Raw genomic sequence first — 57,671 nt, 5'->3', positions numbered from 1 at the left:
AGAATTTATCGATAGAATCTTTAACTCTATTTTCAGCTTCTGCGAATTCTGGTAAATCTGTAGAAATTTTACCAGTTCTGATTTCATCTGCCAAATAGTTAGAAACTGTATATGGAAGGACAAAATATCCATCGGCTAAACCTTGCATTAAAGCAGAAGCTCCAAGTCTGTTTGCTCCATGATCAGAGAAATTTGCCTCACCTGCAACGAAACAACCTGGAATTGTAGATTGCAAATTATAATCAACCCAAACGCCACCCATTGTGTAGTGAACTGCTGGATAAATCTTCATTGGAGTTTCATATGGATTTTCATCCGTAATTTTTTGATACATAGTAAACAAGTTACCATATTTCTCTTCCAACCAAGCTTTACCTAATTTAGTAACTTCTTCAGCGCTAGGATTATGATTTCCTTGAGCATAAGCCGCTTGTTTACCTTTATTTTGAATTTCTGTAGAGAAATCTAAGTAAACTCCTTCGTTAGTATCGTTAGCTTCAATTCCGTGTCCTGCATCACATCTTTCTTTTGCTGCTCTAGAAGCTACGTCACGTGGTACAAGATTACCAAAAGCTGGATATCTTCTTTCAAGGAAATAGTCTCTATCTTCTTCAGCTAATTGTGTAGGTTTTAATTTACCTGCTCGAATTGCTTCAGCATCTTCTTTTTTCTTAGGAACCCAAATACGACCTGAATTACGTAAAGACTCTGACATTAAAGTCAATTTCGCCTGATTAGTACCGTGAACTGGAATACATGTTGGGTGAATTTGAACAAAACATGGATTAGCAAATAAAGCACCTTGTTTGTGTATTTTCCAACCAGCTGTAACATTACTTCCCATTGCATTTGTAGAAAGGAAATAAACATTTCCATAACCTCCAGAAGCAATAACAACTGCGTGAGCCGAATGTCTTTCTAATTCACCTGTTACCAAGTTACGTGCTATAATTCCGCGAGCTTTACCATCAACTTTTACTAAATCTAACATTTCGTGACGATTATACATTTTTACACGTCCTAATCCGATTTGTCTTGATAAAGCTGAATATGCACCTAATAGTAATTGTTGTCCCGTTTGTCCTGCAGCATAAAAAGTTCTTTGAACTTGAGTACCACCAAAAGAACGGTTATCTAACAATCCACCATAGTCACGTGCAAAAGGAACACCTTGAGCAACACATTGGTCGATAATGTTTCCTGAAACTTCGGCTAAACGGTGAACGTTTGCTTCACGCGCTCTATAATCACCACCTTTGATAGTATCATAGAATAATCTAAAAATACTATCTCCGTCATTTTGATAATTTTTTGCGGCGTTTATTCCACCTTGTGCGGCAATTGAGTGCGCACGACGTGGAGAATCTTGAAAGCAAAAAGCTTTAACATTATAACCCATTTCACCAAGTGAAGCGGCTGCTGATGCACCTGCTAAACCTGTTCCAACAACTATAATGTCGATTTTTGGTCTATTGTTTGGAGCAACTAATTTTAAATGGTCTTTATAATCAGTCCATTTTTGAGAAATGTGACCTTCTGGTATTTTAGAATCTAACTTCATAATATATATCTGATGTTGATTATTTTAAGAAAAAGTGAATGTAAACTGGAATTATAGCAAAAAGTAAGGGAACAATAATTGCAAAAGCTGTCCCGAAAGTTTTGATTGCCGGAGTAAACTTATTATTGATTCCTAAAGATTGAAATGCACTTTGAAAACCATGCAACAAATGAAAAGATAAAACTGCCATTGCTAAAACATATAAAATTGTAGCTATCAAACCATATTTTGGATCTTTAAAAAATGCAACCGTAATTTTATGTAAATCTTTATAACCTTCACCAACTTTTACTTTAGCTTGAGTATTAAAGAACTCTGTTCTGTTTTCAATGTATGTAGGCAATCCCATTTTTGTTGCGTCACTTAAACTATTTGCTGTTTGAGCAACTGGTTGATATCCGCCATTTGTGGTTAAGTATAATTCTTGCTTTTGTCCCATAGCTTCAACAGTAATTTTTTGTAAAGGCATTTTTTCATCAAAATGCATTACTGCCCAAAAGTTAACCATGTGTGTCACAATAAAAACCAAAATCAAAGTACCTAAAACAGCCATGTTTCTAGAAGCTAAACTACTTGAAGAACCATCTGTTTTCGCATAACCAACTGGTCTAGCTTTTTTGTTTTGAATTGTCAACATAATTCCGTCAACAGCATGAAAAAGAATCGAAATGTAAGTTACATAAGATAATAACTTAACTGCTGGATTTGAAGTCATAAACAACGCATATTGATTAAAGTGTAATGCGTCACTGAAAATCAATTGTAGATTTCCAGCTAAATGTCCTGCCAAAAACAAGCATAAAAATAAACCCGTAAGAGCCATCCAATATTTTTTTGCGATAGATGACTTTAAGAATGCAGATTTTGCCATAAGATTGTATAATTTATTTAAAAAAATCAAACAAAAATACAGCTATTTGATATTAACTACAACCTTTTCGTCGTAATTTATAATGAATTTAAAGTGAGTTTAACACTTGTTGATTTTCAAAGTGTTAGAAAGATGAAAATTAGTTGTTTTGATTAAACAAAACTATTTTACATAGGTAGGAATCAATCCTCTTAAACCCATATCAACAACATTTTCTCCTTCAGATGGTTCATATTTACCATCTTGAATTACTTCGTGCCACTCAAAACTGTTGTTTATGGAAAGTGAAAGTGTTATTATAATATCTCTGGTTTCATTTCCAGTAATAACTAAGTTTGTTGGAAATTTTCCTGTTACAACACATGAACCGGCAGGAATTGGTGAAGTTGAAGCTATTGGATTTGGAACCGTTGTTGCTCCTGCTGGCGCTTGTCCAGATGTTGAATAAGGTTGGTCGTTTAAAGCGAAAGCCCAATATCCTTGAAGTTTATTTGCGTTAACTGGAAAAGTTGTATTCTTAATAGAATGTTCACCAATATATGTATTGTAACCTACAAAACTTGCAAGTGTTCCTGTGTAATCGACACCTTGACTTCTAACTTTTATTTCGTAATTCTGATACGCTAATGAAACTCTTAGCCATTCATAATTTCCTGATTGAATTTGACTTAAAGGTATTTTCAAGAATGTTTCGCCTTCTTCAGATATAATGGCTTTTGAAAAATCAATAGCGGTGCTTCCACCAAGTGTAGTTTCTGGAGCGTGATAAATAACTTCGCCTTGACCTAATTGAGTTGTAGCTGAAGGTGCAAATTCTAAATAATGAGCGGAAATTGAATTAAAATCAGGTGATTGTGCAGCATTTCCCACAGCAACAGTTGACGGTTGTCCAAGATTATTTAATCGAACTTGATTTTTGTCAAATTGAAATTTAACAATTAGCATTGGTTCTTCTGTTTCATCTTTTGAACATGAAAAGAACGAGACAGTTACTATTAAAACAAGTGCTATTAATACTAATTTTTTCATATGGATAGTTTATTAAATAACCCCGATTATAACGGAAATCCTTTTCTTTTTTTCTTTTAAAAAAAGAAAAGATTGCAGAGAAAAGCGGGAAAATGGATTGCAAAAATGCGCAGACCATTCGTTTCAAATAAATTAGACGATTTTAATACGTTTTTGTTACATCTTCATCTATAACGAGAATGAAGTTGGCTTTATTGTAATTTTCTTTCTCTAATTTAGATACGTCTTTTTGTTCTACACACGAAATGGTTACAATTTCAATTGTTGGATTGTATTTTTTTAAATACCAATTGATTCCTTCAAAGTTATCGGAATGATAGGTTCCGTTGTAATGAATGAAAACAGAGTTTGATGCTAAATTCTTATTGATAAAATAGGCCATTGTTGCATCTTTTATGGCTTGAGCTTTTGGCATTTTGTCGCCAGCATGTCCGCCTTGCATGTTCATCATTCCTTGATATCCAGGAAGATTGATGTCAAATTCAATTGGTAAAGGTGCTATCCATGATTTCTCTTCATCTTTTAGAGTTTGAAGTTCTTCTAATCCTTTTTTGAATACCATCGAAGCATAACGCCTTGGAATGTTTGTGGCTATGAAATCAAATTTATTTTCTTTTGCAAAATCAACTAAAGGTTTGTAATCTGTGGGATGATTTTTCCAAAGTCGTGCAGTGGAATCTAATTTTCTTTGATCGATTTCACCTTTTAAGTATTGGTTTAATTGTGTTTGATTGTCGGCTTCAATCATTTCTGCACCGAGAACAACTTTTGTTTGTGCAGCAACATCTTTAGTTAATTCAAGTTGTAACCAATGCGCCACCGAATTATTATGATATTCTCCAAAAAGAACAACTTGTGTTTTCAAAGATGCTTTTAATAATTTATCATAAGATACTTTCTTTCCATTTTTATCAAATAATTGATAGGCTTTTTTATCTTGTGCTTGAAGACAAGCTACAAAAAGAAGAAGTAGTAACAAAAATTTAGTTCTCATTATGAAATTTTTTATAAAAATATAGATTTTAATCTGAGTTGAAAACTATTTGGATATTTTTGTTGAAACTTTTATAGATGTCAGTTTCAAAATCGAACGATACTTTTCTTGATTATTTATGTCAATTTATTGATGTAAAAGATGATTACATGCAAGAATTGATTGTTAAAGCTAGAGAAACGTTTCAAATATTACATCTTAAAAAAACGAATTCTTTGCAAAAGAGGGAGAAATTTGTCAACATTTTTGTTTTGTAGAAAGCGGCATTTTACAACATTCGATTGAAGTTTTAGACGAGGAAAAAACGACGTATTTAGCTTTGAGAAATTCGGTTACTTCTTCGTTAAGCAGTTTTTTATTTGGAAAACCATCAAGAAAGAGCATCAAAGCCATTGCCGATAGTAAACTATGGATTGTAGATTTAAAAACCTTCAAAGATTTAATTGAAAACAATAAAGCATTTCATCAATTTTATTACAATGTTATTGAAAAACAAATTTGCTTAATTGATGATTACCGAATTGATTTGCTAACATTAACACCTGAAGAACGTTACAAAAAACTATTGGCAACCGAACCTAAATTACTGCAAGAAGTTCCGTTGCATTATTTATCCTCTTTTCTCGGGATTTCATCGCGTCATATGAGTCGTATTCGTAAAAACATCTTATAGTTTTTTATTTGGAACACAGATTGGAGAAATTTTAAAAATTGAAGTTGATTTTTGCTTTTGACATTGAAGTTGAAAATAACGCCATTTGGCTACACATTGAAAAGATAGTTTGCGTAATTTTGGTAAATAAAATGACATGAGCCTTCAGGCAATTGCATATGACCATTAAAAAACAATAAAAACTTACATATGAAATACCATCAAATAGACCGTGATTTGTTTATTAAAAACAGAGCAAAATTCACGGCACAAATGAAACCTAATAGTGTTGCCGTTTTTAATTCGAACGATATTTACCCTGTTTCTGCCGATTCTACTTTGCCATTTGCACAACATCGTGATATTTTTTATTTATCTGGCGTTGATCAAGAAGAAAGTATTTTGTTGCTTTTTCCAGATGCGCCATATGAAAATTTAAAAGAGATTTTATTTCTGAAAGAAACTAACGAGCACATCGCAATTTGGGAAGGCGAAAAACTTACTAAAGAAAGAGCTTTTCAAGTTGCGGGAATTAAAAGTGTGATTTGGTTGCAAGATTTTCATAAAACGTTGAAAGAAGTGATGACTTATGCCGAAACCATTTACATCAACACTAACGAACATTATCGTGCGGTGATTGAAACCGAAACTCGTGAAGCACGTTTTATTAAATGGTGGAAAGAAAATTATCCTGCGCATAAAGTGGAAAAATCGAACCCAATTTTGCAAAGAATTCGTTCTGTGAAAGAAAGCGAAGAATTGGATTTAATTCAAGAAGCTTGTAATATCACTGAAAAAGGTTTTCGTAGAATTTTGAATTTCGTAAAACCAAACGTAATGGAATATGAAATTGAAGCCGAATTTGCACATGAATTTTTAAGAAATCGTTCCAAAGGTTTTGCTTACACACCAATTATTGCTTCGGGTAATAATGCGAATGTGTTGCATTACATTGAAAACAACCAACAATGTAATCCAGGCGATTTAATTTTGCTTGATGTTGGTGCAGAATACGCAAATTATTCAAGTGATATGACGCGAATGGTTCCAGTTTCAGGACGTTTTTCTGAGAGACAAAAAGAAGTATATAATGCGGTTTTACGTGTAAAAAATGAAGCTACAAAAATGTTAGTTCCTGGAACTTTGTGGAAACAATATCATGTAGAAGTTGGTAAAATCATGACTTCTGAACTTCTAGGTTTGGGATTGATTGACAAAGCCGATGTTCAAAACGAAAATCCAGATTGGCCAGCATACAAAAAATATTTCATGCACGGAACGTCGCACCACATGGGATTAGACACACACGATTACGGATTATTACACGAACCAATGCAAGCCAATATGGTATTCACTGTTGAGCCAGGAATTTACATTCCGGCAGAAGGTTTCGGAATTCGTATTGAAGACGATATGGTGATTCAGGAAAAAGGTGAAGCGTTCAACTTGATGCGTAATATTCCTATTGAAGTGGAGGAAATTGAAAGTTTAATGAATAGTTAGTTTTAGAAAATAGATACAAGAAGAAAGAGAAAAGACGGTTTGCGAAAGTGAGCCGTTTTTTTATGTTCCTAGTTGTCATTCCGAAGGAATATCACTTTCGATTATTTTGTGTGATTTCTCTCTCGTCAAAAAAGACGAGACGAAATGACAAAACTATGCTTTCTTGGGTAATTGAATTTGCGGTAAAGGTTGACACAATGTTTTGTTTACAATTTTTTCTCTCATTAATTTCTTCTTATTGAAATGGCGAGAAATGTTTTGAATGATTTCTGTATAATTATCTAAACCGTCATTTTTTTGATGATAAAAAACTTTGATTGAGCAACAATTTTCATGCTCAAAAATTGTATTTAACAGAATTCTATCAGACAATCCACATGAATGTCCCAAAATAAATACTTGAAATATTTCACTATCAATTAAATCTAAAAGATTTTTATAGTTAGGTGTATGAAGATACTGAAAAGACTTTATATTTCTTAAATATTCATTATCGTTTTTCTCTTCTATTTTTTGATAATTCTTATCCATTTCATCACCAAAGCCAAAATTAATTGGATTGGCTTCGTCATCTATTTTCCCATGAATTTGATTCATTCGATTACTTTTTAAATTTAACTTTTGTAAATAAAGAGCTAACGTATATGTGTAATTAAAATTTAAGAAGAATTTCGGGATTTCTATTTTTGTTTTCATCAATCTAACATGTTCTTCTTTGATTCTGTTATGAATTTTTGGTGGGAATTCATCAAAAAACTTATCAAATTCTGTAAAGGAATAGTTGTCATCATCTAAAATATTTAAGAAATCTTTAATCTCTTTTTGGTTAAATGACTTTGCATAATCAATTTTATTCATTAAATACTCACTTAACAATTTTTTGATTTCTTCAAATTCACGATTAAGAATAGTTATTTCTTTTTCCTTTTTTTCTTTTGGGATAAATGCTATAACTTTAGGTAAGAGTAAATCAATTAATTGAAAATAATATTCATTCTCTATATCGACCCAGTTTTCTATGGACATTTTGCTGCAAATTGTTTCAAAAAATTTATTATGAAACTTTATGTATGAATCATTTTTATCTGAACGTTGATATGGATTAAAACCTGAAGAATAAGTATTGACAAATTTAACCAATTCAAAATAAGTATTAATTTGTTTTATACTTTCACCAATAACTTCAAAATTTTGCCAAGTCAATTCAATTTGAATAGTAATGATTTCACTTTCGTATAACCAAACTTTCTTATTATCATAATTACTAATAATGCTTTTCCAAAAATCATCAATAAAATCTCTATAACTAGTTGGTAGTCCATGCGCCAAATCAAATCCGTTTCCAATGATAACTAATCTATTCATACTTCTAAAATCTGTTTCTCAAATATATTTATTTTCAAGCATAAAAGGTACAAAAGTTATTAACGATAATTGTTTTACATTCTTTTGTGACTTTTGTGTTTCAAAAAAAATTAAAGTTATAGTTTTGCACCAATGAAAATCACCATCTTTAAAAACACCAAAATCACATACACCGACCAAGGAAAAGGTACGGTTGTAGTTTTATTGCATGGTTTTTATGAAAATAAAGAAATGTGGAATGCTTTTGTGCCAGAGTTTTCAAAGAAACACCGCGTTATTGCTATTGATTTATTAGGTCATGGACAAACAGAATGCTTAGGTTACGTTCATTCTATGGAAGATCAAGCCGATATGGTGCATCACGTTTTGCACGAATTGAAAATTAGAAAAGCGGTTTTGGTTGGTCATTCTATGGGCGGTTATATTGCGTTGGCTTTCGCCGAATTGTATCCAGATGCTATGAAAGGTTTGGTGCTTTTAAACTCCACTTCAAGAGCTGATAGCGACGAACGAAAAGCCAATCGTGACCGAGCGATTATTGCAGTTAAGAAAAATTATGTGGCTTGTATTCGAATGAGTGTTGCGAATTTATTCAGTGAGAAAAATCGTGAAATCTTTTTGGATGAAATTGAATATGTAAAGTTGGAAGCTTTAAAAACGCCACTTCAAGGAATTGTTGCTTGTCAAGAAGGAATGAAAATTAGAAAAGATAGAGAAGTTATTTTGCATTTTGCTTCTTATCCAATGCTGTTGATTTTAGGAAAAGAAGATCCCGTTTTGAATTACGATGAAAATATTGACCAAATTGAGGGAACCAACGTAAAACTGCACACTTTCCCAGACGGACACATGAGCCATATTGAAAATAAGGAAGAATTGTTGGTTGTTTTGGGTGAGTTTTTAAAAAGAGTTTAACCGCAAAGACACGAAGAATGCACGAAGGTCACTAAGCTTTCTTTCTAAAAATATAAAAAACTTGCGAACTTTGCGAAAAACTTAGCGCCTTTGCGGTTAAGTGTTAAACTTTCTCCTCAAAAGCCACATCAACACTCAAAATTTCATTTAACAAAACCACAATTTCTTCAATATAACTCTCCATTATTTCGGGTGAAATTACTTCTATTGTTTCTTTACCTTCTTTGAAACTAAATGGCAAAAATCCATTTTTTAAGTTTTTGAAAGATATAATTCCGGCTTCGATTTCTAGGCCTTTGGCTTCTTTTTCATACATAAATGCGTAGGCAAGAATTTGAATAATTTTATCGTTTTTGATGTCTTCTGTTAAGCCATTCCAGGATTTTAAAGTGACACTTGGTTTTGTAACATTTCCGGTTTTGTAATCGATTATTCTAATTCTTCCGTTTCGATTTTCGATTCTGTCTACATTTCCGCCAATTGTAACAGAAAATGGTAATTTTGGATGAATTAATTCACGTTCTAAATGTTTCTCTAAGGCAATAATCTGAATTTCATCTCCGTTTTGAATGGCTTCCAATTCTAGTTTCAAGAAATTCAATACATTTCGTTTGGCAACTTCAAAAGCTAGCAGATTTCTTCCTTTTTTGATTTCGCCTTCTTTGTAAACTAATTTGAATTGTTTCAACACTTCTTCATCGATATTTTTGATGCAAATTTTAATATCATTTTCAATTAAAATCTTACCAATAAATGGTTTGTACAATTCTTCTAAAGTTCCGTGAATGATGGTTCCAAGTGTATTTACTGCGATATTTTCTTCTACTTCATCGGTTTCGGAAATTCGTAATATTCTTTGGAAATAAAACTGAATCGGATTTCGAATATACGTCGTCAATGCTGATGGAGAAAATCCTTTGTCAGCAATTTCTTTCAATCGCAACAACACTTTTTCCGATTTTGGAATTACTAAAGGTTGATGTGCAATTTCAGGAACATTAGCATTGTACGTTTGAAATGTCAAATTGTGATTCGGTTGTTTTTCGACTTCTAATTGTGTGATAAAACGACTTCGTTCTCCAGCGTCTAAACCTTCACTATCAGAATTATACAGCAAATAAATATTTTTAGCACGTTGTAATAAATGATAGAAATGATAAGTATAAATGGCGTCTTTTTCTTTAAAAGTTGGCAAACCATATTCTTTTTTTACATCATAAGGAATGAACGAATTCATGCTTTTTCCAGCAGGAAATTTGCCTTCATTTACCGATGTGATTATTACAGTTTCGAAATCGAGCACACGACTTTCCAAAACTCCCATAATTTGCAATCCGTTTAAAGGTTCGCCTTCAAAAGAAACTTCAGCAACATCAATTACTTGTTTGTAAATAGCAAAAAGTGTTTCAACAGAATCGATATTTGAATTAGATGAAAAATACGAAATCATTTTGTTTATCACTTTGAAAATCGAATAAACAAAAGCATTGGTAATCTTTTCTTCGTCATTGTCGGAACTCAAATTGGATTTTATTTTGAGTAAAATCTGACTCAAATTTTCCAAAATAGTTACAGAAGAAGTATCCCATTTTTGAAAAATCAATTGAAATAATTCATTCTGATTTTCTTGCAATTCTAGGATTCGTTTGTGAACTATGAAAGTATAATTGTTCTGATTGATTCGGTTTACCAATTCTTTAGTATTGATGTAAGGTTCAATCAGTGGATGCGTCAAAATATCCAAAACGTCTTTGTAATAAAATACATAGCTTGAAGCGTTTCTCGAAATGGCATTAGTATGTGCTTTAAATAGTTTGGCGATAAGCAATTGCGCTGGATTATTTTTACTTGAATAACCCATCGTAATATTTAATGCATCAACATTGGATGGAAGCGAATATAAAATGGGAACCAAAAGCGATTCTTCGCCAAGAACTACGGCAACATTTTGAAGTTTACCTTCGTTTTGAATACTTTGTTTTTCAATTATTTCGCCTACAATTTTGGCTTGACCAATTGCTTTTGGTGTACCAATAACTTGAATGTTCTTTTCATGCTTAAAATCATTCGTAATCCATTCATAGGGATTGGTTTTATAATATGGCCAAGAGGATTTGAATCTTCTTTGAAAAAGTCCTGTATCGTGAAATGGATCATTCAAAAAAGTTTCATCGATATCCCAATAGATTTTGGCTCTATCAATCGCTAAAAGATGTTGTATAATTTTTTCTTCGGCATGGTTCAAAGCATTAAATCCAGCGAAAAGGAATTTTTTATCTTTTATAGTTTCTGAAAAATGGTTAAGATTATCAACTGCTTCTCTATAAATCAGACCTTGATAACCAATTCCTTTATGTAATAAATAATTATAAAGTGAATGATAATACAGTGGAAGTTTTTTCCAGAAAATTAAATATTTATCAATTAAGTCGGTTCGTTTGTCAATGTCAACTGCCCAATGTTCGACTTCCTTAATATTTTCAAGATATTTAAGAATCTTATCTGGTTCAAGAAGATACCGATCAATTTCGTTGAAATCTTGAAGTAATGTTTTTGCCCAATTAGCAAAGGTTTCGAAAGATTCTTGGTCTTTGTCAGTTACTGAAAGATACACATTATAAAACTCGAATAATAATTCGACGCTATCAATAGAACGAATTCCTGCAATGTTTTGAACAAAGTCTTCAATACTTATAATTTCAGGAGAAAATATAGTTGTAGTTGTTTCCTTTTTTAGCTCATCAATAAGAAAAACTTTAGCTCTTCTGTTAGGCAGAATAATTATTAAATCTGAAAAATTATCAGAATAATCAGTGACAATTACTTTAGCAAGTTTATTTAAAAATGAGTTGTTATTCATTTTATAAATATAAAAAAACGCCCCGATAAATCGAGGCGTTTCTTAAAAATATTTTGGAAGAAATTATTTTACTAATTTCACTTCAACTCTTCTGTTATTAGCTTTACCAGCTTTAGTTTTGTTAGAATCAATTGGCATTGACTCACCGAAACCTTTAGATGATAATCTTGAAGAAGCGATACCTTTTTCGATTAAGTAATTTTTAACTGCAGCAGCTCTGTTTTCAGACAAAGTTAAGTTAGCAGCATCTTTACCATCAGAATCAGTGTGTCCTTCAATTGAGAAGTTAGCACTTGGGTATTCTTTCAAGATAGCAGTAATAGCTTCTAATACTGGGTAAGTTCTTTGTTGGAAAGTAGCTTTGTTAGTATCGAATAAGATAGTTTTAGCATAATCATTTAATCTTTTGATAGCTTCGTCAGAAACTTCAGGACAACCTTGATTAGCTACAGTACCTTTAACATCTGGACATTTATCATCTTTGTCTAATACGTTATCACCATCTCTATCTGGCCAAGGACAACCTTTGTTTTCTTTTGGACCTTTTACAGTTGGACAAGAATCATCTTTATCAGCAATTCCGTCACCATCAGCATCTGGACAACCAGCTAAAGATTTTAAACCTGCTACATCAACACAAGCATCATCTTTATCAGCAATTCCGTCACCGTCAGTATCAGGACAACCGTTCATTTCAACTGTTCCAGCTTCTTCTGGACAAGAATCTTTAGAATCTTCGATTCCGTCACCGTCAGTATCAGGACAACCATTGAAAGCTTTTAATCCAAATACATCTGGACAAGCGTCATCTTTATCGTAGATACCATCATTATCTTTATCGCTAGCACCAAATTTGAAAGTTAAACCTCCAAAGTGTTGCAAGTGAGTTGGGATAGCATCAGCATTATCTCTTGAATCAAATGAATGTTTGTAAGTTGATTGAAAAGAAAGACCAACTTGCTCAGTAAACCAAAAAGTTATACCTAAACCTCCATTTACAGTTCCACCTTTAGCATCATCACCTAACCAAGTGTAACCTCCACCAACATGTGCAGATGGCTCTAACCATTTTGAACCTAATAGATTCATAAAGCTATATTTAACAATACCATCAACAGCGTAGTAATTTAAATCACCAGGATTTGTAACTACATAATCAGTTGAAGGATAAACTCTTTCGCTAACAAACTTTTTCATTTTGTTTACAGAACCTGTTACACCGAAAGAAAAATTATTTCCTACATTTCTTGATACGTTTAAATAAGACACAGATGGAAGAATATTCCAATATCTGTTAGCATCAAAATACTGAGAAAATTGATCCTCTAATTTAGAAGCAGCACTTACTCTACCTCCGTCTACTGCGTTTACACCAAACGAAATAGCCCATTTGTTGTTACTATCTTGTGCTTGAGAACTTAATCCTAAAAGCATCAATAAAGCAAATAATTTGTTAAGATGTTTCATACTTAATTTTGTTAGATTATAAAGATATAATGGTGCAAAAGTAACACCAATTATTGAATTATCAAAATGTTGTAGAAAAAATTCTACTTTATATGATTTTTAGCGCTTTACCAACTTCTGTAAATGCCTCAATTGCTTTATCAAGATGCTCTTTAGTATGTGCCGCCGAAAGCTGAACTCTAATCCTTGCTTTGTCCTTTGGAACCACAGGATAAAAGAAACCAATTACATAAATTCCTTTTTTAAGTAATTCATCTGCCATTATTTGAGAAAGCTTGGCATCATAAAGCATCACAGGCACAATTGCTGAATCTCCATCAATAATATCAAGTCCTGCAGCTTTCATTCCAGCTTTGAAATAATTAGTGTTCCATTCCAGTTTATCTCTTAATGAGGTGTCTTTTTCTAGGAGTTCGAATACTTTAATTGAAGCTCCAACTATTGCTGGTGCTAAAGAGTTCGAAAACAAATACGGACGAGAACGCTGACGTAAAATTTCAATAACTTCTTTCTTTGCTGTAGTATATCCGCCCATTGCGCCACCAAGCGCTTTCCCTAATGTTCCTGTAATGATATCCACTCTTCCCATCACGCCTTTTGCTTCGAGTGTTCCTTTTCCTGTTGCGCCTATGAATCCTGCTGCGTGACATTCGTCAACCATTACTAAGGCATCATATTTATCGGCTAAATCACAGATTTTATCTAATGGCGCTACTAATCCATCCATTGAGAAAACTCCGTCAGTAACAATAAGTTTGAAACGATGTCCTGCTTCAACCGCTTTCTTTAATTGATTTTCTAAATCTTCCATATTGGAATTTTCATAACGGTAACGTGCTGCTTTACACAAACGAACGCCATCAATAATAGAAGCGTGATTCAAAGAATCAGAAATAATACAATCTTCTTCTCCTAATAATGGTTCGAAAACACCTCCATTTGCATCAAATGCTGCTGCATATAAAATAGTATCTTCTGTTCCATAAAAATTAGCAATTTTTTGTTCTAATGTTTTATGAATGTCTTGAGTTCCACAAATGAAACGCACAGATGACATTCCGAAGCCGTGAGAATCTAAAGCATCTTTTGCTGCTTGAACCACTTCTGGATGAGATGATAAACCTAAATAGTTATTAGCACAAAAGTTTAAAACCGTTTCGCCATTAACTGTAATTTCTGCTCCTTGTGGAGAAGTTATAATGCGTTCTTTTTTGAAAATACCATTTTGCTCAATAGTATTTAGTTCGTTTTGCAGGTGTTGTTGAATTTTTCCGTACATATTTTAGTTTGTTTTGTTTTGACACGAATTGCACGAATTTACACGAACTCGGAATCGTTTAATTTCACGAATTATTGTAAAGTCTACACTCTATTTTCTTTTATCTATTTTCTGATGCTACAAATGTAACACTTCAATTGTTTCTCCTATATATATGAGCGACTTTTTCTCGACTTTGTAACCCATATCTTCAATGGCTTTTTGATAATTTTCTAATTGGGTTTTATGTTTTGGCAAATGTTGACCCGTTTTATAATCTAAAAGAAATACTTGTTTATCTTTTGAAATTGAGATTCTATCCGGTTTTGCTATATTTCCTTGTTTTTGAATGATGGTTTGTTCATTCATCACTTTATGTTCCTCCGAAAAATAATCGGTTAGTTCGTTATGGTTAACAATGTCTGAAATTGTTGCTAAAACTTCCTCTTTCTGACTTGAAATTATCAAACCGTTTTCGATGGCTTTGGTTATTGCCAAATCGATATCGTTTTTAGTTTTTACAAATTCCAAGATTTCATGAATGATGTTTCCGAATTCAATTGCTTTTTGTTGTTTGGTATTCCACATGATGCTTTCGCGTTGCGCAATCTTAATGTTTTTTGGGTTTAATGTTTCTGAAAGTTGCGGAATTATCAATACATTTGAAACCGCTTCTTTTGTTGTAGAGATTTTTTCATTCGAACCGAATTCATATTCTAATTGTTCTTCATTGAATTCGCTTCCTAAAAATTCGATAAAGAAAGTCGCCATATTATTAGGTAATTCTCCTTTGCTGTTTTCAGAAACCAATCCCGAAATCACATATAATTGTTCTTCTGCACGAGTTAACGCAACATACAAAACATTAATATTATCTAATAAATCTTCTTCTTTTTTCTGATTGTAAATTATTGCTGCATCTTCACCAAAACCTTCTACTTTACTACTTTTATCTACTAGAACTTTTGGCAAACCCATCATTTCTTCATCTGCATTTATCCATATTTTCTCTCTTGGACCTTTGCTATAATCCTCTTCCGCAAAAGGAAAAATCACCACTGGAAATTCCAATCCTTTCGATTTATGAATCGTCATAATACGAACCGCATCATTTCCTTCGGGCGATGGAATGCTTAATTTTTCGGAATTATTTTCCCAATAAGTAAGAAAATCAGAAATTCCAGATTGTTTTTTTAAATCGTGTTCCAAAATCAAATCCAAGAAATATTGTACGTAGGCATTTCGTTTTTCAATTGGAATCAATTTTGAGATTATTATTTCTGTAGCTTCATAGAGTGCTTTTTTACGAATATTTTGAAACGAAAAACCTCCCGAAGGATCGGAACTAATTTCGGTCAACCAATTTTGAAATTCCAATTCATTTTTTAATTCCATTCCTTTGGCAATAAAATCGTGAATTGGTAATTCTGTTTCCCGAAGCTTCGGGAGATTATTAGCTAAATAATATAAGAAATTAGCTTTCGATTCTAAATCATTTGAATTTTTTAAATATCGCAATATATAAATACATGTTTGAACTTCTGAAGATGCACCAAGCAACAAACTTTCGGAAGATACTATTGGGATTCCATTTTCAATTAAATGATTGGCAATTGCCGTTCCGGGTTGTTTTTTTCTTGTTAAAATTACAATATCCTTATAATTAAATCCGTTAGCTTTTACTTTCAAAATGGTATTTAAAGTTGCTTCCAAATACAAATCATTTTTGTCTAAACTATCTTCTCCCGAAGCTTCGGGATTAACCTCATCTTTATCGATTTTTGGAATAAAACTCACATTTACATAACCGCCTTTTTTATCATTACATTCTTGATGCGAATGATTTAAATACAAATCTTTGTAATCTTCATTTGTAAACTTAGAGGCTAAAAATTTGAAAAACTTATTATTAAAATCAATTACTTGATCGTAACTTCTCCAATTAATTCCGAGTGGAAAAAGCTCTTTACTTGGATTTATAAACGGATTTTTATCTTTACTTAATTCTATAAATTGTTCTGCTTTTCCGCCACGCCAACGGTAAATCGATTGTTTCGGGTCACCAACAATCATGAGCGAACCGCGTTCTCCATTCAAATCTTCACTTGAAAGAGCATTATCAATTAACGGAATCAAATTCTGCCATTGCATTTCGGACGTATCTTGAAATTCGTCAATGAAAAAATGTTTGTATTTTTCACCCAAACGCTCATAAATAAACGGCGCAGGTTGGTTTTGAATTTGCTCGTTTATCAACTTGTTGAATTCGGCAATTGAAAGTATATTTTGCTCTTTTTGAATCTCTTGCAATTTATTACTCAAGGTATTCATCAACGAAAGTGGCGTGATATTTTTTAAGAATGCTTCGTAGAAATTTTTCTTTTCGAATTTGGTGTAAATCGATTTTAAAATTGCCAATAATTCTGGAATAATACTTTCAATTATGGCACCATCTTTAGCGGTTTTATTGATTTTTATATCTTCAAATTCATGATAGGTTTTGTTATTTGGATTGTATTTTCCTTCTTGAATACTGACCAAATGTTTCGGAAAATAACCCCCAGAAAACGATTTTAAATCGATTCCATTATTTTCTATCAAAATCAATGTCTCTGTAGCTTGAGCAATGGTTTCAGCTTCGATTTCTTTACAAAACTCAACTAATCTATTTTTGATTTCAACAAATTCAGAAATTGATTTATTGTTAAAATGACTAATTTCTTCTCGGTTGTTTTCGTTTAAAATTAGTTTTCCTGTTTCCATAATTTCACGTGAAACGTCCCAACTTTTATCATCGTCAGTTTTTTCCATCGTGAAATTCACTAGAAGATTGGTCAAAGTTTCATCTTCACCAGCTTGAGCGATTATGGCATCAACGGCTTCTGTTAAAAGATTTTCGGTATCAAGTGAAACATCAAATGTTATAGGCAAATTCAAATCGTGTGCAAAAGCTCGAATGACTTTGTGCGTGAATTTATCAATAGTAGAAATATCAAAAGCTGCGTAATTGTGAATCAAATTCTTGATAATACTTTTGGCTTTTTCTTTAATATCAAATAACGAAATTCCGGTTTCTGAATGAATGACTTGCATTAAATTCAGTGCTTTTTCCGAAGGATTTTCTTTGGCAAATTCAGACAAACTTTCTACCACACGGCTTTTCATTTCGTGAACCGCTTTATTGGTAAAAGTAATCGCGAGAATATTGCGATAAGCATCTTGCTTTTTAGACAAAAGAATGATTTTAAGGTATTCTTTTACCAAAGTATACGTTTTGCCTGAACCTGCCGATGCGTCGTATATGGAGAAAGCTGGTTTTTGCATTTATTTTTTATTAATTCGATAAATATAATTCAATTTAGAATCTTCTCCGTAATATTCAACTTCAAATTCATCAATTTTTATTCCGCCTATTTTTTCTATCGCTTTTTGAGAACGAATATTAAAAGCTCCAATATGAAAATAAATGGTATCAACATATTGAAAAGCATAGTCCATCATAAGTTTTTTTAATGCCTTATTGTAGCCGTTTCCCCAATACTTTCTTCCAATAAAAGTATAACCTATTAATACCGAAGCTTCGGTTGAACTGGTTTTTGGATTGTAATCATAAAATCTACTACTGCCAATGGGTTCGTTTGTTTTTGCTTCTCTAACAAAAAATGCTCCTTTGGATTCCATTGCACCTTGAAAGAAATTTTGAAAAACATCTCTTTGATAACGAAATTTATTAGGATGTTGTTCCCAAACTAAAGGATCGGAAGCTACTTCATACAATTCTTCAAAATCATTTTCATGAAGCGGAACTAATTTTATCAAATCGTTTTGCAAATATTTGGGCTGAATATCAAATATCATATAGTTCTGTAATAGGTTTTTTCAATGGAATTATGTAAAAAAAGTATTTTCATTTACAAAGATAAATGTATAAATTTGAAATCAATTTTAGTATTAACTTTAAATAAAAATATCATGGCATTTGAATTACCACAATTACCTTACGCTTATGACGCGTTAGAACCACATATTGATGCAAGAACAATGGAAATTCACCATTCAAAACATCACAATGCATATACAACTAACTTAAATGCGGCCATTGCAGGAACAGATTTAGAAGGAAAATCTATTGAAGAAATTCTTAAAAATTTGGATATGACTAAAGCTGCTGTTAGAAATAATGGTGGCGGATTTTACAACCATAATTTGTTTTGGACAGTAATGTCTCCAAATGGTGGCGGATTACCAACAGGTGATTTATTAGCTGCAATTGAAAAAGATTTAGGTTCATTTGAAGAATTTAAAGCTGCTTTCGCAAAAGCTGGAGCAACACAATTTGGTTCTGGTTGGGCTTGGCTTTGCGTTAAAGACGGAAAATTGGAAGTTTGCGGAACTCCAAACCAAGATAATACATTAATGCCAGGCGTTGGTTGTGGTGGAACTCCAATTTTAGCAATGGATGTTTGGGAACACGCTTACTACTTAAATTATCAAAACCGTCGTCCAGATTATATTGAAGCTTTCTTTAATGTTATTAATTGGGATGAAGTTTCTAGAAGATACGCAGAAGCAAAATAACACTTTGTTTTAATAAATTTAAAAACCGGTTGTGTGTAGCAACCGGTTTTTTTGTGTGTGTGAATTTTAAAAAGACGTCCACAGTTGCGGACGCCTTTTTGCCCCAAATCTACCATAAATTTAACCTACTAAATATATGGAATTGCAAACATACTAATGAATGCATTTTTACTACCTGAAAATCGTTAATTATATTGGAATGATAGGCAAATGAGAGTGAAAATCGCCTTTTTAAAAGAGGAACTTATAGAAAATAAAAAAGGTGAAATTTCTTTCACCCTTTTTGCCCCAAATCTACCATAAACTTAACCTACTAATGCTATGGTTCTCCAAAGATATATGGCGGTGCAATGTGTCACAAAATATTATTGATGAATTACAATAATAATCGATGAAATGCACTATTTATGATTTTTTTAATAAGCTCTAGCGTTTTTTCCTTCGTAAAAGTTCATGAATGCTCGGTTTACAACACGATTTCCACCTGGTGTTGGATAGTCTCCAGTGAAGTACCAATCGCCTAAATTCTTCGGACAGGCAATATGCAAGTTGTCAACCGACTGAAAAATGATTTTTACCTCAGCTTTTATGTCATCAGAAGTTAATAATTGAGCAATTTTATTTGATATTTCTATATCGCTAAATGGCGAATATATTTCTGTAACGTAATTAACTACTTCTGAGTCTTTTAAGTTTTCTTGAGCTTTGCATTTTTTATAAACTTCATCTACAATTTTATATTGATTTCTCTCTTTTAAAAGTTCAATTGCTGCTTGAAAAGCTACTAATCCTTCTAGCTTTGCCATATCGATTCCATAACAATCTGGATAACGAATTTGTGGTGCTGACGAAACTACTACAATGCGTTTTGGATTCAATCGATCCATCATTTTTAGAATACTCATTTTTAAAGTAGTTCCGCGAACGATACTATCATCAATAATTACCAAATTATCTTCTGGTTTTATAACACCATAAGTGACATCATAAACATGCGCTACCAAATCATCACGACTACTATCATCGGTAATAAAAGTTCTTAATTTAGCATCTTTAATGGCGATTTTTTCCGTTCTAATTTTAACCGCTAACAATTCTTCTAAAGAATCTTTGGTCAGTTTTTTTCTATTATCAAGGATAAACTTGTTCTTTCTTTGATTTAAGAAATCATTAGCTGCTTCCACCATTCCGTAAAATGAAGTTTCTGCAGTATTTGGAATATAAGAAAAAACTGTGTTATCGGTATCATTCTCAATCGATTCAAGTACTGCTGGAAGTATTAATTTACCTAATTCTTTTCGTTCTTGATAAATTTCAGCATCGCTTCCTCTTGAAAAATAGATTCTTTCAAACGAACAAGCTTTTTTAACTGTTGGAACAATAATTTCTTCTTCTGTAACGGTTCCGTTTTTTTTAATAATTAAAGCATTTCCTGGTTGCAATTCTTGCACTTTGTCAAAAGCAACGTTGAAAACGGTTTGAATAACTGGTCGCTCAGAAGCTACTACAACAATTTCATCATCTTCATAAAAATACGCTGGACGAATTCCAGCTGGATCTCTAAAAACAAAAGCATCGCCGTGACCAAAAAGTCCTGCCATAGCATAACCGCCATCCCAGCCTTTAGAAGCACGTTTTAATATTTTGGCAACAGGAAGTTTTTCAGCAATAACAGGTGAAGCTTCTCTTTTTGATAATCCGTTGTTTTTACATTCTTGATATAAATCGGTAACTTCATCGTCAAGAAAATGTCCAATTTTTTCCATTACGGTAACGGTATCTGCCATTTCTTTAGGATGTTGACCTAATTCTACCAAACTATTGAAAAGTTCTTTAACATTCGTCATGTTGAAATTTCCGGCAACAATAAGATTTCGATGCATCCAATTGTTTTGACGCAAAAACGGATGAACACTTTCGATACTATTTTTACCAAAAGTTCCGTAGCGTACATGACCAAGAAATAATTCTCCGATGTAAGGAATATTAGCTTTTTGTAGCGCAACATTATCAGCGTATTCAGGATGTAACGTCAATTCTTCATTTACACGTTCGTTGATTTGTTTGAAAACATCTTGAATCGCTTGTGCATCGTTAGAACGAACACGACTGATATATCGTTCGCCTGGTTCAACATCTAGTTTAATCGATGCGAATCCGGCACCATCTTGACCGCGATTGTGTTGCTTTTCCATCAAAAGATACATTTTCTGTATTCCGTAGAAAGCCGAACCGTATTTTTCTTTGTAGAATTCTAACGGTTTTTTTAATCGTAAAAGTGCAATTCCACATTCGTGTTTGATTGCGTCACTCATTGTATTGTAGTTTAGTTGTGTGTTGTATTTTCAAATAAAAATGCCCCGAAAATTTCGAGGCATAAATTTATTATAATTCTATATCAAAATGTGTTAAAGCTTTGAATTGTTTCAATCTTTCCTGCACTTCTTCTTTTTTTAATGATTCCATTCTTTCTGTTCCAAATTTTTCTACGCAGAAAGACGCTAAGTTAGAACCTTGAATAATAGCTGTTTTCATAGTATTGAAAGAGACATCACCTTGCTGAGCAATAAATCCTGAAAAACCTCCTGCAAAAGTATCTCCAGCTCCAGTTGGATCAAAAACATCTGCTAATGGTAATGCTGGTGCAAAGAAAATATGTTCGTTATGGAAAATTAACGCACCGTGTTCTCCTTTTTTAATCACTACATATTTTGGTCCCATAGTGTGAATTTTAGCAGCAGCTTTCACTAGAGAATATTCTCCAGAAAGTTGACGTGCTTCTTCATCATTGATTGTAATTACATCAACGCGTTTGATAACGTCTAATAATTCTGGTAAAGCACAATCCATCCAAAAATTCATGGTATCAAGAACAACCAATTTTGGTGTTGATGTCATTTGATTTAAAACACCTGTTTGAACTAATGGATGCAAGTTTCCTAACATTACTACTTCGGCATTTTTGAAATCTTGAGGAACAACTGGATTAAAATCGGCAAGAACGTTTAATTCTGTTGCTAAAGTATCTCTAGAATTCATATCGTTATGGTAACGTCCACTCCAAAAGAATGTTTTTCCGCCTTTTACGATTTCAATTCCTGAAATATCGATATTTCTTGCTGTCAATAAATCTAAATATTCTTGTGGAAAATCTTCACCAACAACCGAAACGATTCCTGATTTTACATTAAAATGTGAAGCTGAAAGTCCGATAAACGTTGCAGCACCACCAAGAATTTTATCTGTTTTTCCAAAAGGAGTTTCGATAGCGTCAAAAGCAACCGTTCCTACTATTAAAAGTTTGTTCATTTTTACGTTTTCAAATTAAAGGTGCAAAGATAAACTTTAGTTTAGAAGTTTAAAAGTTTATAGTTTAAAAGTTTAAAAAGGATTTGTGGTTTAAAGTTTTGGGGAATTTACAACAACTTCCCATCTTTATTTTCAAATAAGATAACAAATCATTTAATCCAATTTTTATCAGGATTTAAATATGTTGAAAGCACTGCATAAATGTGAATTGTTTTGTTTTCTTGATCAACTTTAAAATGAACCATGTATTTAAAAGTTTTCATTGGCAAACAATGAACATCATTATATCTAACTTGAAAATTTGGAGTTTTTTGTAAATGTTTTAAAGTAGTTCTATATTCTTGTATGAATTTTTTACCAAAACCTTTTCTTCTTGAGTTAAGAAAATCACGAGCATCTATTAAATCATTCTTAACTTTTGGATCTGCAGTAATAGTGTAGTTTGCCATTTACTATTCGTCCAAATTATCTATCATTTCGAATGCATCAACTGGTTTTTTATTAAGTTTTATACGTTTTGAAACTTCATCTTTATGCCATTGAGGAATTTGATTACTTTCTTGAGAATGTTTGTAAGCTAAAAAATCTATAAAACTTTCTACTTCATCTATTAAGCTATCTGGTAAATTTTTCAATTTATCATTTACGTGTTTCAATGCTGTTGCTGTCATAATTAAGTAGAATAAATAATTATAGTAAAAGTATAAAAAATATCAAATCAAAGCAACTTCCGATCTTCATTTTCATAAAAAGAATCAATAGATAAATTGGGTAAACCTGATGCATAAACCGCTAATTCATCACAACGTTCGTTTTGCGGATGATTGTTGTGTCCTTTAATCCATTTAAAATCTACTTGGTGTTTTCTGTAAACTTTTAGAAAGCGTTTCCATAAATCGGAGTTTTTTCTGTTGACGAAACCTTTTTTCTCCCAACCTAAAACCCATTTTTTTTCAACAGAATCGACAACATATTTAGAATCAGAAATTACTAAAACTTTCATATTTGGATTTTTTAACTTTTCTAAACCTACAATTACGGCAAGAAGTTCCATTCTATTGTTAGTAGTCAAACGGAAACCTTCATAGAATTCTTTTTTATGCGATGTACCAACAAGTTCCATAACTACTCCATAACCGCCGTTTCCGGGATTTCCTTTGGCTGCGCCGTCTGTGTAGATGTGGACTTGGTGTGACATATTAAGTACGAAGTTAGAAATACGAAGTATGATTTATGAATTAAGTTAAAAGTTTTTCAATTACTTCAGGAAAATATTGGTGTTCTAGAATATGGATTTTATCAGCTATTTCTTCTGCGGATTTGCAATCTTCTATGTTTACAGATTTTTGAAAAATGAATTCGCCTTCATCATAATGTTCATTTACATAATGTATGGTGATTCCTGTTTCTGTTTCTTTATTCTCTAAAACAGCTTGATGAACATTCATTCCGTACATTCCTTTTCCGCCATAATTTGGTAAAAGCGCTGGATGAATGTTGATTACTTTATTTGGATATTCTTTTATAATGTGTTCAGGAAATTTCCATAAAAATCCGGCAAGAACAATTAAATCTGGTTGGATTTTATTTAATTTTTCTAAAACAATTCCTTCGTTAAGTTCTTGTCTATTGAAAACTTGAGAAGGAACGTTTAAATTTTTTGCTCTTTCTAACACTTTGGCATTAGGATTGTTAGTGAAGACTTCGAATACGTTCACAAGATTTTTTTTATTGAAATGTAATATGATATTCTCGGCGTTAGAACCCGAACCAGAAGCGAATATTACTATTTTTCTCATTTACCTGTAATTTTTATTACGCAAAAAAAAGAATAATAAATGATAATAAATAATATAAATGAGGTCATTGTTAAATAATTTTTTTAATTTCGTATTCACATTTATTAACTAAAAGGTGGTTTTAAAATAAAGTTTTTTATTTTTGCCAACAATTTAAATTTTAAAATTAAAGATTATGTCAGACATTGCATCAAGAGTTAAAGCGATTATCGTAGACAAATTAGGCGTTGACGAGAATGAAGTTGTAACAGAAGCAAGCTTCACAAACGATTTAGGAGCTGATTCATTAGACACTGTTGAGCTTATTATGGAGTTCGAAAAAGAATTTGATATCCAAATTCCAGACGACCAAGCGGAAAACATTGCTACTGTAGGTCAAGCTATTTCTTACATCGAAGAAGCAAAAAAATAATAAAATAAAATACCCGTACACTATAAATGTGTGCGGGTTTTTATTATTTTTTTGATTTGGAAAAAAATTAAACTATTTTTGATTGAATTTCAATCACACTATATTGAAATACCCTTGTATCTTTAAGCTCAATTTATAAAGAAAACAGGGTATTATTTGTTTAAAATACATTTAAAAAAAATTATATGCAATTAAAGCGTGTTGTTGTAACTGGACTTGGAGCATTAACTCCTATTGGTAATTCCATTCAAGAATATTGGGATGGTTTAGTTAATGGAAAAAGTGGTGCTGCTCCAATAACATATTACGATACTGAAAAGCATAAAACAAAATTTGCTTGCGAAGTAAAAAACTTCAATATTGAAGATTACATGGATCGTAAAGAATCGCGTCGATTAGATAAATTTTCTCACTATGCAATTGCTGCAAGTGATGAAGCTATTAAAGATGCTGGAATTACTCATGACAACGTAAACAAACATCGAGTTGGAGTAATTTGGGGTGCAGGAATTGGCGGTTTAGAAACTTTTCAAGAAGAAGTAATGTACTATGCTAAAGGCGATGGAACTCCAAAATTTAATCCATTCTTTATCCCAAAAATGATTGCCGATATTGCTCCAGCTCATATTTCTATGAGAAATGGCTATATGGGTCCAAATTATACAACAGTTTCTGCTTGTGCATCTTCTGCTAATGCGATGATTGATGCTTTTAATTATATTCGTTTAGGAATGTGTGATGTAATAATCACTGGAGGTTCTGAAGCGGCTGTAACTATTGCTGGAATGGGCGGATTTAATTCAATGCATGCTTTATCTACAAGAAATGAAAGTCCAGAAACAGCTTCGCGTCCATTTGATGCTACACGTGACGGTTTTGTTCTTGGTGAAGGTTCAGGTGCCATTGTATTAGAAGAATACGAACATGCAAAAGCGCGTGGTGCAAAAATTTATTGTGAAATTGGCGGTGGCGGAATGTCATCTGATGCATATCATTTAACTGCTCCACATCCAGAAGGAATTGGAGTAATTGCCGTTATGGAAAATACGTTACGTGATGCAGGAATGACTCCAGAAATGGTTGATCATATCAATACACACGGAACTTCGACACCACTTGGTGATGTTGCTGAATTGAAAGCAATTAGTCATGTTTTTGGTGCTCATGCTAAAACTATCAACATCAATTCAACCAAATCAATGACAGGACATTTACTTGGTGCTGCTGGTGCGATTGAAGCAATTGCTGTTATTTTAGCAATGAAACATAGTATTGTTCCTCCAACAATTAATCATACTGTTGTAGACGAAAATATTGATCCGTCGTTGAATTTAACTTTAAACAAACCACAAAATAGAGAAATCAAAGTAGCTATGAGTAATACTTTTGGCTTTGGTGGACATAATGCTTGTGTGTTATTTAAAAAATTAGAAGAATAAGTTTTCATGCGATTACTTAAAAAAATATTTACCCGAAATTCCCGTCCTACAGAAGGCGGGAATTTTTTTGTTGCTATCGAAAAAATTGTTGGTTTTAAACCCGTAAATATAAAATTCTACGAAAAAGCATTTACCCATCGTTCTTCTAATAAAACCGATGATAAAGGAAACCCTTTAAATTATGAGCGTTTGGAATTTCTTGGAGATTCAATGTTGAGTTCTGTAATTGCTGCTCATTTATACAAAGAAGCTCCACTTGGAGATGAAGGTTATTTAACAAAAATGCGTTCTAAAATTGTAAGTCGTGAGCATTTGAACGAACTTGGCAGAGATTTACATCTTATTGATTATGTAGAAAGTAAAGTTCCGTCTTCGCATTTTGGAGAAAATATTCATGGAAATATTTTTGAAGCTTTAGTTGGTGCCATTTTTCTTGACAGAGGTTATGTAGGTTGCGAAGAATTTATTCAAAAAAGAGTTATAATTCCTTATGTAGATATTGCTCGACTAGAAGGAAAAGTGATTAGTTATAAAAGCTTGGTCATTGAATGGTGTCAAAAAGAGAAAAAACAATTCAATTTTGATGTTTTTGACGATAATGGAAACGATGGACAACGCTATTTTGGTGTAAAATTGAGTATTGATGATAAAGTAATTGCAAAATCGAGAGCAACTTCTAAAAAGAAAGCTGAAGAAATTGCTTCAAAACGTGCATATTTTGCATTTCAAGAAAAAATTAACAAAATTTAGTTCAAATTCTTATAAAACTATAACGTTTTCGTTTATAAAATAACGTTAATCTAATACTTCATTAGTGTTTTGAATTTCTATAAACACTATATTTACAACTTATTTTGGCACAAAATGGGTAATCTTAAGCTATCTATTGAGGAATTTGAAGAAGACGATTTTTTTATTATCGCCATTCACACTCCATTGGAAGATTATCGATTAGCTTATTTTTTAAATCTGAATCTTGATATTTTTTTAAGTAAAAATAAAAATGAAGTTGAATCTCAAGTAAAAGAGGGAAAAACATCGTTTGCAAGATTCACTTTTGAAGACAAAGAAAAATTCATCAAATGGGATTTGGTTCAAAATAAAAACGAAATTGAAATCATTGAAAACAATAATAAGCAAGATTTGTTTTCCGGATTTAAAAATAAATTTTCTGCATCTGCTTTTTTATTGCCAGAATTTAAAAAAGTAGATTATTTTCTTAAAATTGAAAATGCAGAAAAAGAAATAGAAATTGATACAATCGTTTCAAAAATAAATAGTATCGAAAGTGTAAAAATGGTTTATGCTATCGATTCTGAAAATATAAAATCAAAAAATAATTTAATTTTTTAAAAAATGCCAACAAGAAAAAAGACTAAAATTGTAGCCACGTTAGGTCCAGCTTGTAGTTCAAAAGAAGTCATTAGAGACATGGTTGAAGCAGGAGTAAATGTATTTAGAATTAACTTTTCTCATGCCGATTACACTGATGTTAAAGAACGAATCGATATTATTAGAGAATTAAATGCCGAATACGGTTATACTACAGGAATTCTTGCCGATTTACAAGGTCCGAAACTTCGTGTAGGTGTGATGAGTGAAGATGTTGTTGTAAATCCAGGAGATATTATTACATTTCAAACCGCAGAAGACGTTCCAGGAACAAAAGATAGAGTTTACATGAACTATCTTGAATTTCCAAGAGATGTAAATCCGGGTGAGAAAATTCTTTTGGATGACGGAAAATTAATGTTTGAAGCTCTTGAAACTAATGGAACTACTGAAGTAAAATGTAAAGTTATTCAAGGTGGACCATTGAAATCTAAAAAAGGAGTAAATCTTCCAAATACAAAAGTTTCTCTTCCAGCATTGACTAAAAAAGATATTAAAGACGCGCTTTTTGCTATAGAAAATGATGTCGATTGGATAGCTTTATCGTTTGTAAGAACTCCAGCTGATTTAGAAGAATTGCAAGATTTAATTGCAAAAAATTCTGATCACAAAATTCCAATTATAGCAAAAATTGAAAAACCAGAAGCAGTTGAAAATATTGATAAAATCGTTGCTTTTTGCGATGGTTTGATGGTTGCTCGAGGAGATTTGGGCGTTGAAATTCCGGCACATGAAGTTCCATTGATTCAAAAGAAATTAATTCACAGAGCTAAAACGGCTCGTATTCCTGTAATTGTGGCAACACAAATGATGGAAACAATGATTACAAGTTTAACTCCAACAAGAGCGGAAGTTAATGACGTTGCCAACTCGGTTATGGATGGTGCAGATGCAGTAATGTTATCAGGAGAAACTTCAGTTGGAAATTATCCAGTTCAAGTAATTGAAAAAATGACGCAAATCATTGAAGCAGTAGAAGATTCTCCGCTAATTCAAGTTCCTCTAACGCCGCCACAAGTTAGAACCAAACGTTTTATTACTAAATCTATTTGCTATCATGCAGCTTCTATGGCGAATGATATTAAAGCAAAAGCAATTTCAACTTTAACCAATAGTGGTTATACTGCATTTCAGATTTCGGCTTGGCGTCCATCAGCTCATATTTTAGTTTACACTTCTAACAGAAGAATTCTAACACAATTGAACTTACTTTGGGGTGTAAATGCTTTTTTCTACGATAAATTTGTGAGTACAGATGACACAGTAGATGACATTAATTATATTGCTAAAGAAAATGGATATGTTAAAAAAGGTGATATTTTAATCAATCTTGCAGCGATGCCAGTAATTGAAAAAGGAATGGTAAATACTTTGAGAATTTCTGAGATAGAATAGTTTCCTATTCAATTTTTCATACTGAACCTCGTTTCTTAATTGAAACGAGGTTTTTTTCGTTATAAACAATAACTAAAATAATATTAGTGTATTTTGTCGGTTTTGTGTGTCATTAAACGGTTTTTTTTGCGTATTTAATTTTTTGTTATCTTAAAAACTATTTTTGTTGTCATAGTTATAATTATATTTTTCTAATTCCAAAAAAAGAGAATAAACTAAGCGAAAACTCTTAACACTACAAGAGTATATTTAATTAATCGCAGTTTGATAAACAACTGTGAAATTTGTGATAATCCAGTTACCTAACACATATTTTAAAATCTTTAGTTATGAAAAACTTTAATAATTATATTTTCAAGTGGATGTTTTTAAATTCATTTTTTAGTTTTCAATTTGATAAATTTTTTGTGATTTGTCTATTCTGTAATACTAAAATTAAGAAACAATTATTAACGACTATTGTTTTTTTATTTTTTATAAACTTATCATCTTACAGTCAAATCTCAGTTACTGCTACATCTGGAACTATCGGACCTTCAAACTATACTACATTAAAACTTGCTTTTGATTCTGTCAATTCTGGCATTCATAAAGGCAGTATAAATATTGCTGTTACCGGCAACACAACTGAAACCGTTACAGCAACTTTAAATGCCAGTGGCTCAGGGTCAGCATTATACTCAAGCATTCAAATAATTCCAAGTGGTGGAGTTTTAAGAACTATTAGTGGATCAATAGCTGCTGGAAGCCCTTTAATCAATTTTAATGGAGCTGATAATGTTACAATTAATGGATTAAATACGACTGGTAATGCATTACAATTAATCAATAACACAGTTTCAGCAACAATTGCAACTTCAACAATTCGTTTTATTGGTGATGCATCAAATAATATTATTTCAAATTGCACTATTTCTGGATCATCAACCTCTGCAAGTTCTGGAACTATATTGTTTTCAACAGGAACTGTAACAGGTAATGACTTTAATCAAATATCAAATTGCATAATTAATCCTGCAGGAACAAATTTACCAACCAATGCAATTTATTCTGCAGGAACTTCCTTAACAATTGACAACAGTGATAATAGCATATTAAATTGTATTATTCAAGATTATTTTAACAGTACGGTTTCTTCTACGGGCATATATATATTTTCAAATAGTACAAGTTGGACAATTTCAAATAATAAATTTATCCAAACATCTACACGAACATCTAATGCAAATGCATTAACTCACAGAGGAATTAGAATTACTACTCCAGGAGGAGGAAACTACAACATAACTAATAATATTGTTGGTTATGCTAACTCTTCTGGAACTGGAAACACTATTTATAATGGAAATTTTGCCACTTCTTTTAGAGGAATTGAATTAACAAGTGGTAGTCAAGTTTCAAATTTACAAGGTAATATAATATCGGGAATAAATTTTTCAACAACCAGCGGAACAACATCCTCACCTGGAGTTTTTACAGGTATATCGGTATTATCTGGTACTGTAAATTTAGGCACAACCTCAGGTAATATAATAGGAAGTAATACTTTAAATAGTGCTATTGTAATTAACTCCATTTCAACTAACGCTACAAGAATTGAAGGAATTTATGTCTCCACTACCACTTCTTCAACTATTCAAAACAACTTAATAGGTGGAATAAGTACAAGTGGAAGTTCAGCAAATGGATATTCAATTATTGGCATCTTTAGTTCCGGAACCTTGGGGAATTTCATAATAAATTCAAACACAATTGGTAGTCAAACCACACCCAATTCAATAACAGCAGGAACTCTAGGAACTACTACAACTGGAGTATGTAGCTTTTATGGAATATGTAATACCGCAACTGGTTCAATTTCAATAACTAATAATGCTATCCTAAACAATTCAGTTTATGGCACGAGTACCTCTCTGTATTATGGTATTTTTAACAGTGGAGGAATTGGTTTTCCTGTCGCTATAGATTCTAATGTTATAGATGGAGCATTTCTTAGTGGCTCTGGAGTAATTAGAGGTTTATATAACAGTATAGCAGCGAGTAGTTTATCAATTTCTAATAACATCTTGAGAAACTTCACTATAAGCTCCACAAATGCAAATTTAACAGCAATTTTAAATGCTGGCGCGGTAAGTTCAAATATAACAATAAATTCAAATAAACTTGGAGACTCCACTGCTGAATTAGCAAATTATACTGCAGCTTCAACTAGCACATTTTTTGGCATTTACAACACTAGTGGAACATCCTTAACGTCCTTAAATATTCAAGGTAATGACATTAGAGGAATTTCAAATTTAGTTCTATCAAGTTCGGTTTACAACTTCATTTCAAATACTTTTGCAACTAAATCACAAAACATAAGTAATAATTCGTTTACTAATTTGAGTATAGCCACAACTGGCAATATTACTTTTATATCAAATAGTGTTGCATTACCAAACTTAGGTTCACAAATAGTATCAAATAATTCAATTGTTGGAAGTTTTTTAAAGAATGGTTCTGGTGGTACAGTTACCATCTTTTTAAGTGCAGCTACTTCAAATTCTACCGCAACAATTGTGAATAATAACAATAATTTTTCCAACATATCAGTAATAGGAACCACAATTTTATCAGGTTGGAATCAAAGAGATTTAGGACTAACTTCAAAAACAATTACTGGAAATGTTTTTAATAATTTGAGCTCTGTATCAGGTGCAATTACTGCAATGTCACTGAACGGATTTGGTTCAACATCAAGTGTAAGTAATAATACTATATCCAACTTAGCAGGGCAAGCGGCAATAACAGGAGTTATTATTGGTTCTACCGGAAACTCCAGTTTATTTACAATAAATTCTAACACTATTACTGGACTAAACTCATCTATTGTTGGGGCAAATGTAATAGGCATAGCTAACTCAAACTCAAGTAACTTAATAAATTTTAGTCAAAATACAATTAACACACTTTCGTCCTCTGGTGCAACTGCTACGATTTCAGGGGTTCAAATATCAGGTGGCGCAGGTAATCATTTGGTGTCTCAAAATACAATTTTTGCAATTTCATCCACTGGAACAACTGGACCTACAATTAATGGATTATTAATCAGTGGTGGCACTTTGATTTCAATATCAAAAAACAAAATTTACAATTTATCTCAAAATGGTACTATTAATGGAGGAGTAGTTAATGGAATATCCATTACTGGAGCAACTTCAGTTACAGCTTCCAATAATTTAATTAGTGATTTGAAAGCTCAATCCTCTTCCAGTCTACATGCAATTAGAGGTATTTCAGTAAATTCATCTACAGCAAATGCTTCGTATAATTTGTATCATAATACAATATATATAAATACAACCTCAACAGGTACTAATTTTGGTACTGAAGCACTTTATCATGCTACAAATGCAACGTCAACTAGTGCGAAACTACTTTTGAAAAACAATATATTTATTAATACATCTACAGCTAAAGGAACTGGTAAAACAATGGCTTATTATAGAAACAATACTGCATTTACCAATTATGATTTAACCTCAAATTCTAATTTATTCTATGCTGGAACTCCTAATGCTTCAAATCTAATATATTTTGACAATACAAATAACTGTCAAACTTTAGCCTCATTTCAATCAAAAGTTGGCCCAAGAGAAATAAATTCTGTTTCAGAAAACATAACTTTTTTAAGTATTGTTGGTAGTAATAGTAATTTTCTTAAACCTGATGCTTCTTTTCCTACATTTATAGAGAGTTCTGGAACAATCATTTCAACAATACCAGATGATTTTGTAGGAACTATTCGTCAAGGTGGTTCTGGCTATATAGGAACAGGAACTGCACCCGATATCGGTGCATACGAAAATGAAGGTATACAATACAGAAGTGCTGTAATTGTAAGTGGCGCTTTATATGGAAACGGTTCTTACACTACTTTAGGAAGTGCTTTTATAGCAATAAATGGTGGATCACAAACAAGTTCAGATATTATAATAACAGTTAGAGGAGACACAAACGAAGGGAATTTTTCTGCAACATTAAATCAAGGTTTATGGAACTCTTTAACAATCAGACCTATTGGAAACAGAATAATAACGGGAGCAATAACAGCTGGGAATCCATTAATTAGATTCAATGGCGCAGATAATGTTATTATTGACGGAATAAATGATTCAAATTTTTCATTAACTCTTTCAAACACTACTTCATCGTCAACCTCAGGAACTTCAACAGTCTTTTTTACGGCAGATGCCAGCAATAACACTATTACTAATTGTACCATTCTGGGTTCAATGACTGCGACTCTTAGTACTGCCGGAGGAGTAATTCATTTTGGAAATGGAATAACGACAGGAAATGACAACAACACTATTTCTTACTGTTCTATTGGCCCATCAGGAATAAATTTACCTTCACGACTAATATACAGTAGCGGATCTACATCCTCATCTACTATTGCCAATAGCGGAATTACCATCTCTAATTGTAATTTGTATGATTATTTTTTAAGCTCAGGAGCAGCTGCAATTTATGCTATAACAGGTAATACGGATTGGAATATTAACTCCAATAAAATCTATCAAACTACAACACAAACTTTTACATCAGCAGCAACAGTATATGGTATTTATTTTGCAAACTCTACATATGGAAACAATACGCAAATAACAGGAAATACTATAGGCTATAATAACAATACTTCAACAGGAACTTCAACATATTTAGGCAGTAGTGTTGCTGGAAATTTTACAGGGATTTATTTTCAAGCCTCCTCAACTGCTACTAATTTGTGTGCCATAAATTCGAACACTATTTCAAACATATCTTTAGACTCGTCAACGGGTAATTTAGTAGGCATAATTAATGCAACGGGAACATCTTCAAACGCAATATCTATTAATTCAAATACATTACAAAACTTTACTTTATCAACTTCAACTGGAATATTATCAGGAGTTAATTGGGGTGCTGCATCTACTTTAAATGTTATTGGTAATACAATTACAGCATTTAACAGAAATGTTGCAGGAAATCTTTATGGTATATATAGCACTTCAGCTGGTATAAATGAAACAATTTCAAATAATAATATCAATAATTTAAATTGTAATTCGACAACAATTGGTAACATTTACGGTATATATTTAGCAACATCAACAGGCGTAAAAATAATTACAAATAATATCGTTTCTATGTTAAATGGAACTGGAGGAAGTAATTTGTATGGAATAAGAAATAATACTGGTACAACTGTAACCCTATCTGGAAATAATGTTAATAACATTAACAGCGATGGTGGCATAAATCCTACAGTTATTGGAATAAACAAAACATCCACTGGAAGTGCAAATATTTTTAAAAATAAAATTTATAATCTAACAAGTACCGCTACAAATCCTAATGTTTCTGGAATTTTAAGTTCTGGAACTGCCAGTACTACTTATATTTATAATAATTTAATAGGAAATTTAAATGCCAATTTGTCAAACGCTACAAACCCAATAACAGGAATAAACATAAGCGCAGGTAGTAGTGTAAATGTTTATTACAACACGGTATTATTAGATGCAATAAGCAGTGGTGCTGTTTTTGGATGTTCCTCAATATTTGTAAACACTGCAGTTACAACTACATTACGAAATAATATATTTATAAATAGATCTACACCTAACGGTTCAGCCTTAGCGGTTGCCTACAGAAGGTCATCTACAACGTTAACATCTTATTCCACATCATCTAATAATAACTCATTCTTTGGAACTTCAATATATACAGACGGAACTAATACAGATAATACTTTAGCTGCATATAAAACTAGAATGGTAACTCGAGACGGTTTATCTGTTTCTGAAAATACTACATTTATCAGTACTAATGGAAACTCCTCTCAATTTCTACATATCAATAGTTCTGTCCCTAACTCATTAAATGCTGGAGGTGTTTCAATTGCAGGATATACCGACGATTATGACGGAAATACACGAGATACTACATCTCCAGATATTGGAGCTGATGAATTCGATTTAATCCCAGTAATTACTGCTTTCAATCCTACAAATTATTGCGCCTCTGGAACAGAGATAGTAACAATAACTGGATTTAATTTAAACAATGGAGCAGTCAGTGTAAAATTTAACGGGATATCAGCAACAATTATCTCAATTTTACCCAATACAATAATCGTGAGCGCACCAACTGGATTAACATCAGGACTTATAACTGTTACAACAAGTTCAGGAACAGCAAATTCTCCAACAACATTCACGGTAACCCCAATTCCTGTTGTGGGTACAATTTCATCAGATCAATTGGTTTGTTCTGGGACAACACCCAGTGACATTTCTTTAACAGGAAGCACTGGCTCAATTCAATGGCAATCTTCGAACGATGGTATAAATTTTACAGATATCTCTGGAGAAACAACATCAGTTCTTTTAGGTTCCTTTATTGGAAATTTAACTGTAACTAGATATTTTAGAGCTATAGTTGCTAACGGTGTTTGTCCATCTGTAAGTTCACCAATTGTTACTCTAAACGTTCTTTCAACAATATGGGATGGAAACTCATGGAGTAATGGTTTTCCAAACGGATTTACTTCAGTTGTTTTTACTGGAAATTATTCACAATCTGGAAGTTTTAGCGCATGTAATTTAACAGTTACTAATAATGCAACAGTTGTCATTCAATCTGGTGATACAATTACACTCAATGGAGGAGTTTTTGTGGAAACTGGCAGCAATCTAACCTTTAACAATAATGCCAATTTAATCCAAAATTCTAATACTGTTAACTCAGGTATTGTTTCTGTCAAAAGAAATAGTAATCCTTTAATGCGTTTGGATTATACATTATGGGCATCACCAGTTAGTGGACAACAACTGCAATCTTTCTCTGCACAAACACTTTCTAATCGATTTTATACTTACAATTCTGCTAGTGACTTATACACTGTAGTTGCTTCTCCATCTACAACAAATTTTAGTATTGGTAGTGGATATTTAATTAGAGTTCCCAATAATCATCCATTAGTTCCTACTGTTTGGACTGGAATTTTTAGTGGTGTACTAAATAATGGTGATGTTAATGTTGCTGTAGATACTAACACCTATAATGCTGTTGGAAATCCTTATCCTTCACCTATTAACGCTGATGATTTTATACTGTCTAATAATTTAACAGAAGCACTTTATTTTTGGAGAAAATCAAATAGTTCAGCTTCAACATCCTATGCAACTTATACTCTAGCTGGAGGTGTTGGGACAAGCTCTAATATTGGTGATCCATTAAACTTAGTACCTAATGGAATTATTCAAATTGGACAAGGCTTTATAGCTAAATCAACTTCATCTCAATTGTCTTTTAATAATTCCATGAGGATTTCAAATTCTGCTGATCAATTTTTCAAAACGAATACATTAAATAGAAATAGAATTTGGTTGAATTTAACAAGTTCCACTTCTGAAATTTTTTGTCAAACGATGATTGCATATATGCCAAAAGCTACTAATGGTTTTGATTCATCTTTAGATGGAAAGCTTTTTGAAGAAAGTCCAACTTCTCTAACTTCATTAATAAATAATGAACTATACTCTATACAAGCCAGACCTTTTCCGCTTGATGTAAATGATGTTGTTCCTTTAGGATTTAAGTCAGCTAATGCTGGTAATTACGCAATTTCAATTAACAATGTTGATGGATATTTTTTAAACACAAATCAAACTATTTATCTAAAAGATAACTTAACAAATACTATTCACAATTTAAGCAAGTCTAATTATAATTTTGTAACTCAAGCAGGTACTTTTAATTCTCGATTTGAAATTGTCTATAAAAACTCCTTATCTAAAGTTCAACCAATAAATAATTCAGAAAATATTGTAATCTACAAACAGTATCACGATATTGTTATTAATGCTGGAAATATTGTAATTGATCAAGTACAAGTATATGATACATCTGGTAAATTATTAATTGACAAAAAAAATGTTCAAAATACTGAATTACGCTTAACTAGTGGAATGTTGCATGAAATGTTGCTCTTTAGAATAACAACTCTAAACAAAGAAGTGGTTTATAAAAAAGTTATTCCCTAATTACAGTTTACAATAAAAATACTTATGCAAGGTCTAAACCTGAATTAAAAAATAATTATGTATTAAATAAGAATTATGATAAAAAAATAATGGTTTTTTGTGATAAAATTTTATTACTAAAAATTTCCAAAGGATTATTGAAATAGTTAAATATTTTGATAATCCTTTTTACATTTCAAAAGAAAAAGTATATTTGAACAACTAAATTAGATTAATTATGGAATCAAAAAACCCGTTTTTTAAGACAAAAACATTCTCTAACACTTCAGCTGCAAATGACAACGTTAGTGTTATAGATTATAACGAAACAATGACGGTTTCAGGAACAATTAATAAAAGTTTTATTTTATTGATGCTGTTAGTTGCAACTGCTTTCATCACATGGACTTTAGCTTTTAACGGTTATAATCCAATTGTTTTGACTATTGGTGGCGCTATCGTTGGTTTGATTTTAGTTGTAGTTTCATCATTTAAACCGCAACTTTCTACTTATTTAGCTCCAGCTTATGCTTTATTTGAAGGTCTATTTATTGGAGGGATTTCTGCTTTCTTTGAAGCAAGTTACCCAGGATTAGTAATACAAGCCGTTGGTGGAACATTTGTTACTTTCTTAGTTTGTTTTGCACTATACAAATACAACATTGTAAAAGTTACTGAAAAATTCAAATCAGTAGTAATTGCAGCTACTTTAGCTATTGGAGTTTATTATTTAGTATCATGGTTGTTATCAATGTTTACTAGTTTTCAACCTGTACATTATGGAAATTCCATGATGAGCATTGGAATTAGTGTTTTTGTAATTGTTATTGCAGCTTTAAACCTATTTCTAGATTTTGATCAAATAGAAAAAGGAGCACATCAAAGAATGCCAAAATTCATGGAATGGTATGGTGCAATGGGATTAATGGTAACTTTAGTTTGGTTATACATTGAATTCTTGAGATTGTTATCAAAATTATCAAGTAGAGATTAATCATCATTTTACACATAAAAAAAGCGTTCAAAAATTGAACGCTTTTTTTATATGTATCTTTTACAACCTAAGCAGCAATTTTTTCAAAAGCTATGAAATTAATAAGTTTACCTTTAGTATCAAAAACAGGGAATCCTTTGATGTGACATTTATATAAAGCTCCATCTTTGCAATAGTTTAAAATAACTTTATCAAAAGGTTGCTTTGCTTTTACTGCTTCACTAATTTCTTTGGATATTTTATCATTGGTAAGTTTACCTTGAAACATTTTTGGTGAATTCCCAATGACTTCATTTGGAGTATAGCCATTCATTTCTACCATATTTTTGGAAGCAAAAACTATTGACAATTGCGCATCAGTAACTACAATTACAGTATCGCTTGTTAATTCTTCTTTGTAATCCCAAGTGGTGTTCCATTTGTTATCTTTCACAATTCTATTTAATAAATTAGCATCAGAAAGCGTTAGTCTAAATTTGTCGAAACTTTTAGAATAAAAATCCCAACAGGTTAACGGAAAAGTAGACAAAGACAAACTCTTGTAATGCTTTGCAACTGCATTTTCGTAATTTGAAAGTTTCATTTTTTAATCAATTTGGGACAAATCTAAAATGATTTTTTAAAACCAAACACTTTAATTTAAAGATTAACTTTTGTTCAATCTTTTTTAAAACTCAAAACGCAGTTGAACAACTACAGTTTTCTTTATTTCTGTATTCAAATTATTAAGCGAAATTCCGAGTAATCGAACTGAATCTTTCATTCGTTCTTGATAAAGTAATTCTTTTGCTGTTTCAAACAACAAACCTTTATCTGAAATGAAATAAGGTAAGGTTTTACTTCTTGTTTGGGTAGTAAAATCGCTGTATTTAATCTTTAATGTAACTGTTTTACCAGAAATGTTATATTTCTTTAAACGCTTCTCTAATTCGGCCGCAATGCGTTCTAAACGTTCTAACATGAATATTTCTGAAGTCAGGTTCTCATTAAAAGTATGTTCGGCTGCAACCGATTTAGAAATCCTATTAGGTTTGACTTCACTATTGTGAATTCCGCGAACGATATTGTAGTAAAACCCACCACTTTTTCCGAAATGCTGTTCTAAATATTCTTTGGTTTTAGATTTCAAATCCTTTCCTGTAAAAATTCCGTGATGGTACATTTTTTCGGTAGTTACTTTTCCTATTCCATAGAATTTTTTAATGTCTAATTTCTCTAAAAAATCTTCAACTTCATCAGGATTTACAGTTTTTTGACCGTTAGGTTTGTTATAATCACTTGCAATTTTGGCAACAAATTTATTTACTGAAATTCCTGCCGAAGCTGTTAATCCAACTTCTTCAAAAATTCGTTTTCTAATTTCTTGAGCTATTAAAGTGGCACTCGGATTTCCTTTTTTATTTTGAGTAACGTCTAAATAGGCTTCGTCTAACGAAAGTGGTTCAACCAAATCGGTGTAATCGTGAAAAATCTTTCTTATTTTATTAGAAATCTCTTTATAGCGGTCAAATCTTGGTCGAACAAAAATAATATCGGGACAATTTCTCTTGGCTTGAATGCCACTCATGGCGCTTCTTACACCAAATTTTCTAGCTTCGTAACTTGCTGCAGAAACCACGCCTCGAACCTCACTTCCGCCAACAGCTAATGGTTTTCCTTTCAATTCAGGATTATCCATTTGTTCCACAGAAGCGTAAAAAGCGTCCATATCGACGTGAATTATTTTTCGATATTTAACTTCTTGTTCCATTACTTTATTTTTTTACAGGAAAGAAAAAAGCCATTGGCCTTTCTTTAAAATAACTCCAAATTGCTTTGTTCAATAGTGAAATTTCAGAAATTGGAATATTTCTAGAACGAAATGCTAATCCTAAAGAAAGAGAAAAACTTACAATAAAGTTCATGAATCCTATAATTCCAATTCCGAAAATTGACCAAAAAATAGTCCATCCATCCACAAAGAAATTCTGACCATACAATCCTAAAGCAAAATTTCCGCTTGCAAAAGTTATGTGTCGAATGTCCAAATTTAAACCAAAAAACAATCCAAGAGAAGCTGTACTTCCTAGAAAAACACCAAACCAACCGTTAGAAACCACTCCAGCCCAATTTTTCTCAAACCAATTGGCAATTTTTTTGGTCCGTTCTTTCCCTAAACTGAGTTTTAACAATGGATGTTCCTGAATTCTATAATAAACATTATTGTGCTTGCTTTTATTAGAAACATTCCCTGAAATAATTCCGGAAAGGAAAAGAAAAACACCAGCAATAGCAGCATGAAAAATAGCCGCAGATTGAACTGGATTTAAATCGGTTAAAATTTTATTAGATTTTTCAAAAGCAATATTTACATCAAAAGTAACATCAATAAGCCAAATAATCAATAAAGATACTGGAAAAGCAATGAGAACATTTCCAACAAAAGCGATGAATTGTGAGCGAAACAACCTTGCAAATAAATGAGCAAAAGAACTGTGTTTGCTTTCGTTTTTAGTCATTTTTTTCATACCAGAATCTAAAGCAGTTGTAATCGTTGAAGCCGTCATTGCAGGCTGTTTTGTGGCTAAGGTAAATCCTAATAAATAGATTACTATGAAACCAAAAGAATAATTCAAACTGTATAAAAAAGCATGACCAAAGCCACTAGTTTCTACTTTTGAAAATAGTAATTTGATGATACAAAGTAATCCAACAATAATTCCACCACCAACAGAAGCTTTTAGCATAGAGAAATATTCTTTTGACGATTCTGTAATATAATGTTCACCTGTTTTAGCTGTATGCTGCGTTATTTCGTAAGAAATTAATTGCGTGCTTTCACCTATTAATTGACGGATATTATTTTTATGACAATTGTATTTAATTAATTTTAAAGCCAAATTAATAGTATTACCAATCTTTTCGGAAGGATTATTAACTGTTAAAAGAGGTAGTAAAATCTTCAATCGGTACAATTGCTGTCTAATTTTGAGTAAACTTTGATTTACACGCAAGGATATCCCGAATTTCGAGCTGTTGCCGAAAGCTTTGTCAATGTATTCATCGCACTGTCTATGGAGAACTAAAGCTTGTTTGTAGTTTTCGTTATCTGTCGTAATGTAATGCTTTTCGGAAGTTCTAATTTGATTAAAAATTGTATACAATTCTTTTTCTAAAGCAACAAATGGACTTTCTTGATTGCTATATTCTGGTGTCATCATAATAACTTCGCTATCCATAGCATGACCACTCATTCTTTGCGAAAGCAACCCCATTGTACTCATAATTTCTGACAGAGGAGTATTTTCATTTGTTGTAACATAAATATCAGACAAATCAATAAGTTCAAATAGTTCTTTAAGTTCTGCTTGTGGTATTTTAGTTACCCAAACTGAATCTGAACTGCGATAAAAAACTTGGTTTAAAACAAATTCTAAAGTATCTTCTTGAGGTTGAAAAGGTAATATTTTAGCAAAAATTCGTTTTTTAACCTCGTATATAAAATCGGTATTTTGTAGAATTCCAGCATCAGATAAAAAATTGGTAAACTTTCTGTTTTGTAAAATAGCTGATAAATAATTATTGAAAAAGTTTTTCTGAGAAGGATTTTCTTTTAAGAAATTAATCAACTTTGAAATTGAAACTGTTTCAATCGCTTTTGGATTATTTGGACGAAAAAGGTGAACTAAATCCACAAGAAAATACAAATCATTTCTAGATTCGTTAAAAACATGAGTCAGATTTTTTTCAAATAACTGTTCTAACGTGATTTGAGATTTTATTTTGTGGCGTAAATTCATAATAACTTTATAATTATTGTAAAAATACAATATCAAAGTTAGAATTTTCTTAACTTGGTACTAAATTTAACATCAATTGAATTCCGAAATGATAGAAATAGAACGCAAATATTTAGTTACTTCTTTAGATTTTTTAAATGAATATTCCATTAAAAATGAAATTGCACAAGGTTATTTAAGTTCAAAACCCGAACGTACCGTAAGAATCAGAATAAAAGGAGATAAAGGATTTATTACAATCAAAGGAATTGGCAGTGAAAGTGGTGTTTCACGTTTTGAATGGGAAAAAGAAATAGCTGCAGACGAGGCAAAATCTCTTTTAAAATTGTGTGAAAAAGGAGTTATTGAAAAAACAAGATATGAGGTAAAATCAGGAAGTCATACCATAGAAATTGATGTTTTTCATGGAGAAAACGATGGATTAATTTTAGCCGAAATCGAATTAGAAAACGAAAATGAAGCAATTTTAAAACCCAATTGGCTTGGAAATGAAGTAACGAATGACGAACGATATTACAACGCTTATTTAAGCCGATATCCTTTTAAAAGTTGGTAATTAATTTTGTAATACTTCTAAAGTAACTTTTGCATTTCCAGAATTTTTATTTCCCGCAATAGCCATAAATGCCTTCTTAGACAAATCAATTTCGCGACCTTTAACAAATGGTCCGCGATCGATTACTTCAACCACTACCATTTTGCCATTTGCTTCATTAATAACTTTAACTCTTGTTCCAAAAGGCAGTTTCTTGTGAGCTGCGGTTAATCCGTTCATGTTGAATATTTTTCCACTAGCTGTTCTTTTTCCATGGAATCTGTCAGCATAATAGGAAGCATGAGCGTTTTTCTTATAAGGTTTAAACTTTCCTTTATATTCAACAATAGTATCTGTTTTAATTTCGGTTTTAGCAACTGTTTTCTCTTTAACAGTATCAAGAATTTTTTTAGTTTCTTCAACTTTTTTTACTTCTTGTTTTTTTACTTCAATTTTTTTTGGTTCCTGTTTTTTTGGTTCTTGTTTTCCTTTATTATCAATAAAACTGCTTGATAACAATAAAACAAAAAACAAAACAAATGAAGTATATATGAATTTCTGCATAATTAAAGTTTTAAATTTAACTGATTAACAAAGACTATACCTTAATTGAATTTTGGCAGATAAATTTATCTTTAGTTAACATTTCCTAATCAAGTTATTGGCTAAAAAAAGTCCTTTTCAGGACTTATATTTTTACAACCATGTTGACCATGGTATTCTTATTAAAATCAAAAGTAAACCAATTGCATAAAGAAAACTCAAAGGTTTAAATTTAGCTTCGCTTGTTGTTCCTTTTTTGTGTTTAGACCAACCAATTGTAATTAATGCTATTGCTATAATATTTATTAGAGGATGTTCTAACGAAGTAAGTCTTAAAGCAGCGTCTTTCATATTTCCTAAGCTGTCTTTACCAAGAGGAGAAACAAAATATAAAATTAAACCAACTACCAATTGGATATGAATTGCAATTAGTGCAAAAAGTGCTATTTTTCTATCTTTTGGTAGAAACTCTTTTTTAGACAAATAACCCATTAATGAATTTATAACAGCAACAAAAAGTAATAGCAGAGCTAAATAAGCCCAGCCAGAATGAAATTTTTGAATGAAATTGTACATGAAAATATATTTTTTATTTTAACAAATATAGAAAAAAAGAATAAAAAAACGGCACTCTTAAGTTAAGAATGCCGTTTTTTAAGTATAATTTTAAAGTTGTTTAACTTAGAAATTGTAACGTAATGAAACATTCCAAGTTCTTCCGAAACCGAAGTAACCTTGGTTTCCATCAGCTATCCCTTTGTAGACTCTTCCAGCTGATTGGTAAGTTGGTCCAGAGGTTCCACTTAAAAAAGCTGAAGATTTAATTGGAGTTCCAGTAATTTCAGATAAGTAAACTTCATCAAAAACGTTGTTCATATTGATTCTGAAAACAACAGAGTTCTTATTGTCTTTTCCTACCAACATTTTATAAGTAATTCCTGCATCAACTAAATCATATGATGGTAATTCTAAGTTGTCTTTTATAGCTCCAGAATTAGCATATAATTTATCATAATTTCTCCAATCTGCATCAATTGAAAGTCCTTTTACTATTTCATATTTAGCACCTAAACCCCATGTTGTTTGAGCTCCATCACCTACTTTTCCTCCATCAACATCTGTTCTTGTTTCGTCCAATAAATTATTACTTTCATCAAATCTTCTTGAAACTGCATCATCTTTATATTCCCAATTTCCAACAGAAGCAAAACCTCTTACATCAAATTTATTAATAGGATTATAAGTAAAATCTAACTCTAAACCTGTGTGTTGTTGTTTAACTCCTAAATTAGAGGTGTACACTAAATCTCCTTGAACTAATGTTGTTGTTCCTATTGTTTCTGTTAAAGCAGTTATTACTCTTGAAGTAGATACAACTCTATCTTCCCATGTAGTTCTGTAAGCGTTTATACTAGCGTTAAATCTTTTTGATTTAAAATTATATCCTGCTTCAAGACCAAGAATTTTTTCATTAGAAGTAGATTCATTAACCTCATTAGTAAAATTCAAGTAAATATTATCATGATAAGGTTGACGATTATAAAAACCAGCATTTACATAAACCGAGTGATTAACTCCAAATTTGTAGCTTCCTCCAGCTTTTGCGTTGTAACCTAGATTTGTAACTTTTTCTGAGTCTTGAAAATCTTCTTGATAATCATAATAATCAAATCTTTGATGAGATTGATTAGAAACAGAACCTTGAAAGAAAGCTGAAAGATTATCTTTAGAATATTCTAATTGTCCAAAAACGCCACCATAGGTAATAGTTTCACTATAATCATAATCTATTTTCTGATTATCCGCAGCTTTGTTAAAAAAAGCATGCCAAGGATCAATATTGTATGATTCTGTTACAGTATTTGTTGCACTAGGCAAAGTATTTGGCGAAGGAATAACATGATTATTATCTCTCAAAAATCTTGATTCAGTCCATCCATTTAATCCCAAAAAGTTTGTTATTTGTCTGTAATGATCTCCATGATAAGTTCTTAAATCTAAACCTAAATTTAAAGATAAATCTTCATTTAATTTAGTTTTTAAATTAGAGACTACACCGTACCAAGCATGATTATTCATTGATGCTCTTATTGCATAATTTGCACTCGAACCAATTCCATCAGCATCTGCAGAATTGTTAGCATAAATTTGATTAAAATCAATATATGTATTTTGGTTTGTTCCTGTGTAAGGATTTAATTCAGATATGCTTTTCTTTCCGCTTCCGTAATTTCCAGTTCCTCCACCTCTTCCCCAAGATGCATATAAAACAGTAGATAAATCCATTTTACTGTTGATTTTATAATCCCAGTTGAAGTTTGCTACAGGTTTGTGATAGAAATTTGTTCTTTCAGAAATATATTTACCATTTAAATAACCATAATTATTATTATATTTTCTTCCAAAACCTAAATAATCAGATATTCTTTTAGTAAAATTTTGATCGTGTGATTGCGGTGCGCCAGTAACTAAAAAGTTAAAACTATGTTTGTCACTTGCTTTATATCCTACAGATAAAAAGTAGTTTTGACCTTCACCTCTAGTTCCTTCATTGTATCCATCACCTTGCCAGTGAGAAATCATGAAACTTGCACCCCAACCTTTTTTGCTCATACCTGTGTTATATGCAACTGTTGATTTAAAATAATCATCATTTGCAACACCCATTGACATAAATCCTCCTTCTTTTAATTCTGTAGCTTTAGTAACAAAATTTACAGTTCCTCCAACAGAAGAAATTGCTAATTTTGACGAACCTAAACCTCTTTGAATTTGAATTGCATTAGCAATATCAGCCATTCCTGACCAGTTAGACCAATACATTTTTCCATCTTCCATTCCATTAATTGGTTGACCATTTAATAAAAATGCTGTATTATCTTGTTGAAAACCACGAACAGAAATTCTAGAATCTCCAAATCCTCCTGCTTGACCTGAAACATAAACTGAAGGTGTGTTTACCATAGTTTGTGTAATATCAGCAGTACCTATTTTTGCTTGAATTTCGTTTGCTTTAATAGAAGAAACCGCAATTGGAGTTTTTCTATCTTTTGCTAAATCGATTACTCCTTTTCCAATGATAACTACTTCTTCAATTTCACTAGAATCAGAAGATAATTTAATTGTTCCTAAATCAACAGTTTGGCCATTACTTACAGCATAATCAACTGTTATTGATTTATATCCAATAAAAGTAATTACTACTTGACCAGAATTTGTAGTAGAATTTAATTGAAACTTTCCATCTATATCTGTAGATGTTCCGCTAGTAGTTCCTTTAATTTTAACATTTACACCTGGCAAAGATCCACCTAGTTCATTGTCAACAACTGTTCCTTTAATTTTTCCTTGTGAAAACATTACTGTTGTCATCAAAAGAAATAAAACAGAATACATGCTGTGTTTAAAATTTTTCATGTTGTTTTGTTTTGAGTTATATTTTTTGCAAAACTCTAACTTTTAATACAAAACAATGTTAAGAGAATGTTAACAAATGAAGATTTATTGAATATTTCACATTCAAAATACTTGATTTAACAGTTTAATTAAATTATTACTACAAAAAACAATTATTTTGTAGTAATTTTACAAAAAATTAATGTTAACCAAGCTTTTTATCTAAAAAATATTTTAGCAAGAAAGATGTTGAACTATCATGTTTATTGACTTCAGACGTATTTATTTCTTCTAAAATTGAATTTGCAAGTTGTTTACCTAATTCAACACCCCATTGATCATAACTAAATATATTCCAAATAATTCCTTGAACAAATATTTTATGCTCATACAAAGCGATTAAAGAACCTAAAGACTGAGGAGTTAACTTGTCAATTAAAATGGTGTTTGTGGGTTTGTTTCCTGTAAAAACTTTAAATGGTAATAAATAATTAGCTTTTTCAGTTGAAATTACTTGTTGTTCAAATTCAGACTTTACTTGTTCAGCAGTTTTTCCGTTTAACAATGCCTCAGTTTGTGCAAAATAGTTTGACATTAATTTATTATGGTGGTCTTCGTTACCATACAATGGTTTTACAAACCCAATGAAATCGGTTGGAATTAATTTCGTTCCTTGATGAATTAATTGAAAAAATGCGTGTTGTGAATTTGTTCCAGGTTCACCCCAAATGATTGTTCCCGTTTGATAGTTTACAGTTTTCCCATCTCGTCCAACGCTTTTTCCATTACTTTCCATAATTCCTTGTTGTAAATATGGTGCTAACTTTTGTAAATATTGAGTATATGGAATTAATGCTTCACTTTCTGCACCAAAAAAATTGTTATACCAAATACTTAAAAGTGCTAAAATAACAGGAATATTTTTATCAAAAGTTGCTTCATTAAAATGTTCATCCATTTCATTTGCTCCTTTTAATAAATTGTCAAAATTATCAAATCCAACGGCTAAACTTATTGACAATCCAACAGCTGACCAAAGTGAAAATCGTCCTCCAACCCAATCCCACATTGGAAAAATATTATTAGAATCAATTCCAAATTCGGTTACTTTTTGAATATTTGTCGAAACTGCAACAAAGTGTTTTGCAACATCTTCTTGTTTAGCTGATTTTAAAAACCATGTTCTTATCGTTTCAGAATTTGTTAATGTTTCTTGTGTAGTAAATGTTTTTGAAACAATTACAAAAAGAGTAGTTTCGGGATTTAATTTTTTTATAACTTCATTTACATGGTCGCCATCAACATTAGAGACAAAATGGAGGTTTAAATGATTTTTATAATATTGTAAAGCTTCAACTACCATTGCTGGACCTAAATCAGAACCTCCAATTCCAATATTTACTATATCGGTAAATGTTTTCCCTGTAAAACCTTTTCTTTCTCCTGAAATTACTTCATTTGAAAATAATTTTATTTTTCTTTTTACATCAAAAACTTCAGGCATTACGTTTTTGCCATCAACTAAAATTGTTTGATTTTCTTTTGAACGCAATGCGGTGTGAAGAACTGCACGATTCTCTGTTTGATTAATCAAATCACCTTGAAAATATTTTGCAATAGCGTCTTTTAAATTTACTTCCTTAGTTAATTCTAAAAGTAAATCAATTGTTTCTTTATTGATATTGTTTTTAGAATAATCTACTAAAAAATCGTTCCATTTGATGTGAAATTTTTCAGCTCTTGTAGCATCATTTTCAAACATTTCTTTAATAGAATTGTTTTGCATTTTAGAAAAATGATTCTGTAATTTCTGCCAAACAGAAGTAGAAGTAGGATTTGTACTTTGAAGTGCCATCTTTAAATTTTTGATGCACAAAATTAACTAAAAGATTACAGATAAAACTATGTCTAATCAAATTTTGGAGCCCAAAAATCTATGAAAACGTTGTAGTTGGAAAAAATTATTTTCCAAACTCAATTTCGGCAATACTATCTAATTCTCTTTTTAATGGACGAATCTGTTCTTTAAATCTTGGCAAATCTCTACTTTCCATGGGTTGAGAATTTGGAAGTTTTAATTTGAGAGCATCAACCTCAACACCATTTTTCCAAAAACGATAACATACATGTGGTCCAGAAGCTAAACCTGTACTTCCAACTTTTCCAATAACATCTCCTTGTTTAACATGTTGACCTCGCTTTACAAGAATTTTAGACATATGAAGGTATTGAGTAGAATAAGTTTTGTCGTGTTTAATTTTAACAAAATTACCATTTCCAGCGGTATAACCTGCCATTTCAACTATTCCTGTTGCTGTTGCCATAATTGGTGTGCCAGTAGGCGCAGCATAATCAGTTCCTTTGTGAGGTTTCCATTTTAATTGCACTGGATGAAAACGATTTTTAGAATATCTTGAAGTTATATTAATAAATTTTAATGGTGCTTTAAGAAAATAGTTCTTTAAAGCTTTTCCTTCCTCGTTGTAATAATCTACTTTACTATTATTATTTATTTGGTATGGAAAAGCATAAATTTTTTCTCCTTTATATTCAAAAAAAGAAGCTCTTAAACTATCAACACCATCATAGAGTGTATCGTTTATATATCTTTCTGTAAAAGAAATTGCAAATTTATCACCTTTTTTGAGTCGGAAAAAATCGATAGACCAAGCATAAACTTTCATTAATTTTTTTGATAATGAAGCGTCAATTTTTTGATTCCTTAGTGTTGCCGCGAGTGAACCACTTAATTTTCCTGCAATTGTTTTTATCTTGTATGTAAGTGGTCGTGCTTTTTTGAAACCAACTATTGAGTCGGTTAAATCAATTAAATAATAGTCTAATCTATTAGGTTGATAAATTAAATATTGAAGTTTATTGTATTTGTCTTTAGAACGAAGACAAACATAAGGTCTTTTAAATCGTACTTGTGTTGGGAAAGAATCTTTGACAATTTTTATAATTTCTGAAGCTTTTTTACCATTAAGATTTTGTTTTTTTAGAATTCTTTCAAATGTATCTTGATGTCCAATAGTATCATAATGAACATTAAAATCATCATATTTGAAACCAAAATCTACTATTGGTTTGTAGGGTTCAATATCTTCAATAACATACTCTTCCTGTTGATTTTTACAAGAATATAGTGATAGTAGAACCAATAAAATAATTGCTATTTTTTTCAATAGTGATTTATTTTAACAATCTTCTCCCCAACTTTTTAATTCGTCTTCACTCCAAAGTTCGGGAAAAAATATTCTTCTTTGGTATTTTGGATGCATGTATTTTTTCCAATCACTTCCACCTGTCGCATCTCCATCTCCAATATATTTTCTTGCAGCATTCAAATGTCCCATAACCCAAGTGATGTTTACTGTTTTATCATAGTGACGCATTGCAGCAACTAAATCAGAATTTTTTTGGTCATTCTCAGGCAATTGTTTGAATTTTTGCCAAATATTAATGGTGTTATATTCTTCCATATAACGTAAAAACTCATCTTTATATTTTCTTTCAAATTCAAGAATTAAATACGATTTTTTTCCTGTTGCATGGTCTTTTCCTGCTGCTTGCCAATACAAATGCTCAAAAGCATGCGAATAAGGAGTATTTCTATCAATTGTTGCTCTAAAACGATAATCGATTAAGTTAATTAAATCTGTAGAAGAGAACTCAATCATGCGGTATTGAGCTGATTGAAAACCACTTGCAGGAGTAAGTGTGTTTCGAAATTTCATGTATTGCTCAATTTCCATTCCATCTCCCATGATATCGAATGAAGTTGTTAGCATATCAAAATAACGAGAAATTCGGGTCAATCTTTCTGTGAAAAACTTAGTTTCTGGTTTTTCGCAATGACAAACTTGTTTAATTTCCCAAAGAATCATTTTAAACAACAATTCGTTAACTTGATGGTACATAACAAAAACCATTTCATCAGGCAAAGTTGTTCGTTGCGTTTGAAGATTTAACAATGCATCTGTTTGAATATAATCCCAGTAGGTTATTGGTTTTGCCCAAAGCAAGCCTTCTAAATGTGTATTTGTATTTTGATTTATTGCATCAAATTTTTTATCTAATTCTTTAATTATAGAATTTGTTTCTTGACTCATTTTTTTGATTTTACCATGAATGGATTGTTTAATCCTTTAAAAGATTCTAAATCTGCTTTTAGTGAACCAACAGCTAAACTTGCTTTGATTCTTATTGGCAATTTGTTTTCATCGTCAGTTATCCAAACTGTAACACTTTCTTCTTCTTTAAAAACTCTTCCTGATTGAACAAGAGGTCTAAAAATCATACAAGAAACTGTACCAAATTTAGATTTTACATCTTCTCTACCAATGAATTTTAATTTAAATTTTGTTGATTCATCATCAAAAAACATATCAATTGCTATTGATTCACCAACTTTTAATTTATCAACATTAGGATGATTTCTTAAATAATAGAACGTTGAAAGAATATCTTGAACATTTTCTGATGTTGTAAATGTTTTTTCTGTTTTCTTTTTATAATCTTTTACTAAGATAGTATTTTTATCTTGATTAAAAAAACCTTCTTGATTTTTTGTATAACCACCTTCGTCAATTTTTCTCACAAACTGAAATGGTTTTCCTGTAACTTTATCAAAATAAGACTCATAAGTATCATCAACTTTAAAGAAGAATTTTGTCATGCCTGTTGTATAACCTTTTCCAACGGCATGAAAAACTTTTTTATTGTTTCTAACAGCTTCTTTAACTTCTACAGTTGCATAACCTGCTGTTACAAGTCCATAATGAATTCTAAACTTGAACCATTCGCCAACGTCAAATGCTGGTTGTTTTTGAGTATCGAAACTTACAGTTATAAAAAGTAAAGCAACCAGAATAATCTTTTTCATTTTTAAATAATTTAATCGATTTTTATACTGTAATACAATTTTTGTTCCAAATGTATTAAAACAAAAAAACTCCGTCAAATATTGACGGAGTTTTTATGCTATTAACCAACCAAAAAACTATAAATTATGAAAAACTTATATAAAACTAATCAGGAAACCACTCCCTTTCGTTTTGTGAGTGCAAATATATAACGCTTTTTGAATTATTCTCAACAAAAAACAAACTTTAACATTTATTTGTCAAAAACAACACTACTATAACGTTGTAATTTGATGATTGTTTAATAAACTTTAACTTTTATAACGTTCCTCTCAAAGCTTGTTCTCTTTCTATTGACTCAAAAAGTGCTTTAAAATTACCAGCTCCAAATCCTGTTGCACCCATTCTTTGAATTATTTCAAAAAATAATGTTGGTCGATCTTCAACTGGTTTTGTGAATATTTGTAAAAGATAACCGTCTTCATCAGCATCAACCAAAATGGAAAGTTTTTGTAATTCTTTAATGTCTTCTTTCATCATATCTTTGTGAACGCCTAATCTATTTGGAATATCATCATAGTAAGCTTGTGGTGGTGGTGGAAGAAATTCAACTCCGCGAGCTTTTAATCCAGCAACGGTTTTTATAATATCATCTGTTGCAACAGCAAGATGCTGCACACCAGAATCTTCGTAAAAATCTAAATATTCTTCAATTTGTGATTTTTTGTTTCCTTTTGCTGGTTCGTTAATTGGGAATTTAATCCTTCCATTTCCATTACTCATTACTTTACTCATTAAAGCAGAATATTCTGTATGAATTTGAGTATCATCAAACGAAAGGAAATTTTCAAATCCCATAACGTCTTCATACCATTTTACCCATTGATTCATTTGTCCCCAACCCACATTTCCTACCATGTGATCCACATATTTTAACCCTAATGGTTCTGGATTATACTCTGATTTCCATTCAACAAAACCTGGTAAAAACGCTCCATTATAATTTTTTCTTTCTACAAATATGTGAACCGTTTCTCCATATGTATAAATTCCTGAACGAACTACTTCTCCATGTTCGTCTTTTTCAACCGTAGGTTCCATAAATGATTTTGCACCGCGTTTAGTAGTTTCTTCCCAAGCAGATTTCGCGTCTTCTACCCAAAGAGCTATTACTTTTACGCCATCACCATGTTTACGCAAATGATCATTAATTGGCGAACTACTATTTAACGGTGTTGTTAAAACTAAACGTATTTTGTCTTGTTTCAAAACATAGCTTACTGAATCTTTTGAACCTGTTTCTAAACCTCTATAAGCATGAGATTGAAAACCGAAAGCTGTTTTGTAATAATGTGCTGATTGTTTTGCGTTTCCTACGTAAAATTCAACATAATCTGTTCCTAATAGTGGAAGGAAATCTTTTGCTCCACTAAATATTTTTTCTAGTCCGTAATCAACGGATTTTACATCTTTTGCCATAATTATTAATTTATTTCCAACTTACTGTATCAACATAAGTTGAATCTTTGTAAATGGAATCATTAGTATTATATTCATTTATTGATTCATTATAAAACAATGAATCGTTTACTTTTCTATTATTTATTTCTTCAATTTTTTCTTTAAATACGTCAGATATGCTTATTTGATAAATAAAAAACACAAATGCAAAAGCTAAAATAAAGAGCGCGCTAATTATTGTACCGATAATACAAATTATCTTAGCTGCATATACATTTTGTTTACTTTGAAGGGAATATACCTCAGGATTTGAATAATATTCTTTCAAACTATTACTTGCAGAAACTAATCCAATAATGCTTAATATTAAAGAAACTACTGCTAAAATTCCACAACAACACCCAAAAAGAATTATTACCAAACTTATTATACCTAATATCAAAGCCAACGGATCGGCAGAGAGTTTACTTTTTATTATCATAAGTTATTCTAACCAAGATTGAAAATAGTTGTTATCTGCAATTTTCATAGCTTCCTCAGTTACCATTAAAGGTTTAAAAGTATCTACCATTACTGCTAACTCAAGTGTTTCTTTTTTCCCGATACTTCTTTCGGCTGCGCCAGGATGTGGACCATGCGGAATTCCTGCAGGATGAAGCGAAATATTTCCTTGTTTAATATCATTCCTACTCATAAAATCACCATCAACATAATACAAAACTTCGTCAGAATCTATATTACTATGATTGTATGGCGCTGGAATTGCTAATGGGTGATAATCGTAAAGTCTTGGAACAAATGAGCAAACTACGAATGCTTTTGTCTCAAAAGTTTGATGAACTGGTGGTGGTTGATGAATGCGTCCAGTTATAGGTTCAAAATCATGAATAGAAAGTGCATAAGGATAATTAAACCCGTCGTAACCCACAACATCAAATGGATGAGTTGCATATACCATTTCGAAAATTTCGTCTTTCTTTTTTACTTTAATTATGAAATCTCCAAATTCATTATTGGTTTCTAATTCATACGGACGACGGATATCTCTTTCACAAAATGGTGAATGTTCTAACAATTGTCCAAACCAATTTCTGTATTGTTTTGGTGTGTAAATTGGCGAATGCGATTCTACAATAAACAATCGATTATCTTCAGTATCAAAATCGATTTTGTATATAATTCCTCGAGGAATAATTAGATAATCTCCATATTTAAAATCAAGATTACCATAAATAGTTCTTAGTTTTCCTGATCCTTGATGAATAAAAATCATTTCGTCAGAATCGGTATTTTTATAAAAATAATCGGTTGTTGATTTTCTTGGAGCAGCTAAAACAATGTGACAATCTGAATTAGTTAAAACAATTTTTCGGCTTTCTAAAAAATCATCAACTGGCGCTACTTCAAAACCTCTTAATTTGTAAGATTGGATATTATTTGATTTAGCAATTGTTGGCGCAACGCTATATTGCGATCTAATTTCTTTTACTTGCGTTGGTCGTTGCTCATGATAGGAATTGGTTGACATTCCGTCAAAACCAACAGTTCCAAAAAGTTGTTCATAATACAAATCTCCGTTTGGTTTTCGGAATTGTGTATGACGTTTAGGTGGAATATTTCCAAGTTTGTGATAAAATGGCATTTCTTTTTAGTTTAAAAGTTTAAAGTTTAAAAGTTTAAAGTTTCCTTTGACTTTAGTTACAACACAAAAAGAATTTTACTCACTCAGGATTTCTCTTGATGAGGAATTTTAAATGGATTAATAAGTTGTCCCATTTTTTCATTTAACAAATATCGGAAAAAATATTTATTTAAACTAAAACCAAAAACCAATACTTGCCCAAGTATATCCTTTAGGCAATTCTGGCGACCAAGAATACTTGAGTTCTATTGGTCCAATGATTGTTTCCATTGCATATCCAACTGCATATCCTGTATATCTTGGTGTAGAAAGCCAATTTCCTGTACTAAATAATTTATTTTCAACGTTAGCAAAATTTGCAGAAAAATTAATGTGATTTTTTTTATAAAATTCTAAATCTACTGTAGTTGACACTTTTATATAGCTATCTGCTGCAATGCTCAAAAAATCATAACCATAAAAATGCTTGAAGTTATTTATAGTATTGAAACCATAACCGCCAAGAACAAAATCTAAAAAAGAAACACTATCTTCACCAATAGCCATTCCTGCATCACTTTGAATTTTTACATTGAATTTTTTATAAAATGTTCTTGTAATTTGAGCATCTCCTTTTAAAATGGTAAATCGATTAAATTCATTTGTATAATCAGTCGAATTCAAGTAGGATTGAATATCGCCATTGAATGACCAACCTTTTTTTGGAAAATATTTATTGTCAAATGAATCATATTTTAAATATCCGAAGACACTAGAATAATTGCTGTTTTCAAATTCTTTAGATGATTCTTCAATAGTTTTAGAGTCAATTTTAAGATGTTTTAATTCTAAACCTGCTCCAATAAGAAATTTTTGGGCAAAAATTGTTTGAACATATATTTGATGTGTAAAATCTGAATAGTCAACATTCAATGAACTGATATTGTATTCATCAAATAATTCGCCGTTGTTAAAATCTGTAAAAACGTTTCTATTGAAATGATTGTATCTTGATTTGAAACCAAAGCTAAAATAAAATCCATTGTCAATATAATAGTCAAGATTATATCTAATATTGTCACCAAAACCTAAATCGAGAGAAAGTACATCGTTTTTAAATAATGATTTTTTTTGAGTAAGATTAACTAAAATTGCGCTTTTGTACAATCCATCATAATGTAAGCCAAATTTTAAGAAAGCTTTATTGTTACTTTCAGATAAATTGAGCAACAACTCATCTCCACTTTTAGCTTTATTAATTGAATAAGTAAGTGAGCTAAAATTTTGTGTAGCATTTAATTTATCAATTCCTTTACTAAGTTGTTTATAATCAATTTTTTGATCTTGTTTAAAACCAAGTTTTCCAATGACATAAGCTCTTGTATAATTATTTAAGTTATTGATGCTTATTTTATTGATGTAAAGACTATCAACAACACTTCTTTTATTGTTTTTTATGTAGTTACTAGAATCACCATATTTTTTTATCTTTTCATAAACTGCAAAAGCAGCTTCTTCTCCTTTTTTAATTATTTCTTTTCCTTGGTCGAATGAAATGACAGAATAATTTGTGATGTCAGGTTTTATGTAGATATCTGTTTTTTCGATTTTAGATTTCATACTTTCAATCATTTGAAGATTTGAAATTTGAACTAAAATTCGAGTTGCTTCTCTAAGTGAATTTCTGTCTTTTAAATCGTCTTGAACATCAACACCAATGACAATATCTGCGCCCATTCGTCTAATTTCTTCAACAGGATAATTATTTGAAACACCGCCATCAATGAGCATTTTTCCATTCAATTCTACAGGAGAAAAAAGAGTTGGAAATGCTGAACTTGCCAACAATGCTTGAGGTAAATATCCTTCATTAAGAATTACTTCTTTTCCGGTTTCAATATCTGTAGCTATACAAACAAAAGGAATTGGGAGTTTATTAAAATCTCTAATATGTCTAACGTTATTAGTGAGTTTTGTTAGTAAATTATAATTGTACATTCCTTTAGATAAAGCTATGGGAACACCAATACTAAACTTTTTTAATGGTAACGAAATGGCATAAAGTTCGTCATTCCTTTTTTCATAAAAACTTTTTGAAGTTCGAGGAATATAATCTTTTAATAATTCATCAAAATTTGTGTCGTGAAAAATAGAATCTATTTGAGATGCATTGTAACCCGAAGCATATAATCCTCCAACAACTGCACCCATACTTGTTCCGCCAACATAATCGATTTTAACTCCTGCTTGTTCTAATACTTTTAAAACTCCAATGTGAGCAAACCCTTTTGCGCCACCACCACTTAATACTAGACCAATTTTTGGTTTTTTAATTGTGTCTTGTGAAAATACCGAAGATGGAAAATGGAAAATGGAAATTATTAATAAAAAAGTTGCGAATTGCGGATTGCGGATTGCGAGTTTTGGCACTTCGAACTCCCGAAGTTTCGGGACAGTGTGAAAGTTGCATGTTTTGAAAATTGAATTTTGCAAAAGGCAATTGCTATTTAGCCCTGATAAAGACGATATCCTTTTTTTGCAAAAAAAAGATAAAGGCGAAAGCAGGAAAATAGATTGCAAAAATTGCTTCAACATTCGCTTCAAATTATAATTAGTTGTTTTCCTTGTAAAAGTCGGAAATTTTTTTGGCTTTTGATACACCAACAACCTCAGAAATTTCTTTTTCTGTAGCTAATTTCAGTCTTTTAACACTTTTGAAATGTTTTATTAACGTGAGCATGGTTTTTTCGCCTATTCCGGGAATGGTTTCTATGGAGGAATTTAAGGCAGACTTACTTCGTTTGTCACGATGAAATGTGATTCCGAATCGATGCGCCTCGTTTCGTAAAAACTGAATAACTTTTAGTGTTTCCGATTTTTTATCGAGATATAAAGGAACTGAATCGCCAGGATAGAAAAGTTCTTCTAATCGTTTTGCAATTCCGATGATGGCAATTTTTCCTCGTAAACCTAAATCGTCGATGCTTTTTAATGCTGATGAAAGTTGTCCTTTTCCTCCATCAATAATTATTAATTGTGGCAACGGTTGGTTTTCGTCTAATAATCGTTTGTATCTTCGGTAAACGACTTCTTCCATGGAGGCAAAATCATTTGGTCCTTCCACCGTTTTTATATTGAAATGACGATAATCTTTTTTAGATGGTTTTCCGTCTTTAAAAACCACGCAAGCCGCAACAGGATTAGTTCCTTGAATATTAGAATTATCAAAACATTCGATATGTCGTGGCTCGACAGAAAGGCGTAAATCTTTTTGCATTTGCGCCATAATTCGATTAGTATGACGTTCTGGATCGACAATTTGAATTTGTTTCAATTGTTCTAATCGGTAATATTTAGCATTTCGTTCTGACAGTTCTAAAATTTGTTTTTTGTCGCCTAATTGCGGAACTGTAATTTTTATTTTATCGCCAAAATCAAGTGGAAACGGCAAAACAATTTCTTTTGTAGTCAAATGAAAACGCTCTCGAAGTTCAACAACTGCCAATTCCAGAAGTTCTTCGTCGGTTTCGTCTAATTTCTTTTTTAATTCTAAAGTATGCGAACGGATGATTGCGCCATGAGCGATTTGTAAAAAGTTGACATACGCCATCGTTTCGTCGG

General features: G+C 31.5%; 43 protein-coding genes (2 of these 43 cut by a window edge). 12 read left to right on the top strand and 31 right to left on the bottom strand.

Translation table 11 applies throughout. From position 1 onward, the window contains the following. The 4 genes from Q0049_RS03120 to Q0049_RS03105 form a co-directional block, all read right to left on the bottom strand. Nucleotides 1-1,561 carry the 5' portion of a fumarate reductase/succinate dehydrogenase flavoprotein subunit gene (locus Q0049_RS03120; protein WP_298116462.1) on the bottom strand. Its footprint begins 449 nt before the window's first position, so only the first 1,561 of its 2,010 coding nucleotides appear in the window; it begins with the start codon at nt 1,559-1,561; its stop codon lies off the left edge, out of view. A 19-nt stretch (nt 1,562-1,580) separates the two neighbouring features. Further along, nucleotides 1,581-2,432 carry a succinate dehydrogenase cytochrome b subunit gene (locus Q0049_RS03115; RefSeq protein ID WP_298116460.1) on the bottom strand — a complete coding sequence of 284 codons (852 nt, stop codon included), beginning with the start codon at nt 2,430-2,432 and terminating at the stop codon, nt 1,581-1,583. A gap of 162 nt (nt 2,433-2,594) precedes the next feature. Next, nucleotides 2,595-3,461 (bottom strand): hypothetical protein, encoded by an 867-nt coding sequence (locus tag Q0049_RS03110; RefSeq protein ID WP_298116457.1) that lies wholly within the window; start codon nt 3,459-3,461, stop codon nt 2,595-2,597. 142 nt (nt 3,462-3,603) lie between these two features. Further along, the gene (locus Q0049_RS03105) at nt 3,604-4,455 is read right to left on the bottom strand and encodes a ChaN family lipoprotein (protein WP_298116455.1); all 852 of its coding nucleotides are present in this window, start codon (nt 4,453-4,455) and stop codon (nt 3,604-3,606) included. Between the two features lie 232 nt (nt 4,456-4,687). On the opposite strand from Q0049_RS03105, the gene Q0049_RS03100 reads away from it, so the two are divergent. Continuing rightward, nucleotides 4,688-5,128, top strand: coding sequence for a Crp/Fnr family transcriptional regulator (locus Q0049_RS03100; RefSeq protein ID WP_298116614.1), 441 nt, complete (start codon nt 4,688-4,690; stop codon nt 5,126-5,128). A gap of 189 nt (nt 5,129-5,317) precedes the next feature. Next, complete coding sequence (locus tag Q0049_RS03095; RefSeq protein WP_298116453.1) at nt 5,318-6,610, top strand: aminopeptidase P family protein; 1,293 nt, start codon at nt 5,318-5,320, stop codon at nt 6,608-6,610. A 153-nt stretch (nt 6,611-6,763) separates the two neighbouring features. Here the strand turns inward: Q0049_RS03095 and Q0049_RS03090 are convergent, their stop codons facing one another. Further along, complete coding sequence (locus Q0049_RS03090) at nt 6,764-7,975, bottom strand: AbiH family protein (protein WP_298116451.1); 1,212 nt, start codon at nt 7,973-7,975, stop codon at nt 6,764-6,766. A 132-nt stretch (nt 7,976-8,107) separates the two neighbouring features. Between Q0049_RS03090 and Q0049_RS03085 the strand changes: the two genes are divergently transcribed. Further along, nucleotides 8,108-8,890 carry an alpha/beta hydrolase gene (locus Q0049_RS03085; protein ID WP_298116450.1) on the top strand — a complete coding sequence of 261 codons (783 nt, stop codon included), beginning with the start codon at nt 8,108-8,110 and terminating at the stop codon, nt 8,888-8,890. A 103-nt stretch (nt 8,891-8,993) separates the two neighbouring features. Here Q0049_RS03085 and Q0049_RS03080 read toward each other — a convergent pair whose 3' ends face one another. From Q0049_RS03080 to Q0049_RS03060, 5 genes are all read right to left on the bottom strand, one after another. Further along, nucleotides 8,994-11,750, bottom strand: coding sequence for a PD-(D/E)XK nuclease family protein (locus Q0049_RS03080; protein ID WP_298116448.1), 2,757 nt, complete (start codon nt 11,748-11,750; stop codon nt 8,994-8,996). 63 nt (nt 11,751-11,813) lie between these two features. Continuing rightward, on the bottom strand, nt 11,814-13,217 hold the full coding sequence (locus tag Q0049_RS03075) for an OmpA family protein (RefSeq protein ID WP_298116446.1): 1,404 nt from the start codon (nt 13,215-13,217) through the stop codon (nt 11,814-11,816). An 88-nt stretch (nt 13,218-13,305) separates the two neighbouring features. Next, entirely contained in the window at nt 13,306-14,496 is a 1,191-nt protein-coding gene (gene kbl / locus Q0049_RS03070) for a glycine C-acetyltransferase (protein WP_298116444.1), read from the bottom strand. Between the two features lie 117 nt (nt 14,497-14,613). Next, nucleotides 14,614-17,799, bottom strand: a complete 3,186-nt coding sequence (locus tag Q0049_RS03065; protein WP_298116442.1) for an exodeoxyribonuclease V subunit beta — start codon at nt 17,797-17,799, stop codon at nt 14,614-14,616. Then, nucleotides 17,800-18,333: a GNAT family N-acetyltransferase gene (locus tag Q0049_RS03060; RefSeq protein ID WP_298116440.1), complete on the bottom strand. Its 534-nt coding sequence runs from the start codon at nt 18,331-18,333 to the stop codon at nt 17,800-17,802. It lies immediately after the preceding gene. Between the two features lie 114 nt (nt 18,334-18,447). Here Q0049_RS03060 and Q0049_RS03055 point away from each other — a divergent pair, with 114 nt between their 5' ends. Continuing rightward, nucleotides 18,448-19,053, top strand: coding sequence for a superoxide dismutase (locus Q0049_RS03055; protein WP_298116438.1), 606 nt, complete (start codon nt 18,448-18,450; stop codon nt 19,051-19,053). Between the two features lie 416 nt (nt 19,054-19,469). Here the strand turns inward: Q0049_RS03055 and Q0049_RS03050 are convergent, their stop codons facing one another. The 6 genes from Q0049_RS03050 to Q0049_RS03025 all read right to left on the bottom strand — a co-directional run bounded on the left by Q0049_RS03050 (nt 19,470) and on the right by Q0049_RS03025 (nt 24,161). Then, entirely contained in the window at nt 19,470-21,368 is a 1,899-nt protein-coding gene (locus tag Q0049_RS03050) for an amidophosphoribosyltransferase (RefSeq protein ID WP_298116436.1), read from the bottom strand. A 70-nt stretch (nt 21,369-21,438) separates the two neighbouring features. Next, nucleotides 21,439-22,362 carry a PfkB family carbohydrate kinase gene (locus Q0049_RS03045; RefSeq protein WP_298116434.1) on the bottom strand — a complete coding sequence of 308 codons (924 nt, stop codon included), beginning with the start codon at nt 22,360-22,362 and terminating at the stop codon, nt 21,439-21,441. Nucleotides 22,363-22,511: 149 nt separating this feature from the next. Further along, complete coding sequence (locus tag Q0049_RS03040; protein ID WP_298116432.1) at nt 22,512-22,811, bottom strand: hypothetical protein; 300 nt, start codon at nt 22,809-22,811, stop codon at nt 22,512-22,514. A 3-nt stretch (nt 22,812-22,814) separates the two neighbouring features. Beyond that, on the bottom strand, nt 22,815-23,033 hold the full coding sequence (locus Q0049_RS03035; protein WP_298116430.1) for a DUF2281 domain-containing protein: 219 nt from the start codon (nt 23,031-23,033) through the stop codon (nt 22,815-22,817). Nucleotides 23,034-23,080: 47 nt separating this feature from the next. Next, nucleotides 23,081-23,560, bottom strand: a complete 480-nt coding sequence (rnhA, locus tag Q0049_RS03030; protein WP_298116428.1) for a ribonuclease HI — start codon at nt 23,558-23,560, stop codon at nt 23,081-23,083. 40 nt (nt 23,561-23,600) lie between these two features. Further along, nucleotides 23,601-24,161, bottom strand: coding sequence for a phosphoribosylglycinamide formyltransferase (locus tag Q0049_RS03025; protein WP_298116426.1), 561 nt, complete (start codon nt 24,159-24,161; stop codon nt 23,601-23,603). Between the two features lie 175 nt (nt 24,162-24,336). On the opposite strand from Q0049_RS03025, the gene Q0049_RS03020 reads away from it, so the two are divergent. The 7 genes from Q0049_RS03020 (at nt 24,337) to Q0049_RS02990 (ending at nt 37,850) form a co-directional block, all read left to right on the top strand. Beyond that, the gene (locus tag Q0049_RS03020; RefSeq protein WP_007137004.1) at nt 24,337-24,573 is read left to right on the top strand and encodes an acyl carrier protein; all 237 of its coding nucleotides are present in this window, start codon (nt 24,337-24,339) and stop codon (nt 24,571-24,573) included. Between the two features lie 185 nt (nt 24,574-24,758). Continuing rightward, entirely contained in the window at nt 24,759-26,012 is a 1,254-nt protein-coding gene (gene fabF / locus Q0049_RS03015) for a beta-ketoacyl-ACP synthase II (RefSeq protein WP_298116424.1), read from the top strand. 6 nt (nt 26,013-26,018) lie between these two features. Continuing rightward, the gene (locus Q0049_RS03010; protein ID WP_298116422.1) at nt 26,019-26,762 is read left to right on the top strand and encodes a ribonuclease III domain-containing protein; all 744 of its coding nucleotides are present in this window, start codon (nt 26,019-26,021) and stop codon (nt 26,760-26,762) included. Nucleotides 26,763-26,876: 114 nt separating this feature from the next. Next, nucleotides 26,877-27,365: an IPExxxVDY family protein gene (locus Q0049_RS03005; RefSeq protein WP_298116420.1), complete on the top strand. Its 489-nt coding sequence runs from the start codon at nt 26,877-26,879 to the stop codon at nt 27,363-27,365. 3 nt (nt 27,366-27,368) lie between these two features. Next, nucleotides 27,369-28,799, top strand: a complete 1,431-nt coding sequence (gene pyk / locus Q0049_RS03000; RefSeq protein WP_298116419.1) for a pyruvate kinase — start codon at nt 27,369-27,371, stop codon at nt 28,797-28,799. A gap of 329 nt (nt 28,800-29,128) precedes the next feature. Further along, entirely contained in the window at nt 29,129-36,877 is a 7,749-nt protein-coding gene (locus tag Q0049_RS02995; protein WP_298116417.1) for a hypothetical protein, read from the top strand. Between the two features lie 217 nt (nt 36,878-37,094). Next, a complete protein-coding gene (locus Q0049_RS02990) occupies nt 37,095-37,850 on the top strand; it encodes a Bax inhibitor-1/YccA family protein (RefSeq protein ID WP_298116415.1) in 756 nt (251 codons plus the stop codon). Between the two features lie 67 nt (nt 37,851-37,917). On the opposite strand, the gene Q0049_RS02985 is transcribed toward Q0049_RS02990, so the two are convergent. The 3 genes from Q0049_RS02985 to Q0049_RS02975 form a co-directional block, all read right to left on the bottom strand. Further along, on the bottom strand, nt 37,918-38,433 hold the full coding sequence (locus Q0049_RS02985) for a PAS domain-containing protein (RefSeq protein ID WP_298116413.1): 516 nt from the start codon (nt 38,431-38,433) through the stop codon (nt 37,918-37,920). A gap of 84 nt (nt 38,434-38,517) precedes the next feature. Next, complete coding sequence (dinB, locus tag Q0049_RS02980) at nt 38,518-39,600, bottom strand: DNA polymerase IV (protein WP_298116411.1); 1,083 nt, start codon at nt 39,598-39,600, stop codon at nt 38,518-38,520. A gap of 4 nt (nt 39,601-39,604) precedes the next feature. Next, a complete protein-coding gene (locus tag Q0049_RS02975; RefSeq protein ID WP_298116409.1) occupies nt 39,605-41,629 on the bottom strand; it encodes a recombinase in 2,025 nt (674 codons plus the stop codon). 88 nt (nt 41,630-41,717) lie between these two features. Between Q0049_RS02975 and Q0049_RS02970 the strand changes: the two genes are divergently transcribed. Further along, a complete protein-coding gene (locus Q0049_RS02970; protein ID WP_298116407.1) occupies nt 41,718-42,185 on the top strand; it encodes a CYTH domain-containing protein in 468 nt (155 codons plus the stop codon). Here Q0049_RS02970 and Q0049_RS16635 read toward each other — a convergent pair whose 3' ends face one another. From Q0049_RS16635 to uvrC, 12 genes are all read right to left on the bottom strand, one after another. Further along, entirely contained in the window at nt 42,186-42,728 is a 543-nt protein-coding gene (locus Q0049_RS16635) for a septal ring lytic transglycosylase RlpA family protein (protein ID WP_367178934.1), read from the bottom strand. It lies immediately after the preceding gene. Between the two features lie 132 nt (nt 42,729-42,860). Then, nucleotides 42,861-43,283, bottom strand: coding sequence for a hypothetical protein (locus Q0049_RS02960; protein ID WP_298116405.1), 423 nt, complete (start codon nt 43,281-43,283; stop codon nt 42,861-42,863). Nucleotides 43,284-43,388: 105 nt separating this feature from the next. Further along, a complete protein-coding gene (locus Q0049_RS02955; RefSeq protein ID WP_298116403.1) occupies nt 43,389-46,124 on the bottom strand; it encodes a carboxypeptidase-like regulatory domain-containing protein in 2,736 nt (911 codons plus the stop codon). A 184-nt stretch (nt 46,125-46,308) separates the two neighbouring features. Next, complete coding sequence (gene pgi, locus Q0049_RS02950; protein WP_298116401.1) at nt 46,309-47,958, bottom strand: glucose-6-phosphate isomerase; 1,650 nt, start codon at nt 47,956-47,958, stop codon at nt 46,309-46,311. Between the two features lie 106 nt (nt 47,959-48,064). Beyond that, complete coding sequence (locus Q0049_RS02945) at nt 48,065-49,288, bottom strand: peptidoglycan DD-metalloendopeptidase family protein (protein WP_298116399.1); 1,224 nt, start codon at nt 49,286-49,288, stop codon at nt 48,065-48,067. A 12-nt stretch (nt 49,289-49,300) separates the two neighbouring features. Beyond that, complete coding sequence (locus Q0049_RS02940) at nt 49,301-50,215, bottom strand: tryptophan 2,3-dioxygenase family protein (protein ID WP_298116397.1); 915 nt, start codon at nt 50,213-50,215, stop codon at nt 49,301-49,303. Next, nucleotides 50,212-50,988 (bottom strand): DUF3108 domain-containing protein, encoded by a 777-nt coding sequence (locus Q0049_RS02935; RefSeq protein ID WP_298116395.1) that lies wholly within the window; start codon nt 50,986-50,988, stop codon nt 50,212-50,214. The genes Q0049_RS02940 and Q0049_RS02935 overlap by 4 nt, the downstream gene beginning before the upstream one ends. Nucleotides 50,989-51,286: 298 nt before the next feature. Then, nucleotides 51,287-52,447, bottom strand: coding sequence for a 4-hydroxyphenylpyruvate dioxygenase (hppD, locus tag Q0049_RS02930; protein ID WP_298116393.1), 1,161 nt, complete (start codon nt 52,445-52,447; stop codon nt 51,287-51,289). A gap of 10 nt (nt 52,448-52,457) precedes the next feature. After that, nucleotides 52,458-52,910 carry a CCC motif membrane protein gene (locus Q0049_RS02925; RefSeq protein ID WP_298116391.1) on the bottom strand — a complete coding sequence of 151 codons (453 nt, stop codon included), beginning with the start codon at nt 52,908-52,910 and terminating at the stop codon, nt 52,458-52,460. A 3-nt stretch (nt 52,911-52,913) separates the two neighbouring features. Continuing rightward, the gene (locus Q0049_RS02920) at nt 52,914-54,071 is read right to left on the bottom strand and encodes a homogentisate 1,2-dioxygenase (RefSeq protein ID WP_298116389.1); all 1,158 of its coding nucleotides are present in this window, start codon (nt 54,069-54,071) and stop codon (nt 52,914-52,916) included. 174 nt (nt 54,072-54,245) lie between these two features. Next, the gene (locus Q0049_RS02915; protein WP_298116387.1) at nt 54,246-56,480 is read right to left on the bottom strand and encodes a patatin-like phospholipase family protein; all 2,235 of its coding nucleotides are present in this window, start codon (nt 56,478-56,480) and stop codon (nt 54,246-54,248) included. A 181-nt stretch (nt 56,481-56,661) separates the two neighbouring features. Then, nucleotides 56,662-57,671 carry the 3' portion of an excinuclease ABC subunit UvrC gene (uvrC, locus tag Q0049_RS02910; RefSeq protein WP_298116385.1) on the bottom strand. The gene runs 787 nt beyond the window's last position, so only the last 1,010 of its 1,797 coding nucleotides appear in the window; its start codon lies off the right edge, out of view; it ends in the stop codon at nt 56,662-56,664.

Source organism: Flavobacterium sp. (assembly GCF_027484205.1).
GTDB lineage: Bacteria > Bacteroidota > Bacteroidia > Flavobacteriales > Flavobacteriaceae > Flavobacterium.
This window is presented reverse-complemented; position numbering and strand designations above follow the sequence as displayed.

Excerpts from the sequence above, each read along its gene's own strand:
- Q0049_RS03035 (WP_298116430.1), bottom strand. The coding sequence starts at position 23,033 with ATGACAGCAACAGCATTGAAACACGTAAATGATAAATTGAAAAATTTA.
- Q0049_RS03075 (WP_298116446.1), bottom strand. The coding sequence starts at position 13,217 with ATGAAACATCTTAACAAATTATTTGCTTTATTGATGCTTTTAGGATTA.
- Q0049_RS03005 (WP_298116420.1), top strand. The coding sequence starts at position 26,877 with ATGGGTAATCTTAAGCTATCTATTGAGGAATTTGAAGAAGACGATTTT.
- Q0049_RS03045 (WP_298116434.1), bottom strand. The coding sequence starts at position 22,362 with ATGAACAAACTTTTAATAGTAGGAACGGTTGCTTTTGACGCTATCGAA.
- Q0049_RS02925 (WP_298116391.1), bottom strand. The coding sequence starts at position 52,910 with ATGATAATAAAAAGTAAACTCTCTGCCGATCCGTTGGCTTTGATATTA.
- Q0049_RS03025 (WP_298116426.1), bottom strand. The coding sequence starts at position 24,161 with ATGAGAAAAATAGTAATATTCGCTTCTGGTTCGGGTTCTAACGCCGAG.
- Q0049_RS16635 (WP_367178934.1), bottom strand. The coding sequence starts at position 42,728 with ATGCAGAAATTCATATATACTTCATTTGTTTTGTTTTTTGTTTTATTG.
- Q0049_RS02995 (WP_298116417.1), top strand. The coding sequence starts at position 29,129 with ATGAAAAACTTTAATAATTATATTTTCAAGTGGATGTTTTTAAATTCA.
- Q0049_RS03095 (WP_298116453.1), top strand. The coding sequence starts at position 5,318 with ATGAAATACCATCAAATAGACCGTGATTTGTTTATTAAAAACAGAGCA.
- dinB (WP_298116411.1), bottom strand. The coding sequence starts at position 39,600 with ATGGAACAAGAAGTTAAATATCGAAAAATAATTCACGTCGATATGGAC.
- Q0049_RS02940 (WP_298116397.1), bottom strand. The coding sequence starts at position 50,215 with ATGAGTCAAGAAACAAATTCTATAATTAAAGAATTAGATAAAAAATTT.
- Q0049_RS02960 (WP_298116405.1), bottom strand. The coding sequence starts at position 43,283 with ATGTACAATTTCATTCAAAAATTTCATTCTGGCTGGGCTTATTTAGCT.
- fabF (WP_298116424.1), top strand. The coding sequence starts at position 24,759 with ATGCAATTAAAGCGTGTTGTTGTAACTGGACTTGGAGCATTAACTCCT.
- Q0049_RS03065 (WP_298116442.1), bottom strand. The coding sequence starts at position 17,799 with ATGCAAAAACCAGCTTTCTCCATATACGACGCATCGGCAGGTTCAGGC.
- Q0049_RS03010 (WP_298116422.1), top strand. The coding sequence starts at position 26,019 with ATGCGATTACTTAAAAAAATATTTACCCGAAATTCCCGTCCTACAGAA.
- hppD (WP_298116393.1), bottom strand. The coding sequence starts at position 52,447 with ATGGCAAAAGATGTAAAATCCGTTGATTACGGACTAGAAAAAATATTT.
- Q0049_RS02985 (WP_298116413.1), bottom strand. The coding sequence starts at position 38,433 with ATGAAACTTTCAAATTACGAAAATGCAGTTGCAAAGCATTACAAGAGT.
- Q0049_RS02975 (WP_298116409.1), bottom strand. The coding sequence starts at position 41,629 with ATGAATTTACGCCACAAAATAAAATCTCAAATCACGTTAGAACAGTTA.
- Q0049_RS02990 (WP_298116415.1), top strand. The coding sequence starts at position 37,095 with ATGGAATCAAAAAACCCGTTTTTTAAGACAAAAACATTCTCTAACACT.
- Q0049_RS03020 (WP_007137004.1), top strand. The coding sequence starts at position 24,337 with ATGTCAGACATTGCATCAAGAGTTAAAGCGATTATCGTAGACAAATTA.
- kbl (WP_298116444.1), bottom strand. The coding sequence starts at position 14,496 with ATGTACGGAAAAATTCAACAACACCTGCAAAACGAACTAAATACTATT.
- Q0049_RS03090 (WP_298116451.1), bottom strand. The coding sequence starts at position 7,975 with ATGAATAGATTAGTTATCATTGGAAACGGATTTGATTTGGCGCATGGA.
- Q0049_RS02955 (WP_298116403.1), bottom strand. The coding sequence starts at position 46,124 with ATGAAAAATTTTAAACACAGCATGTATTCTGTTTTATTTCTTTTGATG.
- Q0049_RS03050 (WP_298116436.1), bottom strand. The coding sequence starts at position 21,368 with ATGAGTGACGCAATCAAACACGAATGTGGAATTGCACTTTTACGATTA.
- Q0049_RS03055 (WP_298116438.1), top strand. The coding sequence starts at position 18,448 with ATGGCATTTGAATTACCACAATTACCTTACGCTTATGACGCGTTAGAA.
- Q0049_RS03040 (WP_298116432.1), bottom strand. The coding sequence starts at position 22,811 with ATGGCAAACTACACTATTACTGCAGATCCAAAAGTTAAGAATGATTTA.
- Q0049_RS03085 (WP_298116450.1), top strand. The coding sequence starts at position 8,108 with ATGAAAATCACCATCTTTAAAAACACCAAAATCACATACACCGACCAA.
- Q0049_RS02920 (WP_298116389.1), bottom strand. The coding sequence starts at position 54,071 with ATGCCATTTTATCACAAACTTGGAAATATTCCACCTAAACGTCATACA.
- Q0049_RS03060 (WP_298116440.1), bottom strand. The coding sequence starts at position 18,333 with ATGATATTTGATATTCAGCCCAAATATTTGCAAAACGATTTGATAAAA.
- pgi (WP_298116401.1), bottom strand. The coding sequence starts at position 47,958 with ATGGCACTTCAAAGTACAAATCCTACTTCTACTTCTGTTTGGCAGAAA.
- rnhA (WP_298116428.1), bottom strand. The coding sequence starts at position 23,560 with ATGTCACACCAAGTCCACATCTACACAGACGGCGCAGCCAAAGGAAAT.
- Q0049_RS02935 (WP_298116395.1), bottom strand. The coding sequence starts at position 50,988 with ATGAAAAAGATTATTCTGGTTGCTTTACTTTTTATAACTGTAAGTTTC.
- Q0049_RS03110 (WP_298116457.1), bottom strand. The coding sequence starts at position 3,461 with ATGAAAAAATTAGTATTAATAGCACTTGTTTTAATAGTAACTGTCTCG.
- Q0049_RS03105 (WP_298116455.1), bottom strand. The coding sequence starts at position 4,455 with ATGAGAACTAAATTTTTGTTACTACTTCTTCTTTTTGTAGCTTGTCTT.
- pyk (WP_298116419.1), top strand. The coding sequence starts at position 27,369 with ATGCCAACAAGAAAAAAGACTAAAATTGTAGCCACGTTAGGTCCAGCT.
- Q0049_RS03080 (WP_298116448.1), bottom strand. The coding sequence starts at position 11,750 with ATGAATAACAACTCATTTTTAAATAAACTTGCTAAAGTAATTGTCACT.
- Q0049_RS03115 (WP_298116460.1), bottom strand. The coding sequence starts at position 2,432 with ATGGCAAAATCTGCATTCTTAAAGTCATCTATCGCAAAAAAATATTGG.
- Q0049_RS02970 (WP_298116407.1), top strand. The coding sequence starts at position 41,718 with ATGATAGAAATAGAACGCAAATATTTAGTTACTTCTTTAGATTTTTTA.